The organism is Caballeronia sp. GAFFF2 (assembly GCF_023631485.1).
Classification (GTDB): Bacteria; Pseudomonadota; Gammaproteobacteria; order Burkholderiales; family Burkholderiaceae; genus Caballeronia.
On the sequence record NZ_JALQDA010000025.1, the window covers coordinates 57,672 to 105,538 of the forward strand.

General features: G+C 61.5%; 43 protein-coding genes, 1 tRNA gene and 1 CRISPR repeat array (1 of these 45 only partly in view). Of the genes, 23 read left to right on the forward strand and 21 right to left on the reverse strand.

From position 1 onward, the window contains the following. Both glgA and NCT04_RS16075 read right to left on the reverse strand, forming a co-directional pair. Positions 1-628, reverse strand: the 5' end (the start) of a protein-coding gene (gene glgA, locus NCT04_RS16070; protein ID WP_250466500.1) for a glycogen synthase GlgA. Its footprint begins 1,004 nt before the window's first position; 628 of the gene's 1,632 nt are visible here — the first part of the coding sequence; its start codon is at positions 626-628; the stop codon falls past the left edge of the window. A 325-nt stretch (positions 629-953) separates the two neighbouring features. After that, on the reverse strand, positions 954-1,607 hold the full coding sequence (locus NCT04_RS16075; protein WP_244829153.1) for a DUF1345 domain-containing protein: 654 nt from the start codon (positions 1,605-1,607) through the stop codon (positions 954-956). A 175-nt stretch (positions 1,608-1,782) separates the two neighbouring features. Between NCT04_RS16075 and NCT04_RS16080 the strand changes: the two genes are divergently transcribed. Together NCT04_RS16080 and NCT04_RS16085 are read left to right on the forward strand one after the other, a co-directional pair. Beyond that, positions 1,783-2,520 carry a metallophosphoesterase gene (locus tag NCT04_RS16080; RefSeq protein ID WP_250466501.1) on the forward strand — a complete coding sequence of 246 codons (738 nt, stop codon included), beginning with the start codon at positions 1,783-1,785 and terminating at the stop codon, positions 2,518-2,520. A 72-nt stretch (positions 2,521-2,592) separates the two neighbouring features. Next, positions 2,593-3,921: a DNA topoisomerase IB gene (locus NCT04_RS16085; RefSeq protein WP_250466502.1), complete on the forward strand. Its 1,329-nt coding sequence runs from the start codon at positions 2,593-2,595 to the stop codon at positions 3,919-3,921. A gap of 4 nt (positions 3,922-3,925) precedes the next feature. Here NCT04_RS16085 and NCT04_RS16090 read toward each other — a convergent pair whose 3' ends face one another. From NCT04_RS16090 to NCT04_RS16100, 3 genes are all read right to left on the reverse strand, one after another. Then, entirely contained in the window at positions 3,926-4,657 is a 732-nt protein-coding gene (locus NCT04_RS16090) for an RES family NAD+ phosphorylase (RefSeq protein ID WP_370652224.1), read from the reverse strand. Beyond that, positions 4,657-5,094, reverse strand: a complete 438-nt coding sequence (locus tag NCT04_RS16095) for an MbcA/ParS/Xre antitoxin family protein (protein ID WP_250466503.1) — start codon at positions 5,092-5,094, stop codon at positions 4,657-4,659. The genes NCT04_RS16090 and NCT04_RS16095 overlap by 1 nt, the downstream gene beginning before the upstream one ends. Positions 5,095-5,161: 67 nt before the next feature. Then, positions 5,162-5,431 (reverse strand): DUF2866 domain-containing protein, encoded by a 270-nt coding sequence (locus NCT04_RS16100; protein ID WP_244829158.1) that lies wholly within the window; start codon positions 5,429-5,431, stop codon positions 5,162-5,164. Positions 5,432-5,705: 274 nt separating this feature from the next. Between NCT04_RS16100 and NCT04_RS16105 the strand changes: the two genes are divergently transcribed. After that, on the forward strand, positions 5,706-5,930 hold the full coding sequence (locus NCT04_RS16105; RefSeq protein WP_250466504.1) for a hypothetical protein: 225 nt from the start codon (positions 5,706-5,708) through the stop codon (positions 5,928-5,930). 17 nt (positions 5,931-5,947) lie between these two features. Continuing rightward, positions 5,948-6,283 carry a hypothetical protein gene (locus NCT04_RS16110; protein WP_250466505.1) on the forward strand — a complete coding sequence of 112 codons (336 nt, stop codon included), beginning with the start codon at positions 5,948-5,950 and terminating at the stop codon, positions 6,281-6,283. Positions 6,284-6,395: 112 nt separating this feature from the next. On the opposite strand, the gene NCT04_RS16115 is transcribed toward NCT04_RS16110, so the two are convergent. Further along, on the reverse strand, positions 6,396-6,554 hold the full coding sequence (locus tag NCT04_RS16115; protein WP_244829161.1) for a DUF3309 family protein: 159 nt from the start codon (positions 6,552-6,554) through the stop codon (positions 6,396-6,398). Positions 6,555-6,879: 325 nt separating this feature from the next. Continuing rightward, positions 6,880-8,466, reverse strand: a complete 1,587-nt coding sequence (locus NCT04_RS16120) for an inorganic phosphate transporter (RefSeq protein WP_250466506.1) — start codon at positions 8,464-8,466, stop codon at positions 6,880-6,882. A gap of 194 nt (positions 8,467-8,660) precedes the next feature. Here NCT04_RS16120 and NCT04_RS16125 point away from each other — a divergent pair, with 194 nt between their 5' ends. Beyond that, a complete protein-coding gene (locus tag NCT04_RS16125) occupies positions 8,661-9,485 on the forward strand; it encodes a TOBE domain-containing protein (RefSeq protein ID WP_250466507.1) in 825 nt (274 codons plus the stop codon). A gap of 34 nt (positions 9,486-9,519) precedes the next feature. On the opposite strand, the gene NCT04_RS16130 is transcribed toward NCT04_RS16125, so the two are convergent. Beyond that, positions 9,520-10,209 carry a phosphatase PAP2 family protein gene (locus NCT04_RS16130; protein WP_250466508.1) on the reverse strand — a complete coding sequence of 230 codons (690 nt, stop codon included), beginning with the start codon at positions 10,207-10,209 and terminating at the stop codon, positions 9,520-9,522. A gap of 335 nt (positions 10,210-10,544) precedes the next feature. On the opposite strand from NCT04_RS16130, the gene NCT04_RS16135 reads away from it, so the two are divergent. Both NCT04_RS16135 and NCT04_RS16140 read left to right on the forward strand, forming a co-directional pair. Beyond that, positions 10,545-11,714: an extracellular catalytic domain type 1 short-chain-length polyhydroxyalkanoate depolymerase gene (locus NCT04_RS16135; RefSeq protein WP_250466509.1), complete on the forward strand. Its 1,170-nt coding sequence runs from the start codon at positions 10,545-10,547 to the stop codon at positions 11,712-11,714. Positions 11,715-11,854: 140 nt separating this feature from the next. Further along, positions 11,855-12,028 carry a DUF3563 family protein gene (locus tag NCT04_RS16140; RefSeq protein WP_244829166.1) on the forward strand — a complete coding sequence of 58 codons (174 nt, stop codon included), beginning with the start codon at positions 11,855-11,857 and terminating at the stop codon, positions 12,026-12,028. Between the two features lie 120 nt (positions 12,029-12,148). Here NCT04_RS16140 and NCT04_RS16145 read toward each other — a convergent pair whose 3' ends face one another. The 5 genes from NCT04_RS16145 to NCT04_RS16165 all read right to left on the reverse strand — a co-directional run bounded on the left by NCT04_RS16145 (position 12,149) and on the right by NCT04_RS16165 (position 15,568). After that, complete coding sequence (locus NCT04_RS16145; protein WP_250466510.1) at positions 12,149-12,568, reverse strand: organic hydroperoxide resistance protein; 420 nt, start codon at positions 12,566-12,568, stop codon at positions 12,149-12,151. 152 nt (positions 12,569-12,720) lie between these two features. Beyond that, complete coding sequence (locus NCT04_RS16150) at positions 12,721-13,173, reverse strand: MarR family winged helix-turn-helix transcriptional regulator (protein ID WP_250466511.1); 453 nt, start codon at positions 13,171-13,173, stop codon at positions 12,721-12,723. Between the two features lie 78 nt (positions 13,174-13,251). Further along, on the reverse strand, positions 13,252-14,073 hold the full coding sequence (locus NCT04_RS16155; protein ID WP_244829169.1) for a BPSS1780 family membrane protein: 822 nt from the start codon (positions 14,071-14,073) through the stop codon (positions 13,252-13,254). Between the two features lie 15 nt (positions 14,074-14,088). Next, entirely contained in the window at positions 14,089-15,057 is a 969-nt protein-coding gene (locus NCT04_RS16160) for a homoserine kinase (protein WP_250466512.1), read from the reverse strand. Between the two features lie 112 nt (positions 15,058-15,169). Then, a complete protein-coding gene (locus NCT04_RS16165; RefSeq protein WP_250466513.1) occupies positions 15,170-15,568 on the reverse strand; it encodes a hypothetical protein in 399 nt (132 codons plus the stop codon). Positions 15,569-15,787: 219 nt separating this feature from the next. On the opposite strand from NCT04_RS16165, the gene NCT04_RS16170 reads away from it, so the two are divergent. After that, positions 15,788-17,314, forward strand: a complete 1,527-nt coding sequence (locus NCT04_RS16170) for an AMP nucleosidase (protein WP_250466514.1) — start codon at positions 15,788-15,790, stop codon at positions 17,312-17,314. Positions 17,315-17,563: 249 nt separating this feature from the next. Here the strand turns inward: NCT04_RS16170 and NCT04_RS16175 are convergent, their stop codons facing one another. After that, the gene (locus NCT04_RS16175) at positions 17,564-18,313 is read right to left on the reverse strand and encodes an LOG family protein (RefSeq protein ID WP_244829174.1); all 750 of its coding nucleotides are present in this window, start codon (positions 18,311-18,313) and stop codon (positions 17,564-17,566) included. Between the two features lies 1 nt (position 18,314). On the opposite strand from NCT04_RS16175, the gene polA reads away from it, so the two are divergent. From polA to NCT04_RS16190, 3 genes are all read left to right on the forward strand, one after another. Then, entirely contained in the window at positions 18,315-21,053 is a 2,739-nt protein-coding gene (polA, locus tag NCT04_RS16180; RefSeq protein ID WP_250466515.1) for a DNA polymerase I, read from the forward strand. Between the two features lie 180 nt (positions 21,054-21,233). Further along, a complete protein-coding gene (locus NCT04_RS16185) occupies positions 21,234-22,607 on the forward strand; it encodes an NAD(P)/FAD-dependent oxidoreductase (protein WP_250466516.1) in 1,374 nt (457 codons plus the stop codon). A gap of 184 nt (positions 22,608-22,791) precedes the next feature. Next, entirely contained in the window at positions 22,792-23,667 is an 876-nt protein-coding gene (locus NCT04_RS16190) for a dienelactone hydrolase family protein (protein ID WP_244829177.1), read from the forward strand. A 16-nt stretch (positions 23,668-23,683) separates the two neighbouring features. On the opposite strand, the gene NCT04_RS16195 is transcribed toward NCT04_RS16190, so the two are convergent. Then, positions 23,684-24,553, reverse strand: a complete 870-nt coding sequence (locus NCT04_RS16195; RefSeq protein ID WP_250466517.1) for a sulfurtransferase — start codon at positions 24,551-24,553, stop codon at positions 23,684-23,686. 180 nt (positions 24,554-24,733) lie between these two features. Continuing rightward, positions 24,734-25,840: an aromatic ring-hydroxylating oxygenase subunit alpha gene (locus NCT04_RS16200; RefSeq protein ID WP_244829179.1), complete on the reverse strand. Its 1,107-nt coding sequence runs from the start codon at positions 25,838-25,840 to the stop codon at positions 24,734-24,736. Positions 25,841-26,149: 309 nt separating this feature from the next. Between NCT04_RS16200 and NCT04_RS16205 the strand changes: the two genes are divergently transcribed. From NCT04_RS16205 to folE2, 4 genes are all read left to right on the forward strand, one after another. Further along, positions 26,150-26,485, forward strand: coding sequence for an exodeoxyribonuclease VII small subunit (locus tag NCT04_RS16205; RefSeq protein WP_244829180.1), 336 nt, complete (start codon positions 26,150-26,152; stop codon positions 26,483-26,485). After that, complete coding sequence (locus NCT04_RS16210) at positions 26,482-27,369, forward strand: polyprenyl synthetase family protein (RefSeq protein WP_250466518.1); 888 nt, start codon at positions 26,482-26,484, stop codon at positions 27,367-27,369. The genes NCT04_RS16205 and NCT04_RS16210 overlap by 4 nt, the downstream gene beginning before the upstream one ends. A gap of 79 nt (positions 27,370-27,448) precedes the next feature. Continuing rightward, positions 27,449-29,365, forward strand: coding sequence for a 1-deoxy-D-xylulose-5-phosphate synthase (gene dxs, locus NCT04_RS16215; protein ID WP_244829182.1), 1,917 nt, complete (start codon positions 27,449-27,451; stop codon positions 29,363-29,365). Between the two features lie 147 nt (positions 29,366-29,512). Then, positions 29,513-30,316 carry a GTP cyclohydrolase FolE2 gene (gene folE2 / locus NCT04_RS16220; RefSeq protein WP_250466519.1) on the forward strand — a complete coding sequence of 268 codons (804 nt, stop codon included), beginning with the start codon at positions 29,513-29,515 and terminating at the stop codon, positions 30,314-30,316. Positions 30,317-30,324: 8 nt separating this feature from the next. On the opposite strand, the gene NCT04_RS16225 is transcribed toward folE2, so the two are convergent. Then, a complete protein-coding gene (locus tag NCT04_RS16225; protein ID WP_250466520.1) occupies positions 30,325-31,242 on the reverse strand; it encodes a LysR substrate-binding domain-containing protein in 918 nt (305 codons plus the stop codon). 106 nt (positions 31,243-31,348) lie between these two features. On the opposite strand from NCT04_RS16225, the gene NCT04_RS16230 reads away from it, so the two are divergent. Both NCT04_RS16230 and NCT04_RS16235 read left to right on the forward strand, forming a co-directional pair. Further along, positions 31,349-32,593 (forward strand): MFS transporter, encoded by a 1,245-nt coding sequence (locus tag NCT04_RS16230; RefSeq protein WP_250466521.1) that lies wholly within the window; start codon positions 31,349-31,351, stop codon positions 32,591-32,593. A 31-nt stretch (positions 32,594-32,624) separates the two neighbouring features. After that, a complete protein-coding gene (locus NCT04_RS16235) occupies positions 32,625-33,251 on the forward strand; it encodes a glutathione S-transferase family protein (protein WP_244829186.1) in 627 nt (208 codons plus the stop codon). 207 nt (positions 33,252-33,458) lie between these two features. Here NCT04_RS16235 and tsaD read toward each other — a convergent pair whose 3' ends face one another. Next, positions 33,459-34,487 (reverse strand): tRNA (adenosine(37)-N6)-threonylcarbamoyltransferase complex transferase subunit TsaD, encoded by a 1,029-nt coding sequence (gene tsaD, locus NCT04_RS16240; RefSeq protein ID WP_244829187.1) that lies wholly within the window; start codon positions 34,485-34,487, stop codon positions 33,459-33,461. Positions 34,488-34,556: 69 nt separating this feature from the next. Here tsaD and NCT04_RS16245 point away from each other — a divergent pair, with 69 nt between their 5' ends. The 5 genes from NCT04_RS16245 (at position 34,557) to NCT04_RS16265 (ending at position 41,120) form a co-directional block, all read left to right on the forward strand. Next, positions 34,557-35,768, forward strand: a complete 1,212-nt coding sequence (locus tag NCT04_RS16245) for a BaiN/RdsA family NAD(P)/FAD-dependent oxidoreductase (protein WP_250466522.1) — start codon at positions 34,557-34,559, stop codon at positions 35,766-35,768. A gap of 317 nt (positions 35,769-36,085) precedes the next feature. Next, complete coding sequence (locus tag NCT04_RS16250) at positions 36,086-36,532, forward strand: GatB/YqeY domain-containing protein (RefSeq protein ID WP_244829189.1); 447 nt, start codon at positions 36,086-36,088, stop codon at positions 36,530-36,532. A 19-nt stretch (positions 36,533-36,551) separates the two neighbouring features. Then, positions 36,552-38,441, forward strand: coding sequence for a DNA primase (dnaG, locus tag NCT04_RS16255; RefSeq protein ID WP_250466523.1), 1,890 nt, complete (start codon positions 36,552-36,554; stop codon positions 38,439-38,441). Between the two features lie 416 nt (positions 38,442-38,857). Further along, positions 38,858-40,918: an RNA polymerase sigma factor RpoD gene (gene rpoD / locus NCT04_RS16260; protein ID WP_244829191.1), complete on the forward strand. Its 2,061-nt coding sequence runs from the start codon at positions 38,858-38,860 to the stop codon at positions 40,916-40,918. A 125-nt stretch (positions 40,919-41,043) separates the two neighbouring features. After that, a tRNA-Ile gene (locus tag NCT04_RS16265) sits at positions 41,044-41,120 on the forward strand. A 198-nt stretch (positions 41,121-41,318) separates the two neighbouring features. Here NCT04_RS16265 and NCT04_RS16270 read toward each other — a convergent pair. Next, the gene (locus NCT04_RS16270) at positions 41,319-42,251 is read right to left on the reverse strand and encodes a M23 family metallopeptidase (RefSeq protein WP_250466524.1); all 933 of its coding nucleotides are present in this window, start codon (positions 42,249-42,251) and stop codon (positions 41,319-41,321) included. A 576-nt stretch (positions 42,252-42,827) separates the two neighbouring features. On the opposite strand from NCT04_RS16270, the gene NCT04_RS16275 reads away from it, so the two are divergent. Beyond that, entirely contained in the window at positions 42,828-44,540 is a 1,713-nt protein-coding gene (locus NCT04_RS16275) for an OmpA family protein (RefSeq protein ID WP_250466525.1), read from the forward strand. 428 nt (positions 44,541-44,968) lie between these two features. Here the strand turns inward: NCT04_RS16275 and ompA are convergent, their stop codons facing one another. Both ompA and NCT04_RS16285 read right to left on the reverse strand, forming a co-directional pair. Further along, positions 44,969-45,634: an outer membrane protein OmpA gene (ompA, locus tag NCT04_RS16280; RefSeq protein ID WP_250466527.1), complete on the reverse strand. Its 666-nt coding sequence runs from the start codon at positions 45,632-45,634 to the stop codon at positions 44,969-44,971. A gap of 311 nt (positions 45,635-45,945) precedes the next feature. Further along, a complete protein-coding gene (locus tag NCT04_RS16285; protein WP_350030015.1) occupies positions 45,946-46,218 on the reverse strand; it encodes a putative hemolysin in 273 nt (90 codons plus the stop codon). A gap of 623 nt (positions 46,219-46,841) precedes the next feature. Continuing rightward, a CRISPR array of direct repeats spans positions 46,842-47,769; the repeat unit is 28 nt; unit sequence GTTTGCTGCCGCGTAGGCAGCTGAGAAA. The last annotated feature ends 98 nt before the right edge of the window (positions 47,770-47,867 follow it).

Below are 47,867 nucleotides of genomic sequence, written 5' to 3' on the forward strand. Positions count from 1 at the left end.
CGGCTTTCATCAGACTGAGCGCGCCATAGAACTCGATGCTTTGCGGATCGGTCAACGCATTTGCCAGCCACTTTTGCGGCACGCCGAGCGACGCACCAAGCGAGAGCGCGTAATTGCCCTGGAATGCCAGATTGTGGATCGTAAATACGCTTTTCGCGTGCACGCCCGCATCTTTCATCAAGAGCGGCGTGAGGCCGGTGTGCCAGTCGTGCGCATGGACGATATCGGGTTTTTTCACGCCCTTGATACCCTGCGCAATACGCACGGCGGCGGCCGAAAGCGTCGCGAAGCGCACGGCGTTGTCGGGATAATCGCGGCCTTGCGCGTCCTGATACAGACCCGTGCGGGCGTAGAGCGCGTCGCAGCGCAGCATCAAAACCGGCACGCCGGTGTCGGGCATGCGGCCACGTATGAGCGTTCCGTCGCCACCAGGCAAGCCTGTGAGCACCGCGACGCGGACGAGATCGGTCGCCTGGGCGATGGCGTTTGGATAAGCGGGCAGGAGAATGGTGGCATCGACGCCGGCTTCACGCAGCGCGGCGGCGTAAGCGCTGACCATGTCGCCGAGACCGCCGGTTTTGGCGAGTGGCACGGCCTCGGAGGCGACCAGCAGAACGTTCAAGGGCAAAGTGGGCTCCAGTGCGGAAGTCGCGTGGCGATGGCCTCGCGCTCTTCGATGCCAGAGCGGGATACCGGGCCGCGCATTCGCGGTGCTGATCAGGGTTTCTATCTAATTCACTGGCGCAGTGCAGCAATCGCCGTGCCATGCGCGCACGAAACGTGTGCGTATCGCCACGATCATTTCCGCCTTTGTCGCGAATGAGCAGACTTAAAGGTGCCCGAAGCCCTGGATTTCGAGCCGTGTAAAAGTGACAGCGCCGCGCGCCGCGTTTTTACATGCGGCGTACGGTCAGCTTATTTGGAAGGTGTGACAGTCGCGTTGCGCGGATGCGTCAGCCGCCGACCATGCTCGCCGCGATATTGACCGAAAGGCCGAGCACCGCGAGATTGAAGAAGAACGAAAGCACCGATTGCGCGAGCGCCGTCTTGCGCGCGCTCTTCGAGCAGACGACGACATCGGAAGTCTGCGATGCCACCGCAATGGTGAAGGAGAAGTACAGCAAGTCCCAGTAGTCCGGCTTCAGATGCCGGTCGGGAAATCGGAGCGCGGGTTCGCCTTCGGTCGAGCGATAGTAGTGGCGTGCATAGTGCAGCGTGAACATCGTCGGGATGAGGAACCACGCGCCGAGCATGGTCGCGCCCGTCAGCAAATACTTCGGCAGCCCATGCGAGCCCATGCTCTTTGCCGCCGATAGTTCCACGACGATGGCAACCAGACTCGCCAGCGCCGCGACGCTCACGATCATCAGCACGGCGGCCGCGTTTTCGTCTTCGCGCTCGGCGAGTTGCTGCACGTTGCTCTGGTCCGCGGTCGCCATCTGTATCCAGATGAGCAGCAGATAAAGCCACACGGCCGTGTCCCAGCCAATCAGGACGCGCACGGTCGGCGTGACGTCGAGGGGAATCAGCGCGCTGACCGATATGCCGACCAGAAGGCCGATCAGGGCGCGCGGGCGGTTGCGCAAAACGGTTGGGAGAATGATCATTGTCTTTTTGCGTTGGCGTGAGCGCGGGCGACTTTCGCAGCGATTATTGCCGACGCGCCTTTCAGCCAGCCTTGGGTGACGCAGATTCCGGGAACCGGTATTCCAACCGTCATTTGCGTGATGAAAGCGACCCACGCCGCACACGCCCCGTTTAACTGACGCTAAGATCGCTCGAATGAATGGTCCTACTTTACCTGCCGTTTGCCGGCACCCAGCCAACGAGACTGGCCGCGATTTCGTGGTCGGCGACCTGCACGGCTGCGTGGACGCGCTGCGCTATCTCCTGCGCGAGATAGGCTTCGACGGCGCCCGCGACCGGCTGTTCTCGGTCGGCGATCTGATCGATCGCGGCACGGATTCGCTCGCCGCCATCGACCTGATCGACAAGCCGTGGTTCTATCCGGTGATGGGCAATCACGAGGAATCGCTGATCGCGGTCGCGACCGGCACCATGCGCCGCGAGGCGTGGTATGCCATTGGCGGGGCGTGGGCGCAGACGCTCGGGCACGATCAGCTCGAAGCGCTCGCGATTCGTTTGGCGAGGCTGCCGCTCGTGCGAATAGTCGGCAGCGGGGCGCGGCGCTTCAACGTGCTGCACGCGGAATTTTTCGGTAGCGACGCCGATCTCGACACCGCCGATTTCTCCGACCAGGCGCGTACCGACATGCTTTGGGGCCGAGGTCTGGCGCTCGGCAGCGTGGACCCGGCGCGCCAGCGCGGACTTTCGCCCACGTACTGCGGACACACGCCGCAGCGCGTGGTCAAGCAAGTCGGCGCGCAGATCTTTATCGATACCGGCGCGTTCGCATCGGAAGGGCGGTTGACCATCGTCCAGCCGGGCACCGATGAACGCTGGTCGGTCAAAGAGCGCTGGGCCGCCTCCGAAGGCGCGCGGGAGCTGGCGCTGCCCTGATCGCGCACGTGCCCGAGGCACGCACGTTGCTCGATAGCCTGCCATCAACATGAGCAGACAAGCGAGGCAGACGTGGCGCGGATTGCGAAAAGTAATGAAGCAGGCGGCGGCGCGAGCGTCGCCGAAGTGCTTACGGGCAGCGGCGCGCAAGGCTGTCCCGAAGATCTGCCGCCCGGACTTCGGTATGTGGACGATTCGCGTCGCGGCTACACGCGCGAATGGATCGACGGGAAATTCGCCTTCTTCAACACGCAGGGCAAGCGTATCGACGATGAAGCGGAGATCCGCCGCATCAACGCACTGGCCATTCCGCCCGCTTATATCGATGTCTGGATCTGTCCGGACGCGCACGGCCACTTGCAAGCCACCGGCCGCGATGCGCGCGGTCGCAAGCAATATCGCTATCACCCGCAATGGCGCGAAACGCGCGATGCCACCAAATACGAGCGCATGCTCGCGTTCAGCGCGGTGCTGCCTAAGCTGCGCGCCCGCGTCACGCGCGATCTTGCCCTCGACGGCATGCCGCGCGACAAGGTGCTCGCGACGGTGGTGCGCTTGCTCGATACGACGCTCGTGCGCGTTGGCAGCGAGGAATATGCGCGGGAAAACCAGTCGTATGGACTGACAACGCTGCTCAAGCGCCATTTGAAGGTGTCGTCGGGGACGCTGCGCTTCCGGTTTCGCGGCAAGAGCGGGATCGAGCACGACGTTTCCGTCAGCGATGCGCGCGTGGCCAAGATCGTGAAGCGCTGCATGGATTTGCCGGGGCAAGACCTTTTCCAATATCTCGATGCCGATGGCGAGCGCCACGCGGTGAGTTCATCCGATATCAATGATTATCTGCGCGAGATCACCGGCGCGGATTTCACGGCGAAGGACTATCGCACGTGGGCCGGCAGCGTGTTCGCGCTCGCGGCGCTGCGGCGGCTGCAATGGGAAACGGTGACGGAGGCGCGCAAGCACATCGTCGGGACCATCAAGGAAGTGTCGCAACTGCTGCGCAATACGCCGGCGGTGTGCCGCAAGTGCTATGTGCATCCGGCGGTGATCGAGGCGTTCGAAGCGGGCGAACTGGCGGAATCGATGCCGGCGTCGCGTCGCCATGGCCTCAAGACCGACGAAGCTGCGCTTGCCATCTTCCTCGAAAAGGATGCGAAGCGTCGCGCTCGCGAAGCCGCGCGCAAAAACCGCAAGGGTACCGTTCCGAACGATGCGCGGCTGACCAACCTTCTCGCCGAATCGAGCAAAAAGGCGCGTGCGGGCGGCTTGAAGGCGAGCGGCAAGAGCGCGGCGGCGCAAGCGGTATCTACCGTGGCGCGCAAGACTCGGCCGAAAGCGGCGCGGCCGGCCGCGAAGAAGCTCGCGCGTACGCGGTCGCCGGCCGCCGTGGCGATGAGTTGATTCGCTAGCCCACTTGATTCAACTCGAACACATAGTCGACTGTCTCGCCGTTCCAGTTGTATTCCAGGTACGCCGCGTGATGACAGTCGCGCAGCATCGTGGTGTGCAGCGCGGCGAGACATTCGCCCTGCGTATCCCGCACGGACGGATACGCAATGCCCGGCACGCCCGCCGCCCGGATAGCGCGTCCGAGCGCCTTGCCGGGCGCATAGTCGTCGGGATCGAGGATGCGCGCGTCGAGTCCCGCTTCCGCGATGCGATTCCCACGCAGATCGACTACTTCGCCATGCGCGATCACCGTGTACAGGCGCATCTGCTGACGAAGCGGCGCTTCCTTGGTTGCAGCGAGAAATAGCCCCGAGTGATAGCGCGTCTCCGCGATAGCCGTTTGCCGTTCGCGTCCGCAATAAAACACGCCGTAGCTGCCGTCGGAAAAGCGGCTGCCATTAGGGTTCAGATGCGTGAACGCGGCCATGATCGGCCCGCAGCCCGGCCCGAAGCAGCGCTCGTCGGGCGGAACGAGATCGAGATCGCCGACTTCGGTACGCAGGCGGTCGTTGGTCATCGCTTCCAGCGCGTAGAGCGCTTCGAAGTCTTCCGGACGCGCGACGCGATCGAACAGATTGACGGCGGGAAACCGCGTGGGAATTACCCGATACGCCGGCGACCAGTCCAATTGGCCGTGCGGCCAGCGTGTACGCCAGTCCGCGGCTTGAATCACATCCTTGTTTTCGATCACGCCCATCCGCCTCGCATTGCATCCAGATATTGCCGAACCGCCAGAAGGTCGCTGATATTGCCCGCCAGCATGCGAGCAAGCGCAGGTCTGCCGCCGAACGGCGGCGCGGTATTGGGGCGTTTGATCCAGGTATCGGCGGCGGCCGGCTCAGGAAGCAGAATCTGCAGCGCCTTGTAGATGCCGAGAATCAGCGAAAGGCGTTCGAGTGTGTCGCGCGTGAGCCGCGCCGAGTCGGGCGCATTCTTCCATTTGAAGAAGGTCGAGCGGCCCGGCGAGCCGAGCAAAACGATCTGCTCTTCGATGGATAGCGACCAGTCCCGCGCGATGTTCAAAAAAGCGCGCAGACCGGCAGCGGATAGCTCGCCCAAGCCGGGAGCCAGACGCGGCGGCGGAAGCCCACTCTCCGGCGAGGCGATGCGTGCAGCAGATGGCATTATCTTTGAGTCTCTAAAGGAACTTAAAACTTATAATAGTCCATTTCTGGATTAGTACAAGGTGCTTTTAGTCTTCGTCCGATGGACCGTAGCACCGGCCGGGCACGTGCGACCGTAGTGTCTCGGCCAGTTCGGAGGCGGTGCAGTCGGCCGGAACCACCCGTCGCTGCACGCGCGGATCGCTTTTCAGCGACCATTCGATCGTCCGATACGCCGTTCCCCACGGCGGTTCGACCGGCTCCGACAGGCGGCATTCCTGAAGCTTGAGCGCGGACTGCTTGCGCATCGTCGATGCAATGTTGGCAAATGACTGACGCGCGGCGGTATTGGCGGGCATGGCACATTCCTCATCTGATCGGCTCGCCGCCTAACGGTTGAAGGCGGCGCTGGTTCGGGCGCGATTGGAGTTTGTGCGTCAAAAATTAAGCGCGGCTTAACGCGAATGCTTGTCGACATGCACGCGGCGAAATGCCGCCTTCAAACGTGAGAAACGGCGGTCGCGCGGCGGTCAAGCGATGTTTGGCATTTTTGCCACGCCGTGTGCGGAGTGTTTTGCATCCCTCCGCGTTACTGTATATTCGTACAGCTTGTCCGCAACAAGGAGTTTGCCGATGAACCCACGCAACGAGTCGCTCGAAGCCGCCGCGCTCGAACGTTTCATGCGCGCGACACGCGCCGTCAACGCGGCTTTCGACGCCACGCGCGTCGAACCGGACGACCAACAAGACGGCCAGTTCGCCGCCCGCGCGCTCGACCGACTGGACGCCGCGCTGCTGGAACTGGACACTTCCGAGCGGTCGCTCGACGCCATCCTCTCGCGCAGAGCGGATCACTAATTCACGGAGCGGACCTCTTGAAGCTCGCATTGCTTACCATCGCTGTCTTGCTCGGTTCATCCACGGCTATTGCTGCCGAGCGTTACACGGAAGTCTGGAATCCGCCCGAGGTCCAGACCACGAAATCCAAGAACAAGGCGCGTGTGCCGACGCAGAACACCGCGCAGAGCACGGCGAAGAAGAAACGCAAAGGCGCCACGGCCGTCAAGCAGGTGGCGGATAAAGGCACGGTCGAATCGGCGGGCGCTGCGGCGGTACCAAGCAGGCCGTCGGCGTCATCGTCATCGCGCAAGCCGGCAGAACCGGTGATTCCGCGCAAGATCGAACCAAACGGACAGGTCATGCGGGTTTGAAGCGCGGGTTTGAATCGATTCGCTACAAAACAAAAGGGGCGCGCAACATTGGTTGAGCGCCCCTTTTGTTTTGCGGTCTGTCTCGAACGTTGTTTGCAAACCGTTCAGGCGGTTATATGCGACCCATGAGCAACAGCACGATGACCACGATCAGCACGATGCCCAAGATACCGCTCGGCCCGTAACCCCAGCTACGGCTATGCGGCCACGACGGGATTGCGCCCACCAGCAGCAAGATCAGGATAATCAGCAGTATGGTTCCGATCGTCATTTTGTCTTCTCCTTATCGAAAGATCGCCTTGAACCGGCCCCGCCATGGTCTCCCACGCAGCGACACGTCGAGTGGCGGCTTTCGGCCGCCAGCCGGTCGGGTTGCGATCGACGAGTGGTGTTTAGCAATAGCTGTGCCGCAGCGGCTCAGGCTTATGGATAAAGGCTAGACGCGCAATCGAACGGTTGCGCGGTTAAGGCGGATTGTCGAAAAGGGAGTTGATGCAGATGGGGGTGGGCAAAACTTGCACGGCGCGGATCGGACTCTGCGCCGTGCAATTGCGTGGGATGCGAAAGGGATGCGAAACGGATGCGAAAACGAACGCTTAGAAGATACCGCGAAAGGCCCAGAAAAGTCCGCCCGCGAGGATGATCGACACCGGCAAGGTCAGCACCCAAGCCAGCGCGAGACTACGCACGGTGCGCCATTGAAGACCGGAGCCGTTCGCGGCCATCGTGCCCGCGACGCCCGACGACAGCACGTGTGTCGTGCTCACCGGCAAGCCGTAAACGTCGGCGGCGCCGATGGTCAGCATCGCGACCAGTTCCGCCGAAGCGCCTTGTCCATATGTCAGATGCGTCTTGCCGATACGCTCGCCCACCGTCACCACGATGCGCTTCCAGCCGACCATCGTGCCAAGCCCGAGCGCGACGGCCACCGCTACCTTCACCCAGGTCGGGATGAACTTGGTGGCGTGATCGATCTGCGCCTTGTAGTTGGTGAGCACGGCGGAATCGTCCTTCGTGAAGGCCGGCGCTTTTTGCTTTTCCATCAGACGCAGCGCTTCCGATGCCACGTACATGTCGTTACGCACGTTGCGCACCGTTCCCTGCGGCAAATTGGCGATGGTTTCGCTTGGACGCACTTTCGCATCGATGGAATCGATCAGATTTTTCAGCGACGGAACCGTGTCCGGCGCAAGCGTCTTCGTCTGCACGTAATGCTCGACGGCGCCGCGTGAATCCGTGGCGGCAGGCTTGCCATCGGCGTAACGCTGCAGCACTTCGGATGCGTTGTGGCTGACCGAGAGAAAGGTCTGCGTTTCCTCGGCCGTGACGGCCTTGTTGAGCGCGTAGGCGGTCGGCACCGTGCCGATCAGAATCAGCATGATGAGGCCCATGCCTTTCTGGCCGTCGTTGGAGCCGTGCGCGAACGAAACGCCCGTGCAGGTGAGAATCAGCAGGCAGCGAATCCAGAAGGGCGGCGGCGTGTTTTTTTCCGGTTCCTTGTAGAGCGCGGGCACGCGCACGACCAGCTTCATCACGTAGAGCAAAAAGCCCGCGGCGATAAAGCCGACCAGCGGCGAAAGCAGCAGCGACTTGCCGACCGAGGTCGCTTGCGCCCAATCGACACCGGACGTTCCGTTCGCGCCGTGCAGCATCTGGTTCATCAGCCCGACGCCGATCACGGAGCCGATGAGCGTATGCGAACTGGAAGACGGCAAGCCGAGCGCCCACGTGCCGAGGTTCCAGATAATCGCCGCGATCAGGAGCGCAAAGACCATCGCGAAGCCCTGCGAGCTCCCCACGCCGATGATCAATTCCACGGGCAGCAGTTGCAGGATACCGAAGGCCACCGCGCCGCTCGAGACCAGCACGCCGACGAAGTTCCACGCGCCGGACCAGACGACAGCCAGATTCGGTGTAAGCGAATGCGTGTAGATGACGGTGGCGACGGCGTTCGCGGTATCGTGAAAGCCATTGACGAACTCAAAGCCGAGCGCGATCAAAAGCGCAATGCCAAGCAAGATGTACGGAAACGCTGACGATTCGCGTACGGGCGAGAGGTCTTCGAAAAGATGCGTGACGCAATAAACGGCGCCTGCCGCGATGGCGATTAGAAAGAGCAGCAGGGCAAGCCGTTGCCCGGTGGTGCGGCCCTGACGGCCTGTAGAAAGAGCAAAGTCGTTCATGTCGCGTCCTTGGCTTGAGCGGGGCTTGCGCGAATCGGTGAAAGCGCAATGCGCCATGTTTCACTCGCCGTGTGTCGATTTCGTGACTGCGAGAATGATTGGCATTCGTATGAATTAAAACGGCTTTCTGGCCTATCGTTCGTGGCCGTGTACGCGCGCCGATATAATGCGCAACGCGATGCGGGAGGCAATCGATGAACGAAACAGCACCCTCCGCCACGGCCGATTCATTGGCAGTTGGTGGCGCTGTCTGGCTGCAAAGCGGCGACGCGACTCTTGGCGGCGCGGCGCGTATTGCGCTGCTCGCGGCGATTCGCGCTAACGGATCGATCACGGCGGCGGCAAAGGCCGTCGGCATGAGCTACAAGGCGGCCTGGGATGCGGTCGACACCATGAACAATCTCGCTGGCGAGCCACTCGTGATTACCGCGAGCGGTGGGCGGGGCGGAGGCGGAACCACATTGACATCGGCGGCGCGGCGTCTCATCGAAACCTACCAAGCGGTCGAACGCGAACATCGCAAGTTTCTTCAACAAGCGGGCATGGCTATGGAAGGCTTCGCCCGCGACTGGCAACTCATAGGGAGACTAGGAATGAAAACGAGTGCACGCAATCAACTGGCGGGGAAAGTCACCAAAGTCACGCGCGGTGCGGTGAACGACGAAATCGAACTGGGCTTGCCGGGTGGACAGACGATCGTTGCCGTGGTTACGCACGAAAGCAGCGAATCGCTCGGTCTCAAGGAAGGCAGCGAAGCGTTCGCGCTCATCAAGGCGTCGTGGGTCATGCTGATGGAAGACGCGCCCGCGAAGATTTCGGCACGCAATCAGTTGCGTGGCACGGTGGCGAGTGTGACGAAGGGCGCCGTGAACGCCGAAGTGACATTGACGCTGGACGACGCAACCACGGTGACCGCGATCATCACGAACCGCAGCGCCGATACACTTGGCCTCGCAGAAGGTCAGAAAGCTGTTGCAGTGATCAAGGCTTCCAGCGTGATCATTGGTGTGAACGACTGAGGCTTGCAGAGACTGCGGCTGCTCAGGCGGCCGCTCAAGCAACCGCGAACGGCACCGCCAGCGCCTCGGTCCGACGCGCTGGAATTCGATAATTTTGCACTTTCCAGCGCGCCCGGATATACGGCCGCTCGTGGCCGGACAGTTCCAGCGCGATCTGCGTGATCCACTGCTGAGTAGGCACCGGCACGCCATGCAACGCGATCACGACCGCAGCCAGGCTCGCCGCGACCGGTCCCGGTGATAGCGTTTTCGCCGCTTGCGCCCGCCACGCGATGCACGCGAAAGCAACGGCCACCACTGCGCCAAGCAAACCTCCCGCGACCACTTCCGAGATCGAATGCGCGTTCAGCACGACACGCGACACGCCCACCATTACACCGATAACAAGTCCCAGCACGATCGCTGTGACGCGCAACGACGCGCGCATCGACAACGCGGCGACGAATAGCGCAACCGGCAGTACAGCCGTCGACATCAACGCATGACCGCTGATGCCGGTGAAATCCAGATCGCGCACGCCGATTCCCCAACCGATAAACGCGATCTTGCTCAACGCCACGAGTCCGCTGGCAACACCGAGCAACCCGAGCCACGCGCACGCGTATTTCCATCGATAGCCGACGGCGAGCCACGCCGCAACCACGACCGCCAACGGCGCCATGACGCCGACGCTGCCGAAAGCGGTAACGAAAAACCAGGTTGAGGCTGATGGAAAAAGGTTCATTGCAGAGCTTGGGAATAGAGGTTGCTGCAGTGCGACATGGAGCGTGCTTCTCGCACCGGCTGTCACGACTGCGTGGAGAAGACCTTGGAGTATACCTGCTGGGACAATCCCTAATTATGCGACTCGGCCGAAAAGATGATGTCAGTTACGTCGTGTAACTTCGGTTAAAAATTCTCTTTTGTCTTGATTGCCTTGCAATTCGTCCCGATATATGAGTTTTCGAGTTGCTCGAAACCATCTTTTTGATGTTATTGTGCGATGCACAACCGGCCACGTCTTGTCATCACCAAAACAAAGTGCCTTCTGATTCGCTTATTCGTAGAGGACCCAGCCAAATGTCGAAAAGCCTTACCAAGCTCTGGTTGCGTGGCTTGAGACGCCTGGTCGCCAGTCAAGTCGAACCCTTGCGTGTGCCGAAGTCGCGTCCCTCAACAAAGCCAGCCCGACCGAAAAGCGTCAAGACAAAACTCAAGTCGGGCGCTGCTACCAAGGCAGCCACTGTGCGCAGTGGCTCAGGCGTTGGTGCGCAGCCGACGGCGCGGGAGTCGCGAGTTCGTCCGCGCGCGTCCGCTTGGGCTTTGGGAAAGTGGATGCGTTCCTATCATTCCGCGCCGCCGACGGGTGGACGCTTCGTCAACCATGTTTCGTACGCGCTGTACACGCCGCCGCAAGCCGAACTCGAACGCGTGCCGCTCGTCGTCATGTTGCATGGCTGTCAGCAGAATGCCGATGATTTTGCGCAAGGAACGCGCCTCAATCTTCTCGCCGACAAATTTGGTTTCGCCGTGCTGTATCCCGAACAGTCTAAGCATGATCATGCGCATCGTTGCTGGCGCTGGTACGACGCGTCCGGCAACGGAGGCGGCGGCGAGGCGGCGTCGATCGTATCGCTGGTCAAGGCGATCGTCGCCGAGCATGGTTTCGACGCGGAGCGCGTCTATCTCGCCGGCATGTCGGCGGGTGCGGGCATGTCCGCCTTGTTGGCGGTCCGATATCCGCAACTGTTCGCCGCTGTCGGCTTGCACTCTGGGGTAGTGTTCGGCGAGGCTAGTTCGGCAATCGGCGCGATGGATGTCATGCGTCGCGGCAGTCGCAACGACCCCGTCACGCTCGTCGATGCTGCCGTCGACACGCGCGAATATCCCGGAATGCCGGCGATCATCGTTCACGGCGAACTGGATTCGGTCGTGTCGCCGTCCAACGCCGAACAATTGACGCAACAATTTTTGCGTCTCAACGGTTTCGTCGATGCCGCCGGTGCTCCGCGCGCAGGCGAATTGCGTGAAGAGAAGCAAGCGGACGGCGTCGTGCGCGACTACTTCAAGAATGGCCGACGCGTCGTCAAGAGCGTGGTCGTTCGCGGGTTGGGCCACGCGTGGGCGGGCGGCGACGATACCGTGGCTTTCCATTCAGCCAAGGGTCCGGACTCGTCAGCCGTGATGTGGGAGTTCTTCAAACATCAACGCCGTTCCAGCGAGTCCGCGCACGCGGCTTTCGTTGCTTAGAGCAGTCCGTACGACAATTTCAAGTGTTGCAAATTAGTCTTTAGTATCAGGAATCTAGCCGATAAGACTTGCGTCGGATCAGGGATTACCCTATAGTTACATCCATAGGTAGTTACCCCAGTATCCAAGCGAGGCCCACCATGTTCCTGCTCAGCCGCATTTTCCTGTTTCTGACGAAGTCCGCCGACCAACGCGATCGCGAACGCGACGACGCATATTTGGCCGAAGCCACCGACATTTACGATCTCGAATATCGCATGAAGCGCCTGGATCAGCGTGCTGGCACGCGTCATCCGACGTGGATGGCGAACTAAGCAGTATGCTTTCAGAGCGTTAATAAAAAAGCCGCGGGAATTGTCCAGCGGCTTTTTTCATTTGCAACGCCCAAGAAAATGCCGGTTTCGCGAGCCGGCATTTTCTTTTGTCCGACTCGCTCAGACGAGCTTCACGCGCACATCGACGTTGTTGCGCGTCGCGTTCGAATACGGGCAGACCTTGTGAGCCGCATCGACGAGCGCTTGTGCTTCCGCTTGGTCAAGTCCCGGCAGCGCGATGCGCAATTCGATATCCAGCGCAAAGCCGCCCGCATCATTAGGGCCGACGCCCACGTCGGCGGTGACGGTCGTATCCGCCGGAACCGTACGCTTTTGCTGGCCGGCGACGAATTTCATCGCGGAAAGAAAGCACGCCGAGTAGCCCGCCGCGAACAATTGTTCCGGATTCGTTCCTTCCGCGCCCGTGCCGCCCAAGGCCTTCGGTGCGCTCAACTTCACGTTCAGTTGTTCGTCGGATGACACCGCGCGTCCGTCGCGTCCACCGGTGCTCGTCGCGGTTGCCTTGTACAGGATGCTCATCGCTTTTCTCCTTGAATTCGTCGCCTTGTTCGGCGCGGAAGGGTTGGACTTGACTGTCGGTCATCGTTGCGTCGACCACGGATAGAAATATATCGCGCTAATCATTAGCGTGCAAATTAAATTTCACCGAAGGTGTGATTAGGGAATGGCTATCAGCGTTCTAAATACTCATTGAGCGATGCCCGCAGCCTGACCAAATCGCTGCGCAGGCGCACTAATTCGTCGACATCCGATCCAGCCGCGCAAAAGATCTCAGGCGGAATGGCACGCGCGGATTGCCGCAGCGACCGGCCTTGCGCCGTCAAGCGCACGTGCACCTGCCGTTCATCCTCGACGCCGCGTATGCGCACAACGTACCCCTGCGCCTCCAGGCGCTTGAGTAGCGGCGTGAGCGTGGCGGAATCGAGCGACAGGCGCGCGGCGATTTCCTTCACGGTGAGATTGTCGCTTTCCCACAGCACGAGCATCGCCAAATACTGCGGATAGGTGAGGCCGAGTTTGTCGAGCATCGGCTTGTAGGTTTTCGTCATCGCGAGCGATGTCGAATAGAGCGCGAAGCAGATTTGCTGATCGAGTTCGAGCGGGAAGTCGTCGGGCGAGGTCATGGCGAAGCGCCGCAAAAGGCCGTATCGGCCAATGACGTTAGTGTACGGAAAACGCTTCGCGCGCGAGGATTCGGGGCATCAGATGCCCGGTGTATCCGATGCATTAGGCATATCCGGCGTGTCCGGCGACTGCACGCCGAAGCAGCCGCGATAGGTCGCATAGAACGAGCAGTAGAGCGCGGTCGTGACGAGAATCGACGCGGGCATGAGCACCGCCAACGCCATCTCCTGACTCACGCCGAGCGCCTGCATCAGCGCGGTCAGGCCGAACGATACGGCAAGCGCCACCGCAATCCACAACACGCCGTAAAGCACGAAGGCGCCGCGATTGCGCCAGCACGACACGAGGCTGAAGAACAGCGCCTTCGCGGGCGTCACGTCGTGCCATGCAACGAGAATGGGCGCGAACCAGAACAGCATGGCCACTGGAATGTAGCAGGCCATCGCCACCAGCACGGCGAGCGGGCTGAAGCTCGCGGCCACGGTTTCGGGGTCGCCGGCGGGGCCGTCGCCCATCATCAGGCCGAGCAGCGTGCCGCCGTCGACCAGTGCCGATGCCGCGAAGATCACTGCCATCGCCACGACGTAGATCGCGCCGAGCGCGAGCAGACGGCGCGCGACCACGGTGCCGTAGGAGCGGAAGCCATCGACGAGAACGGTCGGCCAAACGGGCTTGCCCGCGATGGTGTCGCGGCAGGCGGCCATGAAACCCACCGCGATGCCCGGAATGAACAGCAACGGCAGCAACGGTCCAATGAGCGGCACGCGCGAAATCAGCGTCATCACGAACAGATAAGCGAAGAACACGGTGAGGAACGCAAACGGATTGCGGCGAAACAGCCAGATGCCCTGGCGGAACCATACATAGCCGGTCTTGGCGGGAACTTCGATCAGTCGCATGAGCAGAGTGGAAGGTTACTGATTGAGGCTGGCAGCGGCTTTGACGCGCTCGCGCAGAATGCGTTCGAAATGGCCGGGATCGTGCGGTTTCAACATCTGCGCCTCGCGCGGACGGTAAAAATCGTACAGGCGCGAGACCCAGAAGCGCATGGCGCCGGCGCGCAGCATGTCGTTCCAGTGGCGTTCCTCGGCGGGCGTGAAGGGGCGCACGGTTTGATAAGCGCGCAGCATTGCGTCGACACGCGCGGGGTCAAGCGCGCCGCTTTCGAGATCGACGCACCAGTCGTTCACGGTCACGGCGACGTCGAAGAGCCACTTGTCGACGCCCGCGAAGTAGAAGTCGAAGAACCCGCCGAGCCGTGCGTGATCGCGGCCCGGCGCGAACAGCACATTGTCGCGAAACAGATCGCAGTGGCACGGCCCGTCCGGCAGCGCGGCGTAGTCCGCCGACGTGAAAAACGCGGCCTGATGCACAAGCTCGGATTCGATCAGTTCGCGCTGCGGCGCGCTCAGGAAGTCAACGATGGCCGGCAAGTTCTCCTGCCACCACGCGAGGCTGCGCAAGTTCGGCTGATGCCGCGGAAAATCGCGCCCGGCGAGATGCATGCGCGCGAGCATCTGACCGACTTCGATGCAATGCGCGGGCGTTGGCTTGAGTTCCGGCGCGCCTTCGAGTTTCGTGACGATGGCAGCGGGCTTGCCGTGCAGCATGCCGAAGAGCGAGCCGTCGCTGCGCGGCATGGGATCGGGAACCGGCACGCGATGCGCGGCCAGATGGCGCATCAGATCGAGATAGAACGGCAGTTGCGTCGCCGTGAGATTCTCGAAGATCGTGAGCACGTATTCGCCGCGCGTGGTCGTGAGAAAAAAGTTGCTGTTCTCGATGCCCGACTGGATGCCGCGCAATTCGACGACATCGCCGAGATCGTAGTGTTGCAGCCAGTCGCCGAGTTCGGCGTCAGAGACGGGGGTGAATACGGCCATGCAGAAACTTGGGTCAGGTTGAGAAGCCCGTGGCGGGCCGGTGAACGGCGCAGTCGCGTGAGCACTGCGTGAAGATGCCCGCTCAGACGAGCGGGCGCAAACAACCCGTGGATCAGTAGCGCACGCTCACCGATGGCAGGCGCGTGCTTGCCTTGCCGTTATCGCGGACTTGCGGCGAGGTGTCGTAAGGCGAACTCATCTGATAGCGCGTGCCGAAGTTCGAATGCACGTTGATCTCGACGGGCTTGCCCTTGTCGCGATATTCGGTGATCTCGGTGCCGTTGGTGCTGAGTTCGTGGAAGCTCGGCATGCGCGGCGGCGAAATCTCGACCTTCGAACTCGCGTTCGCGGGCGGGCGGTTGATGGCCTTCAGATCAGGCAGGCCAGCGGCTTCTTCCTGCGACATTTGTGGCTGTGCGCCCGCCTGCTCGGCCTGGAGGGTTTGCGCCGTGGCGCCTACACTTGCGACGGCAAGGACGGCCGCGGCGGCGGCGAAATAGAGCGGCTTCATGTCAGTTCTCCAGGCGATGGCCGGATTCTAGCAAAACGCGAACCCCATGCCGGCGGAACGCCTTATTTTGCGCTGCTTCGCGGATTTCGGCCGGAACGTTCAAAAAGCTGTTGCGCGCCGTGTTCGCACGCACTTGCGCGGCGCGGGGGCTTCATGGTTCTTGCATGCTTCCGTGTTAATGTCGATGACTACGAGGGCATCAGACACGCATACAAGATCATGACAAACGACCGGACTCAGACCACTCAGGGAACGCCTGCAAACGACTTCCCGACCGAATCATTCGACGACCCCGCAGCCGCCGTCTCGCGGGTCTCCGCCATCTACGAAGCCAACACCGCTTTCCTGCGCGACGCGTTCGCGCGGTATCGGCGCAACGAGCAGTTCACGCATCGCGTGCGCGCGTGCTATCCGTTCGTGCGCGTGCGTACCGAGCTCAACACGCAGATCGACTCGCGGCGCTCGTATGGTTTCGTCGCCGGGCCTGGCATCTTCGAAACTACGCTCACGCGTCCGGATCTCTTTGGCGATTATTATCGCGAGCAGTTGCGGCTCTTGACGAAGAACCATCATGTGGGCATTGAAGTGGGCGTGTCGGCGCAACCCATTCCTATTCACTTCGCGTTCGCCGAAGGCATCCATCTCGAAGGCGATCTCGACCGTGATCGCCTGCTCGCCATGCGCAATGTCTTCGATACCCCGGACCTCGCGCTGCTCGACGATCGCATCGTGAACGGCACGTATCAGCCCGCCGCGGGCGAGCCTCATCCGCTTGCGCTCTTCACGGCGGCGCGGGTGGATTTTTCGCTGCATCGGCTGCGGCACTACACGGCGACTTCCCCCACGCATTTTCAGAACTACGTGCTTTATACGAATTACCAGTTCTATATCGACGAGTTCGTGAAGCTCGGCCGCACGCTGATGTCGCGCGCGGATGACGAGGAAACGCGCGCGTATCGCTGCGAGTATTCGTCGTTCGTCGAACCGGGCGATGTCGTCACCTACAACGCCAATCTCGGCGAGCAACCGGAGGAAGGCGCGCCAATCGCGCGTCTGCCGCAGATGCCCGCGTATCACCTGAAGCGCGCGGATGGCAGCGGCATCACGATGGTGAACATCGGCGTGGGGCCGTCGAACGCAAAGACCATTACGGATCACATCGCGGTGCTGCGTCCGCACGCGTGGGTCATGCTCGGGCATTGCGCGGGCTTGCGGAACACACAGCGTCTGGGCGATTACGTGCTGGCGCACGGCTATGTGCGCGAGGATCACGTACTGGATGACGACCTGCCGCTGTGGGTGCCGATTCCCGCGCTGGCGGAAGTGCAGGTCGCGCTCGAGAAGGCCGTTGCGCAGGTGACACAACTCGAAGGCGTGGAACTGAAGCGCGTGATGCGCACGGGCACCGTCGCGAGTGTGGACAACCGGAATTGGGAATTGCGCGATCATCGCGAGCCGGTGCAGCGGCTGTCGCAAAGCCGCGCGATCGCGCTCGATATGGAAAGCGCGACCATCGCCGCGAACGGCTTCCGGTTCCGCGTGCCTTATGGGACGTTGCTATGCGTGTCGGACAAGCCGCTGCATGGCGAACTCAAGCTGCCGGGCATGGCCGATCAGTTTTATCGTGCGCAAGTGGATCAGCATTTGCAGATCGGCGTGAAGGCAATGGAACTGCTGCGCATGAATGGCCTGTCGCGGTTGCACAGCCGGAAGTTGCGCAGCTTTGCGGAGGTGGCGTTTCAGTGAGACGTCGAAACGCGAAGAAGCGAAGCGGGCGGTCTTCTTCAAGGCGGCTCGTGCGTGGCTGAAGATTGCGATGCGCCATGCAGCGGCTCGACAGCGAACCCCTATGCGGGAGCCGGCAAACTCCAGTATTCGATTCGGAAGACTACGCTTTATGGGCGTGTGTCAGAGAGATGCTGCTCGTGAATGAGGCGAGAGAGGGGAAAGGGCGAGAGGGAAGATAGCGATTCCGCTCGCCCGACAGCCTTCGAATCACAAATAAAACATCCGGTCCTCATCCGACTTACCTTCCGCCGGTTGCTCTGCCGCGCCTTCGCGATCTTCATAGAAGCGCAGCACCGCATCGAGCACTTGATCGGGGTCGTCGATCACTTGCATGAGTCCAAGATCTTTTTCGCCGATGACGCCATTGGTCAACAGCGTGTTCTTGAACCAGTCGAGCAAGCCGGCCCAAAATTCGGCGCCCACCAGCACGATAGGCACGTGGCGCGACTTCTTGGTCTGAATGAGCGTGAGCACTTCGGCCAGTTCGTCAAGCGTGCCGAAGCCGCCCGGCATCACGACGACCGCATCCGAATTCTTGACGAACGTGACCTTGCGCGTGAAGAAGTGACGGAAGCGCAGCGAGATGTCCTGCCATTGATTGCCCGACTGCTCGTGCGGCAATTCGATGTTGAGACCCACCGACGGCGACTTGCCCGCATGCGCGCCTTTATTGGCTGCTTCCATGATGCCGGGACCGCCGCCGGAGATCACGGCAAAGCCTGCATCCGAGAATTTTTGCGCGATTTCAATGGTCCGCTGATAGTACGGCGACTCGGGTTTAAGACGCGCGGAACCGTAGATGCTGATGGCAGGACGGATCTCCGAGAGGTACTCGGTAGCCTCGATAAACTCTGCCATAATCGTGAACATCTGCCACGATGCGCGAGCCTTTTTGGCCGTCGCGCGCTCTTGATCTGCGAGCGATCGCAGACTCGGAATCACTTTTCTCTTGTTCATAATGCCTGAAGAACGAAGTCTTGAAGGTAAGACCCTGCTATTGGTCGACGGTTCTAGCTACTTGTACCGGGCTTACCATGCCATGCCTGACCTGCGCGGCCCCGACGGCGGGCCGACCGGCGCACTGTATGGAATGATCAACATGCTGCGACGCCTTAGGCGTGAAACCAATGCAGAGTATAGCGCGTGCGTCTTCGACGCCAAAGGCAAGACGTTTCGCGACGACTGGTACGCCGACTACAAGGCCAACCGGCCTCCCATGCCCGAAGACCTTTCGAAGCAGATCGAGCCTATTCACGTCGCCGTGCGTGCGCTCGGCTGGCCGCTCGTGATGATCGAAGGCGTCGAAGCCGACGACGTCATCGGCACGCTCGCGGTTCAGGCCGAAAAGCGCGGCATGAAAGTGATCGTCTCGACGGGCGACAAGGATCTGGCTCAACTCGTGACGGATCATGTCACCCTCATCAATACGATGACCAACGAAACGCTCGATCGCGCCGGCGTCATCGCCAAGTTCGGCGTGCCGCCGGAACGTATCGTCGATTATCTTTCGCTCATCGGCGATACGGTCGATAACGTGCCGGGCGTCGAAAAGTGCGGCCCCAAGACTGCGCTCAAGTGGCTCACGCAATACGACTCCCTTGATGGCATCGTAGAACATGCGGGCGAGATCAAAGGTGCGGTAGGAGACAATCTGCGCAAGGCTCTGGACTTCCTGCCCATGGCTCGCAAGCTCGTTACCGTACACACGGAATGCGACCTGGCGTCGCAGATCGCGTCGATCGACGAAACGCTCGAAAGCCGTCCCGAGTCGCGCGACGAATTGCGCGACGTGTTCCTGCGTCACGGCTTCAAGACTTGGCTGCGTGAAGTCGAAATCGCGGATGCCGTCGAAGGCCCGACCGACACGCCGCCCGCCGAAGTCACGGAGATCGTCCACCACTACGAGACGGTGCAGACGTGGGAACAGTTCGGCGCGTGGCTCGAACGCATCGATGCCGCCGAGATCACTTCGTTCGATACCGAAACCACCGCGCTCGACCCGATGACCGCGCAAATCGTCGGCTTGTCCATCTCGGTCGAACCGGGTCATGCCGCATATGTTCCGCTCGCGCATCGCGGGCCGGACGCACCCGTGCAACTGCCGCGCGATGAAGTGCTCGCGAAGCTCAAGCCGTGGCTCGAAGACGAATCGAAGAAGAAGGTCGGCCAGCATCTGAAATACGATGAGCAGGTGCTCGCCAATTACGGCATCGTCATGCGCGGCGTCGAGCATGACACGTTGTTGCAGTCGTACGTGCTGGAGTCGCATCGGCCGCATGACATGGACAACCTCGCGCTGCGGCACTTGGGCGTGAAGACCATCAAATACGAGGACGTCGCGGGCAAGGGCGCGTCGCAAATCGGTTTCGACGAAGTCGCGCTCGACAAAGCCGCCGAGTATGCCGCCGAAGATGCGGACATCACCTTGCGTCTGCATCAGGCGCTTTACCCGCAAGTCGTGCAGGAAGAGGGCTTGTTGAAGGTGTATCGCGAGATCGAATTGCCGACTTCGCGCGTGTTGCGCAAGATGGAGCGCAACGGCGTGCTGATCGATCGCGCGAAGCTCGACACGCAGAGCAACGAGATCGCCAAACGGCTGATCGACTTGCAAACGGAAGCCTATGAACTGGCGGGCGGCGAATTCAATCTCGGGTCGCCCAAGCAGATCGGACAGATCTTCTTCGAGAAACTCGAATTGCCGGTGGTGAAGAAGACGCCGAGCGGCGCCCCTTCCACCGACGAAGAAGTGCTGCAAAAACTCGCCGAGGATTATCCGCTGCCGAAGGTGCTGCTCGAACATCGCGGGCTGTCGAAGCTCAAGTCCACTTATACGGATAAGCTGCCGCGCATGGTGAATGCATCGACGGGACGCGTGCATACGAACTATGCGCAGGCTGTCGCGGTGACAGGGCGCTTGTCGTCGAACGAGCCGAACTTGCAGAACATCCCGGTGCGAACGGGCGAAGGCCGGCGCATCCGCGAGGCGTTCATCGCGCCGCCGGGTTGCAAGATCGTATCGGCGGATTACTCGCAGATCGAGCTGCGCATCATGGCGCATATCTCGGGTGACGAATCGTTGTTGCGCGCGTTCAAGGAAGGCGAGGACGTGCACCGCGCGACCGCGTCGGAAGTGTTCGGCGTGACGCCGATCGAAGTGTCGAACGACCAGCGTCGTATCGCCAAGGTGATCAATTTCGGCTTGATCTATGGCATGAGTTCGTTCGGGCTCGCGTCGAATCTCGGCATCACGCGCGACGCGGCGAAGCTTTATATCGACCGCTATTTCGCGCGTTATCCGGGCGTTGCCGACTACATGGAGCGCACACGCGTGACCGCGAAGATGAACGGCTACGTGGAGACCGTGTTCGGCCGGCGTCTGTGGCTGCCGGAGATCAACGGCGGCAGTGGTCCGCGTCGTCAGGCGGCCGAACGCGCGGCCATCAACGCGCCCATGCAGGGAACGGCCGCTGATCTCATCAAGTTGTCGATGATCGCGGTGCAGGACTGGATCGAGGCTACGAATATCCACGCGAAGATGATCATGCAGGTACACGATGAACTGGTGCTCGAAGTTCCCGAAGAGGAACTGCCCGAAGTCAGGAAGCGCTTACCCGAATTGATGTGTGGCGTCGCCAAGCTGAACGTGCCGCTCGTGGCTGAGGTGGGCGTCGGCAATAACTGGGAAGAAGCACACTGAGCAAAAAGAGCGCGCTGAATGCCGGACATGCGAGGCCGGCCATTGCAAGTGCGCCGCGCGTTCAAGCAGAATGGTTTTTGGAAGGTGAGACATCGGGCCGACATGTCGTCGAACGTACGTGCGGTCCGAGGCTCGGTAAGTTGATTACTCCGCGTGCGGAGAAAAATTCGGGAGAGCTTTATGCATCGATTCATCATCGTCGGCGGAGGGGCCGGCGGTCTCGAATTGGCGACTCGTCTCGGCGACCGTTTCGGTACGACGGACAGTAAAACGGCACCGCGTGCACAAGTCACGCTGGTGGACCGTAATCCCACGCATATCTGGAAGCCGCTTCTGCATGAAGTGGCCGCAGGCAGCATGGACCCGTTCACGCAGGAACTCGAATACGCCGCGCAGGCCATGTGGCACGGCTTCGAGTTTCAGCAGGGCGAGTTGATCGCGCTGAACCGCGCGACAAAACGCATTACCATCAGCGCGTTGCGCGACGACGAAGCGGGCGAGGTCTTGCCGCAGCGCGAGCTGGAATACGACACGCTCGTCATTGCCATCGGCAGCACGACGCATTTCTTCGGCGTCGAAGGCGCGCAGCAACATTCCATCGCGCTCGATACAGTTGGCCAGGCCGAGCTCTTTCGCAAGCGGCTCATCGCGGCATGCATGCGCGCCGAGCACTTTGCGCCGGAACCGGTGGCGGCGGGCATCGACGATTCCGAAGGGCCGCCCGTGCCGCTCGGTTCGCCGAACGCGCCGCGCATTCAGGTGGCGATCGTCGGTGCGGGTGCGACGGGCGTGGAATTGTCGGCGGAACTGCGCAACACGGCGCACGTGCTTTCCGCGTACGGTTTGCACAAGCTGGATCCGAAGCACGACATCGGTATCGTGCTGATCGAAGCGGGGCCGCGCATTCTGCCCGCGCTGCGCGACACGGTATCGACCGCGACGGCCGAGCTATTGACGAAGCTGGGCGTGTCCTTGATGACGGGCGAAACCGTCGCGGAAGTCTCGCGCGATTCCATTCGCACGGCGAGCGGCAAGACCATTCGCGTGGACCTCACGGTGTGGGCGGCGGGCATCAAGGCGCCGGCCATTCTCTCGCAGCTCGACGGCTTGCCGACCAATCGTCTCGGCCAGCTCATCGTGCGCCGCACGCTGCAAACGGAAGCCGACGACAACATATTCGCCCTGGGCGATTGCGCCGCGTGTCCGTGGCCCGGCAACGAGCGCGGTGTGCCGCCGCGCGCGCAGGCGGCGCATCAGCAGGCGAGCTTTCTCTTCAAGGCTTTCGAGCGCCGCATGAACGGTAAATCGCTGCCGGAATATACGTATCGCGATTTCGGTTCGCTCGTGTCGCTCGGTCGCTATAGCGCGGTCGGCAGCCTGATGGGCGGGCTCATCGGCGGCAACATGATGATCGAAGGCCTCTTCGCGCGCTTCATGTACATGTCGCTGTATCGGCTGCATATCGCCGCGCTCCACGGCTACGCGCGCATGGTGCTCGACACCATCGCGCACTGGCTGCGCCGGTCCACCGCGCCGCGCGTCAAGCTGCACTGAGCTGCATCGACGCTGCAAAGCTGTTTAGAATGAGCGGCGCGCTTTGTGATATGTCGGGCGCGTTCGCTTGGGAGTCGTACAGCGCCGCGCGTCGTGAAGCCTTGAACACGCTCGCGCGGTTCCAGAATCCATGCCGCCGGCCGCGCGAATCGACGCCTGCCGGCGCTTGCCGCGGGAGCTTTGCATGCTTACCCCTGAAGTCGACAGCCTCATTCCCCACGTTCCGTTCGACCGTCGCAACTTCATCAAGGCAGCTTTCGGCACAGGCTTCGCAGCGTGCGTGCTGCCCGTGTCGGCACAAACCATTCATACCGATGACGCGGGTCTCGAAGCCGGCGCCGTGGGCGTGCGCGGCGCGGATGGCGTGCTCGTGCCGGCGTATCGCGCGCAGCCGAAGGGCAAGACGCATCTGCCGGTCGTCATCGTGATCCACGAGATTTTCGGGGTGCACGAGCATATCGCCGATGTCTGCCGGCGCTTCGCCAAGCAAGGCTATCTTGCCATCGCGCCGGATCTCTACACGCGTCAGGGCGATGCCTCGGCGTACAAGTCCATGCAGCTTCTCAACGAGCAGCTCGTCTCGAAGGTGCCTGACTCGCAAGTGATCTCGGACATCGACGAAACCGTCAAATGGGCGGGCGAGCACGGCGGCGATCTGAAGCGGCTAGGTATCACCGGGTTCTGCTGGGGCGGGCGCATTACGTGGCTTTATGCGGAGCACAATCCGCACGTGAAGGCGGCGGTTGCATGGTACGGGCGCGTCACGGGGAACAAGACGGCGAACACGCCGAGCAACCCGATCGACAACGCGGCCGAACTCAATGTGCCTGTGCTCGGGCTATACGGCCGGCAGGATCAAAGCATTCCGCAGGACACGCTCGAACAGATGAAGCAGGCCGTGGCGAATGGCCAGCCGAAGGCGCGGGAGTCGCAGATCGTCGTGTATGACGACGCGCCGCACGCGTTCTTCGCGGATTATCGGCCGAGCTATCGCAAGGAAGACGCGGAGGATGGCTGGAAGCGCGCGCTCGCGTGGTTCCGCGAGCACGGCGTCAAGTGACGGGGCTTTACGAGCCTCAAGGTTTCGCGCCGGTCGCAACGGGCCTGCCCGGATCCGCGCTCCATTCGCTCCACGATCCCGGATACAACGCCGCGCCGTGCAGACCGGCAATCTCCATGGCGAGCGCGTTATGACACGCCGTCACGCCCGAGCCGCATTGCAGCACGATGCGGTCGGTGGGCGTGGCGCCGATCAGCGAGCCGAACGCATCGCGTAATTCGTGCGCGGTCTTGAAGCGGCCTTCCGGCGTCAAATTGTCCTTGAAGAAGCGATTCAGCGCGCCGGGAATGTGACCGCCGACGGGATCGAGCGTCTCGTTCTCGCCGCGATACCGGTCCGCGGCGCGCGCGTCGATCAGCAGATGGTCGCGCGTGCCGATGCTGCGTTCGATCGCCGGGGCATCGATGGTGACGGCAAGCGGCGCGGCGGCCTTGAACGTGCCGTCTGTCTTTTGCGGCGCGGCGGTATCGAGTGGCTGACCTGCTGCCTCCCACGCGGGCAAACCGCCGTCGATCAGCGCGACGGAATCGTGACCGAGCCAACGCAGCAGCCACCACAAACGTGACGCGTACATGCCGCCTTGCGCGTCGTAGGCGACGACTTGCTGGCCTTCGTTTAGCCCGAAGCTCGCGAGTTTTTCGACGAGCGCGCCGCGTTCGGGCAACGGATGGCGTCCGTTCGCCCCCGTCTTGACGCCGGACAAGTCGCGGTCGAGATGAAGATAGTGCGCGCCCGGAATATGACCTTGGGCATAAGCCGCTGCGCCGGATTCAGGCGCGGCGAGGTCGAATCGGCAATCGAACACGAGCACGCTGCCGGGCGCGGCGGCGAGCCGTTCGGCAAGATTCGTCGCCGAGATGAGCGTGGTGTAGTGGGTGTGCGGCATGACGGCTCCTGTGTCGGACAGAGTGTGCGCTTCGGCGCGCGACCCCGATCCCTTGCAAAGCGTCCGCGCCCGGTCGTGTCAATCGCCGCGCGCGTGAAGTGGGGATACAGCTAGTCTAAACAAAAAGGCGGACTCGAAAGCCCGCCTTTTCATGATTCCCGCGCGATAGCCGAACGGCGTTCAGATGGCCCCGAGCTGATGCCGCAGAAACTCGTGGAAATGCTGCATGCCGGATTCCATCGGACTCTGATACGGCCCGACCTGATTCTCGCCACGCGACATGAGCGCGCGCCGGCCGGCGTCCATGCGTTCGGCAATTTCATCGTCCTCACGCGCGGTTTCCATATAGGCCGCACGTTCCGCCTCGATGAATTCGCGCTCGAAAAGCGCAATCTCCTCGGGATAGTAGAACTCGACGATGTTGGTCGTCTTCTGCGTGCCCTGCGGGATCAGCCACGACACCACCAGCACGTGCGGATACCACTCGATCATGAGACCGGGGTAATACACCATCCAGATGGCGCCGAATTCGGGCGGCGTACCGTTACGGAAGCGCAGGACTTCGTCGTGCCATTTGCGATACGTCGGGCTGCCCGGCTTCTCCAGATTCTTGTGCACGCCGACGGTCTGGACGCTGTACCAGTCGCCGAATTCCCACTCGAGGTTGTCGCACGACACGAAGCTGCCGAGTCCCGGATGGAACGGCGCGACGTGATAGTCCTCCAGATAAACCTCGATGAAGGACTTCCAGTTGTAGTTGCACTCGTGCACTTCGACGTGATCGAACATATAGCCCGAAAAGTCGAAATGACGCGCCGTGCCGAGTTTCGCGAGATCGGCCGCGACATTGCGACCCGCGGCCTCGAAGAGAAGGCCTTGCCAGTTTTGCAGCGGCGTGGCGCCGAGATTCAAGCAGGGCTTGTCGGCGAAATGCGGCGCGCCGAGCAACTGGCCGTTCAGATCGTACGTCCAGCGATGCAGCGGGCAGACGATGTTGTCCGCGCTGCCGCGACCGTTCAGCATGATTGCCTGGCGATGGCGGCACACGTTCGACAGCAATTCGATATTCGACTGCTGATTGCGCACGAGCACGCGCCCTTCGCCCTCGCCAGGAAGCGCGAAATAGTTTCCCGCTTCGGGAACCATGAGTTCATGCCCGACGTAGCGTGGACCAAGCTTGAAAAGTGTTTCGATTTCGCGCGTAAGAAGCGCTTCGTCAAAGTAAGCCGTGACTGGCAACTGACTGTGAATGGCATTCAGTTGCAATGCATTGCTCAGATTGGACATTCCCACTCCCGTTAAGACGTGAAAGCAGTGAACAACCCAACCATCGAAGATTCGATTTAGGGAGCCCGCGATTATACCGAAATCCGCCACACTCGGGCGTATAAGGTCTTGATTTGGGTATAAATTGTTGCAGGAGTTCCGTTCAAAGCCGGCGCGAGGGCGTCGCGTCCCTACGCCGGGCGGCTGTGGCGCAAGCTCAAGGATTAGCCGTCTCCACGCTTTGCGACGGACGTGTTTCGGGTCGAAAAACTGGCTTTTGCCGTAGAATGTGCGACTTGGTTCCAAAATACATTTGCACATCCACGATTCATGGCGAAGACCGCTGTCCCCGATACACGCGAAGAAACCGGTGCAGGCGCGCTTGCCAACGACGCCGCGCCGCTTCCGGAAAACTACGAAACAGCGCTCGCGGAACTCGAATCACTCGTCGGCCGCATGGAAGCGGGCGCGCTGAGTCTCGAGGAGTCGCTCGCGGCATACCGGCGCGGCGCCGCGCTTGTGGGCTTTTGCCAACAACAGCTCGAAAAAGTCGAGCAGCAGGTGCGCGTGCTCGATGGCGAGACGCTCAAGCCGCTGCCCGTCGAGGTACAGCGCGCGACCCAGGGTGCAGGAGCCACCAACGACCGAGGGGACGACGACCTATGAGCTTCGAACAATGGATGCGTGCCACGCTCGATCGCGTCGAGACCGCGCTGGAGCACTATCTGCCGGGCACGGACATCGCGCCGGCGCGTCTGCACGAAGCCATGCGGTACGCGGTGCTGGGCGGCGGCAAGCGTGTGCGGCCGCTTCTCGTGCACGCTGCGGGCGAACTGACCCACGCGAGCGCGCCGGCCGTCGAAGCGGCAAGCGCGGCGCTCGAAATGATTCACGTCTATTCGCTCGTGCATGACGATATGCCCGCAATGGACGACGACGCGTTGCGTCGCGGCAAGCCCACGGTACACGTGCAATATGACGAAGCGACGGCACTGCTCGTCGGCGACGCGTTGCAGTCGCAGGCGTTCGTCGCGCTGACATCCGAAGGCAATGGTCTGAGCGATACCCAGCAGGCCGCGCTCGTGCGCGAACTGGCGCTCGCAAGCGGCTCGCTCGGCATGGCGGGCGGTCAGGCCATCGATCTCGAAAGCGTCGGGCGCAAGCTGTCGCGGCCGGAGCTCGAAACCATGCATCGCAAGAAGACGGGCGCGTTGCTGCGCGCCTCGGTGCGCATGGGTGCGCTCGCGGGCGAACGTCCGGACGCCAAGGCGCTCGCGGCGCTCGATCATTACGCCGCCGCGGTCGGCCTCGCGTTTCAGGTGGTGGACGATATCCTCGATGTCACGGCGGACTCCGCCACGCTTGGCAAGACCGCGGGCAAGGATGCGCAGCACGACAAGCCCACGTATGTTTCGATCATCGGGCTGGACGCGTCGCGCGAACTCGCCGCGCAACTCGGCCGCGATGCGCACGCTGCAATAGAGCCGTTCGGCGCGCGCGGACAGCGCCTGGCCGAACTTGCCGACCTGGTTGTGAACCGGGTGCACTGAACGTTGAATGCGTGACGAACCCCACGGCGCAATGACCGCGTTGAACGAATGACGCCAGTTTTCCTAAAATGGGACGACGATGTACGACTTGCTGAAAACCATCGACGATCCGGCCGACCTTCGCGCCCTCGATCGACGCCAACTGCAGCCGCTTGCCGACGAACTGCGGGCCTACGTGCTCGACAGCGTGTCGCAGACGGGCGGCCATCTCTCGTCCAATCTCGGCACGGTAGAGCTGACGATCGCGCTGCATTACGTATTCGATACGCCGAATGACCGTATCGTTTGGGACGTCGGCCATCAGACGTATCCGCACAAGATCCTGACAGGCCGACGCGACCAGATGCACTCGTTGCGTCAGTTGAACGGCATTTCGGGCTTCCCGCGCCGCAGCGAGTCGGAGTACGACACGTTCGGCACGGCGCATTCGAGCACGTCGATATCGGCGGCGCTCGGCATGGCGATCGCCAACAAGCTGCAGGGCGACAACCGCTATTCCATCGCCGTGATCGGCGACGGCGCGATGACCGCGGGCATGGCCTTCGAGGCAATGAACAACGCCGGCGTCGCCGACGACGTGCCCTTGCTCGTGATCCTCAACGACAACGACATGTCGATCTCGCCGCCCGTGGGCGCGTTGAATCGTCATCTCGCGCGTCTGATGTCGGGCCGCTTCTACGCCGCCGCGCGCGCCGGTGTCGAACGCGTGCTGCGCGTCGCGCCGCCCATGCTCGATCTCGCCCGCAAGCTCGAAGAGCACGCGAAGGGCATGATCGTGCCAGCCACGCTCTTCGAAGAGTTCGGCTTCAACTACATTGGGCCGATCGACGGTCACGATCTCGATTCGCTCATTCCGACGCTGCAGAACATCAAGGAACTGCGTGGTCCGCAATTCCTGCACGTCGTGACCAAGAAAGGCCAAGGCTACAAGCTCGCCGAAGCCGATCCGGTGCTCTATCACGGTCCCGGCAAATTCAATCCGGCCGAAGGCATCAAGCCATCGACGGCGCCCTCGAAGAAAACCTACACGCAGGTGTTCGGCGAATGGCTGTGCGACGCTGCCGCGCAAGACTCGCGCGTGGTTGCCATCACGCCTGCCATGCGCGAAGGCTCGGGCATGGTCGAATTTGAAAAGCGCTTCCCGGATCGTTATTACGATGTCGGCATCGCCGAGCAACATGCGGTGACGTTTGCGGGCGGCTTGGCTGCAGACGGCATGAAGCCCGTCGTCGCCATCTACTCGACTTTCCTGCAGCGCGCGTACGACCAGCTGATCCACGACGTCGCGCTGCAGAATCTGCCAGTGGTGTTCGCCATCGACCGCGCGGGTCTCGTCGGCGCGGACGGTGCAACGCACGCGGGCAATTACGACCTCGCGTTCCTGCGCTGCATCCCGAACATGACGGTGATGGCCGCATCCGACGAAAACGAATGCCGTCAGATGCTCTACACCGCGCTTCAGCAGCCGAACCCGACAGCCGTGCGGTATCCGCGTGGCGCGGGCACGGGCGTGGCAACCGTCAAACAAATGACCGCCATTCCGCTTGGCAAGGGCGAGGTGCGCCGCGAGTCGTCGCAGAAACTCGGCTCGGGCAAGCGCATCGCCGTTCTCGCGTTCGGCACCATGGTCGCGCCGTCGCTCGTTGCCGCCGAAGAGTTGGATCTGACGGTGGCCAACATGCGCTTCGTGAAGCCTGTCGACGCCGACTTGCTGCGCGAACTCGCCGCCACTCACGACGCGCTCGTGACCATCGAGGAAGGTGCGATCATGGGTGGTGCGGGTTCGGCATGCGTCGAAGCGCTGCTGGCCAGTTCGGTCGTGAAGCCCGTGCTTCAGCTTGGTTTGCCGGACGTCTTTATCGATCACGGCGATCCCGCGAAGCTGCTTGCAAGCGTCGGTCTGGACGGCGCAGGTATCGCGAAATCCATTCGCGAGCGCTTTCTCAACGCGGTCGTGAGCGCCCAGCCGGGCAAGCTGGAAAAGCGCGTCGCCTGACGTTTCAGCCTAACGCGGCGCGCTCGGGGCGCGCCGTGCTTTGCACTTAGTCTCTACACGGCGCGGGCCGCAATCCGCGCCGTGTTCGCTTACGAGTTATGAAGCGCGCTTTCAGGAAAGACCGCGCGAGCCCAAGGACAAGAATCAATGAACCAGATGAATCCCGCCTTCGTGATGCCCGACGTTCAAAGCACGCCTGATACGCGTCAGATCGCCATTGCGCGTGTCGGCGTGAAGGGAGTGCGGCATCCGTTGTCGGTGCGGTCGGCAAACGGCGTGCAGCCGAGCGTTGGCGTATGGAACCTCGATGTGCATCTGCCCGCCGAGCAAAAGGGCACGCATATGTCGCGTTTCGTCGCGCTGCTCGAGGAGAATCGCGAGCCGCTCGATCAAACTTCCCTGCGTGCGCTGCTCGTCTCGATGCTGACGAAACTGGAGGCGCATTCCGGCCGTATCGAAGTGAGTCTGCCTTACTTCGTCATGAAGACCGCGCCGGTGTCCGGCGTGCAGAGTCTCCTGGATTACGACGTAAGCTTTATTGCCGAAACGCACGACGGCGAAACGCGCATGACCATGAAAGTGCTCGTCCCCGTTACGAGCCTTTGTCCTTGCTCGAAGAAGATTTCGCAGTACGGCGCGCACAATCAGCGCTCGCACGTGACCATCACGGCGGAGTTGGCGGGCGAAGTCGCGGTGGAAGAACTGGTGCGAATCGCCGAGGAAGAGGCGTCGTGTGAATTGTGGGGCTTGCTCAAGCGGCCCGACGAAAAGTTCGTGACCGAGCGTGCGTATGAAAATCCGAAGTTCGTCGAGGACCTCGTGCGCGACGTGGCCACGCGGCTGAATGCCGATACGCGCATCGTCGCTTATGTGCTCGAAGCCGAAAACTTCGAGTCGATCCACAATCACAGCGCGTATGCGGTGATCGAGCGCGACAAGCGCCTCGGTTGAGCGAAGGCTCAAGCCGCCACGGTTTGAGTCGATGCGTGCATTTCGCGCACCGAATCCATCACGAGTGACGCGAGCCGGTCTACCACGGGCGATCCCGCGCCCGATCCGCGATGCAGCGCGAGCGGAATCGACGGCAGCGACGGTAAGCCGCTCTCATCGCATTCGAGGGCGCGCACCGTGGTTGGCACGCCATAGGCCGTGCGCACCGTCACGCCGAGACCTGCGGCGGCGGCCGCCCACAATCCCGACAGACTCGGACTCGTGAACGCGATGCGCCACTTGATGCCCGCGCGATCCAGCGCCGCGGCGGCGGCGCTGTGAAAGAGACACGGGCGGTCGAACGCGATCAACGGTAGCGGCTCGTCCGGATCGAACTGCCACGGTACTGTCGATGACACGATCCAGCGCATCGGCGGCGCGGCGATCGGTTGAGGGAGGCTGGTCGCGTTGCCAACGTCGGTTGCGCTGCCTGCGCCCCAGACGAGCGCGAGATCGAGCTGACCCGCCTCGATGCGCTCCAGCAATTCGGTGTTGCGCGCCACCCGCGCTTCGATTCGCACTTTCGGATGCGCCCGCGCAAAGCGGCCCAGCACTTCCGGCAGCAAAACTTCGCCGAAGTCTTCCTGCAGACCGAGCCGTATCCAGCCTTCGAGGTCGACGCCGCGCACCGCGACCGCCGCTTCATCGTTCAATTCGACGAGACGGCGCGCATAGGCGAGCATCACCGTGCCCGCGTCGGTGAGCGCGAGCCCACGACCCGATTTACGAAAAAGCGGCGTGCCCGCCTGCTCTTCCAACTTGCGGATCTGCGCGCTGACGGCGGAAGTCGAGCGACCGACGCGGTCCGCGGCCTTGGCGAAACTTCCTAAGTCCATGCCCGCGACGAAGCTGCGAAGGACCGCGAGGTCGAACGTGGTTTGAGTCATGGCAACAATCCTGTTTTATCGAACGATCGATGCAAAACTTTGCTATTTTCAGGATGATCGTATGCCGTCACACTGGGTTCAGTCAAATTGAAAACAGGGCGGCGACATGGCAACTCCTTTAACCTTGAACGCAGCGTCGCGTTCGAGCGCGCATCGATGGAAAGTGCTCGGCGTGGGCGTGGCCGCCAACGCGAGTTTTTCGGCGGCAATCGGCGGCATTCCGACGACGGCCGTCTGGATGCGCAGCGGCTATCACTTCGGCAACGGCGAAGTCGGACTCGTGCTCGGCGCGCTCGGGCTGGGGCTTGCGGTATCGGAACTTCCTTGGGGATTGCTCACCGACCGCTGGGGCGACCGGCCCGTCTTGCTGACGGGACTGTTCGCGACGGCTGCCGTGCTGCTCGGCATGAGCGTCTTCGCGGTGCCGTCGGGCTTCGGCGCGGCGCCCGCGCTCGGCTGGCTCGTTTTCGCGATGTTCCTGCTAGGCACGCTCGGTGGCAGCGTCAACGGATCGAGCGGGCGCGCGGTCATGGCGTGGTTTGGCGAAGGCGAGCGCGGTCTCGCGATGAGCATCCGCCAGACCGCCGTGCCGATGGGTGGCGGTCTGGGCGCGGCGTTGCTGCCGTGGCTCGCTTCATCGCACGGTTTTGGCGCGGTGTTCGGCACGCTCGCCGCAATGTGCGCGATCTCCGGCGCATTCACCTGGCGCTGGCTGCATGAGCCCCCGGAAAGGTCGCATCGCGCGGACGCGGGGGTATCGCAGGCAACGACGGTTGCGCCGTTGAGAGATGCGCGGATCTGGCGCGTGGTGCTCGGTATCGGCGTGCTGTGCGTGCCGCAATTCGCGGTGCTGACCTTCGCGACGGTTTTCATGCACGACGCGGGACACTTCGGCGTCGCGGCGATCAGCGCGACGATGGGCGCGCTGCAACTCGGCGCCATGATCATGCGCGTCTGGAGCGGCCGTCATACGGATCGTCGCGGCAACCGGCGCCCGTATTTGCGGGGATCGGTGGTGGTCGCGTCGGTGTCGTTCGTGGCGTTGGCGGCGGCGACCGCGCTGGGCGTCGCGCAGCTTCCGTACTTGCTCGCGGCGATGCTGGTCTTCGCGGGCATTTGCGTATCGGCATGGCATGGGGTGGCGTACACCGAACTCGCCACGCTCGCCGGCATGCAGCGCGCCGGCACGGCGCTCGGCATGACCAACACGGCCGTCTACGTGGGCTTGTTCGTGACGCCGCTCGTCATTCCGCATGTGCTGGCGGCGACTTCGTGGCCGGGCGTGTGGCTGCTGGCGGGCGTGTGCGCGTTGCTCGCGTGGCCATTGTTTCCGAAGCCCGCGCGCGCTTAAACTGTTCGACCCGAACTTTGCGGAGTGCGTCGTGATTCTCATCGGCCAATACGATTCCCCGTTTGTCAGACGCGTGGCCATTGCGCTGAATCTTTATGGCATTGGCTACGAGCATTGGCCATGGTCGACTTTCGGCGATGCCGGCAAGATCGCGCCGTTCAACCCGCTCTCGCGCGTGCCGACGCTCGTGCTGGAGTCGGGCGACACGGTGATCGAGAGCGCGACGATCCTCGACTATCTCGATGAACTCGCCGGCGACGACCGCGCGATGATTGCGCAAAGCGGCGCGCAGCGTCGTGCGGCGCTGAAGGTGTGTGCGCTCGCGACGGGTCTCGCGGACAAGGCTGTGGCGCTGGTCTACGAGCGCGTGATGCACGCGGAAAAGTCGCAGGCTTGGGTCGAGCGCTGCACGGGGCAGATCGAACGCGTGCTCGACGTGCTGGAAGCGGATCGCGCGGCGCGACCGACGCCTTTCTGGTTCGGCGATGCAATCGGTCACGCGGATATCGCCGTTGCGTGCGCGCTGCGGTTCGTGCGCGAAGCGCATGGGGCGTTGGTCAGCGGGAATCGCTGGCTGGCGTTGATCGCGCATGGCGATCGGTGTGAGGCGCTGCCGGCGTTCGGGGCGGTTGTGCAGGCGTTCGATCCGCCGAAATGAACGTTGGAGCCACGCCCTTTTCCTCATTTGGCGATGCAGTGGCCGCGCGAATATCGCCGTGCGTGCCGCGCTTCGCGCGCAAGGCGCATGCGTTGCTCATTCGTGAGCGCGTTGGTCGCGTGTTGCGATCCGTGTGGGCCTTGGCTGAGTCGAGACTGTCGTGCGGTCAATTCAGCAAACCAGACTTCGCACGAAGCCACGCAAAGATCAAACTCGCGCCAGCGAACTCAAATCCCATCTGGGCTTCACCGTAAATGCATAATCCCGCCCGGCCTGCTCCGGCCAGCGGGCAAGCCGCAACGCGCCCGCCAGCGCGATCATCGCGCCGTTATCGGTGCAAAGCGCCAGGTCGGGGTAATGCACGTCGAAGCGCCGCTTCCTTGCCGCAGCCGACAACGCCTCGCGCAACTGCCGGTTCGCGCCCACGCCGCCCGCCACGACCAGCCGCTTCAGCCCGGTTTTCTTGAGCGCCGCGAGCGACTTGGCGACGAGCACGTCGACGGCTGCATCGACGAAACCTCGCGCCAGATCCGCCTTTGCCTGCTCGCAGACATTCGCGCCGAGCTTGCGGCTTTGAGTCAGCACGGCGGTCTTCAAGCCGCTGAAGCTGAAGTCGAGATCGCCTGAATGCAGCATCGGACGCGGCAGCGTGACCGCGCCCGGCGTGCCGAATTCCGCCAGCCGCGACACTTCCGGCCCGCCCGGATAACCCAGCCCGAGCAGCTTTGCGGTCTTGTCGAAGGCTTCGCCCGCCGCGTCGTCGAGCGTTTCGCCGAGCGTCTCGTAGACGCCGATATCGGTGACGCGCATCAGTTGCGTATGGCCGCCCGATACGAGCAGCGCGACGAACGGAAACGGCGGCGGGGCATCGACGAGCAGCGGCGACAACAGGTGTCCTTCGAGATGATGGATGCCGACAGTGGGTTTGTCCCATGCCATCGCCAGCGCATTGGCGATGCTCGCGCCCACCAGCAGCGCGCCCGCGAGCCCCGGACCTTGCGTGAACGCGATGGCATCGATGTCGGCGCGCGCGGCGTGGGCCTCGGCCATGACTTGTTCGAGGAGCGGCAGCGCCCGGCGGATGTGATCCCGCGAAGCCAGTTCGGGCACCACGCCGCCGTACTCGCGATGCATCGCGATCTGCGAATGCAGGGCATGCGAGAGGAGGCCGCGCTCCGTGTCGTAGAGGGCGAGGCCGGTTTCGTCGCAGGAGCTTTCTATGCCGAGAACTAGCATGGGTTGAGCGCTTGAAGGGAACAGAAAAGTATAGCAGTGTAACGACGCCCCCCAGTTACAATGCGCGCCATGGAATCCTTCGATATCGCCGTGATCGGCGCGGGCGCGGCCGGCATGATGTGCGCGGCAGTCGCCGCCCAGTCGGGGCGTCGCGTCGTGCTGATCGACCACGCCGAGCGTCTCGCCGAAAAAATCCGTATCTCGGGCGGCGGCCGCTGCAACTTCACCAATCTCAACGCGCAGCCGGCAAACTTCTTGTCGGCGAATCCGCATTTTTGCCGCTCCGCGCTCGCGCGCTACACGCCGCGCGACTTTCTCGCGCTCTTGAAGCAGTACCGCGTGAAATGGCATCAAAAGCACAAAGGCCAGCTTTTTTGCGACGATTCGAGCGAAACCATCATCGACGTGCTCAAAAGCGAATGCGATGCCGGCAGCGTCGCGTGGCGGCGCCCGGTGAGCGTCCACGAGATCCGGCACGACAGCGCGCGCTTCACGCTCGACACCTCGGCGGGCGCAATCGACGCGGCCGCGCTCGTCATCGCGACGGGCGGCTTGTCCATTCCGAAGATCGGAGCGACGGATTTCGGGTATCGCGTGGCGAAACAGTTCGGCCACAAGCTAGTCGAGACGCTTCCCGCGCTCGTGCCGCTCACTTTCACGTCCGCCGACTGGGCGCCGTTCGCGGCGTTGTCGGGGCTGTCGCTGCCGGTTCGCATCGGCACGGGCAAGGGCAAGACGCGAGGTGAATTCGACGAGGACTTGCTGCTGACGCATCGCGGGCTGTCCGGTCCGGGCGTGCTCCAGATTTCGAGTTTCTGGAATACGTCGGAGCCGATCCACGTCGATCTCCTGCCCGACGCCGACGCCACCGAACTCCTGCTCGAAGCCAAGGCGGGATCGAAGAAACAAATAGGCAATTTTCTCGCGGACCACGTTCCCGCACGGCTCGCGCACGCGTGGCTCGAAGCGCAGCACGTTTCCGTCGATGCCCGCCTCGCCGATCTCCCCGACCGCACGCTCAAGGGCCTTGGCGCGTCGTTGTCGGACTGGACGATCACGCCGAGCGGCACCGAAGGTTATCGCAAGGCCGAAGTCACGCGCGGCGGCGTCGATACCCGCGAACTCTCGTCCACGACGATGATGAGCGAGCGCGTCGCGGGCTTGTATTTCATCGGCGAGGCTGTCGATGTGACGGGCTGGCTCGGCGGCTACAACTTTCAATGGGCGTGGGCTTCCGGCGTCGCGGCGGGCAAGGCCGCGGCGGAGTTCGCGCACGGCTGAGACGGGTCGTTCCGGCCGCCGTGGCGCGGTCTCGAAACGCCATCGCGCCTGCTATACTCGAACGGTTATCGGAGGATTCCGTATTTGTTCGAAGGCGCCTCGAAACGCGCGTTCGGGCACGGATTCTTTCGCTCCGGCTGACGTCACGATGGCCTCAAGCTTCGCTGCGGTTTCAACGGCCTCGCTCAAAGTCCCGCTTGAGGAAGCATTCCCAAGCGGGTTTTTGCTTTAGCGGAAAGGGTCGGGAGCCGCACGGGCACGCGTCGCGCCAGCCGGGTTTTCAATATCGCGAATTTCGCAATTGCACCGGGTGAACGATGAGCCTCAAGGATCAGATCAACGACGACATGAAAAATGCCATGCGCGCGCGCGAAACCGAGCGCCTCGGCACCATTCGCCTGCTGCTCGCAGCCATCAAGCAGCGAGAAGTCGATGAGCGCATCACGCTCGACGACACGGCCGTCGTCGCCGTCGTCGACAAGATGATCAAGCAGCGCAAGGACTCCATCAGCCAGTTTCAAGCGGCCAGCCGCGACGATCTCGTGGCGAAGGAAAACGCCGAACTCGCCGTGCTCGCGGCGTACATGCCCGAACAGCTTTCCGCCGATGCCATCGCCGCTGAAGTCGAGGCCGCCATCGCCGCAACGGGCGCAGCCGGCCCGCAAGACATGGGCAAGGTCATGGGCGCGCTGAAACCGAAGCTCGCGGGCAAGGCGGATATGACGGCCGTTTCCGCGCAGGTCAAGTCCGCGCTCGCCAAGTAATCAGCGGCGTTCGCCTACGTTGATACCGCACGCTTTCCTGCAGGATCTGCTCAACCGCGTCGATATCGTCGACGTGGTGGGCCGTTACGTCCAATTGAAGAAGGGCGGCGCGAACTTCATGGGTTTGTGTCCGTTCCATAACGAAAAGAGCCCGTCGTTCACGGTCAGTCCGACCAAGCAGTTCTATCACTGCTTCGGCTGCGGCGCGCATGGCACGGCCATCGGTTTTTTGATGGAGCATACGGGGCTGACGTTTCCAGAGGCCGTGAAGGACCTCGCGCAGTCGGCCGGTCTGACCGTGCCGCAGGAGCCGTCGTTTCGCGGCGGCGCGGGTGGCGCGGGCGGTGACGCCTATGCCAACGCGCCGAGCAAGGCCGTCAGCGTCGCGCTCACCGAAGTCATGCAGACCGCCTGCGACTTCTATCGCAAACAGTTGCGCGGCGCGCCTAACGCCATCGGTTATCTGAAAAAACGCGGCTTGACTGGCGAGATCGCGGCGCGCTTTGGCTTGGGCTACGCGCCCGACGGCTGGCAGAATCTCGAAAGCGCGTTCCCCGATTACCGCCATGAGAATCTGGTGGAAGCAGGGCTCGTAATCGTCAGCGAAAAAACCGACGCGCAAGGACAAGCGCGCCGCTACGACCGCTTCCGCGAACGTGTGATGTTCCCTATTCGAAATGTGAAGGGCAACGTCATTGGCTTTGGCGGGCGCGTGCTGGACAGCGGCGAACCGAAGTATCTGAATTCGCCGGAAACGCCTTTATTCAGCAAAGGCAGCGAGCTTTACGGCCTTTTCGAGGCGCGTCTTGCCATTCGTGAACTGGGTTATGCGCTCGTCGTCGAAGGTTATATGGACGTGGTCGCGCTTGCGCAGCTCGGTTTTGCGAACGCCGTCGCCACGCTCGGCACGGCTTGCACGCCGGCCCACGTGCAGAAGCTTTTTCGACAGACGGAAACGGTGGTCTTCAGCTTCGACGGCGACTCCGCCGGCCGACGCGCCGCGCGCCGCGCACTCGAAGCCGCGCTGCCGCACGCAGCGGACAACCGCACGATCAAATTTCTGTTTTTACCGAAAGAGCACGATCCGGACAGCTATGTGCGCGAATTCGGTGCCGACGGTTTCGGTGAGCAAGTCGACCGCGCAATGCCGCTGTCGCAATTTCTGCTCAACGAGGTGCTAAACGACAAGGAACTCGACCAGCCCGAAGGCCGCGCGAAGGCCCTGTTCGACGCGAAGCCGCTGTTGCAGGCGCTGCCCGCCAACGCGTTGCGCGTGCAGATTCTGCATATGCTGGCCGACCGCCTCGCTACGCCGTTCACGGAAATCGCCGCACTTTGCGACATCGACTCGCGTGCTGCCGCCGTCGCCCGCGCGATGGTGCCGAGGAGCGAACGCCGGCGTGTCACGGGTCAGGAACAGCGCGCGCTACGCAATCTGGTGATGTATCCAGGCATCGCGGCATCGCTCGATCGAATCAGCGAACGCACGCTCGTCACCATGACCGAGCATGGCGAACTGTTCAGCGAAGTCATCGCGCATGCGCGCGAACTGGGCACGAGCGCGGAATTTCAGATGCTTTCAGACATCTTGAGAAACGCAGCAAACGCGCCCACCTACGAGGATATCTTCCAGGAAATTCTCGCCTATGATGAAAACGTGCGGGATTTACTGATGCGCGATCCGTCAGATGAGGACGCCGCGCAGCGTGTGGAAGAGCAGAAACGCCTGCTCGCCGAAGAGTTGCAGGCGACGGTACTGAAATTGCAACACGACAGTTATCGCGCGCGGCTGGATTTGCTGGCGCGGCAGCCGGGACTTTCGCCGGAAGAGGTTGCGGAGTTCTCGGAGCTTTCGGCGAAGATCGCGCAGATCAAGGCGGGACGGGCGGCTAGCCCTGAAGCCGGATAGCGAGATGCTATAATAAAATGTTAAAAAGTAGTTGCTTTTTGTCAATTCCTCTCCCGTTTCGAAGGGCGAAATCCCTTTATTGGTGCGTGGAATAGTTAGCGAAGGAAGCAGGGAAGTTGCAGCAAGGCGCTGGCCGAATCGGCTGTGGGAGTCATGTAAAAGCGGTGCGCAGCACGCGTTTGAACATTGCTCCGACACGAAACGGACAGGAAAGCACGCCGACGTACAGACGGGCGCAAGGGAAGCGGCTGCTATCGTGGTGAAGGGCGTATGACGAATTCGCCGTGATGAACCGCGACGGATTCAACCGCGATGGCGCCCCGGGCAGGGCACGCAGGACGATGCAGCGTGCGCATTTGGTATTTACGGTTCCATCGGCTGTTGTCCAGCAGCCGCGAGTCGAGACTAAAGCCTGTATGGCGAACTCCATGACGAAAAAGCTGAACGATGTACCCGTCGAAGACGACGCAACGCAAACTGCGGAGCCCACCGCCGCGCCTGCGGCGAAGGTCGAAAAGGCCAAGGCTCGCGACCGCCGTGCGAAGGAAAAGGCGCTTCTGAAGGACGCGTTCGCGTCGAGCGCGCCCGGCACTGTCGAGGAGATCGAGGAGCGCCGCTCGAAGCTTCGCGCGCTCATCAAACTCGGCAAGGAGCGCGGTTTCCTCACGTATGCCGAAATCAACGATCACCTGCCCGATAACTTTACGGAAACCGAGGCGATCGAAGGCATCATCAGCACGTTCAATGACATGGGCGTGGCGGTGTACGAGCAGGCGCCGGATGCCGAAACGCTCCTTCTGAACGACAACGCGCCGAACGCTTCTTCCGACGATGAAGTCGAGGAAGAAGCCGAAGTCGCGCTCTCCACCGTCGACTCCGAATTCGGCCGAACGACCGACCCGGTGCGCATGTACATGCGCGAGATGGGCACGGTCGAGTTGCTGACGCGCGAGGGCGAAATCGAGATCGCGAAGCGTATCGAAGACGGCCTCAAGCACATGGTCATGGCGATCTCCGCGTGCCCGACGACCATCGCCGACATTCTCGCGATGGCCGAGCGTGTGCAGAACGAGGAGACGCGCGTCGACGAACTGGTGGATGGCCTCATCGACCCGAACGCGGAAGACACCGACGGTTTTTCCGAACAGGAAGCCGAAGCGATAGAGACCGAGGACGTAGAGCAGCAATCGGACGAGGAAAGCGACGAGGAAGAGGACGACGACGATGGCGCGGCGCAAGCCAGCGCGAACGCCGCCCAACTCGAAGCGCTCAAGCGTCAGTCGCTCGAAAAGTTCTCGCTCATCAGCGAATGGTTCGATAAGATGCGGCGCGCCTACGAGAAGGAAGGCTACAAGTCGAAGGCCTATCTGAAGGCACAGGAAGCCATACAGACCGAACTCATGAGCATCCGCTTCACCGCGCGTACCGTCGAGCGTCTGTGCGACACGCTGCGCGCGCAAGTGGACGAAGTGCGCCAGGTCGAGCGGCAGATTCTGCACACGGTCGTCGACAAGTGCGGCATGCCGCGCGCGGAGTTCATCACGCGCTTTCCGGGCAGCGAGACTGATCTGGAGTGGGGCGACAAAGTAGTGGCCGAAGGGCACGACTACAGCGCCGTGCTCGAGCGCAATATCCCCGCGATTCGCGAGCAGCAGCAGCGTCTTTTGGATCTTCAGGCGCGCGTCGTGTTACCGCTCAAGGACTTGAAGGAAACCAACCGTCAGATGGCGGCGGGCGAACTGAAAGCGCGTCAGGCGAAGCGCGAGATGACCGAGGCGAATCTGCGTCTCGTGATTTCGATTGCGAAGAAGTACACGAACCGCGGCTTGCAGTTCCTCGACCTGATTCAGGAAGGCAACATCGGCCTGATGAAGGCGGTGGACAAGTTCGAATATCGGCGCGGCTACAAGTTTTCGACATACGCGACATGGTGGATTCGCCAGGCCATCACGCGCTCGATTGCGGACCAGGCGCGCACCATCCGCATTCCGGTTCATATGATCGAAACAATCAACAAGATGAATCGCATCTCGCGGCAGATTCTGCAGGAAACCGGGCTGGAACCGGACCCAGCGACGCTGGCCGAGAAGATGGAGATGCCGGAGGACAAGATCCGCAAGATCATGAAGATCGCGAAGGAGCCGATCTCCATGGAAACGCCGATCGGCGACGACGACGATTCGCATCTTGGCGACTTCATCGAAGATACGAACACGGTGGCTCCCTCCGATGCCGCGCTGCATGCCAGCATGCGCGATGTCGTGAAGGACGTGCTCGATTCGTTGACGCCGCGCGAGGCAAAAGTGTTGCGGATGCGCTTTGGCATCGAGATGAGCACGGACCACACGCTGGAAGAAGTCGGCAAGCAATTCGACGTCACGCGTGAGCGGATTCGGCAAATCGAGGCGAAGGCGTTGCGCAAGCTGCGGCATCCTAGCCGTTCGGACAAGCTCAAGTCATTCCTGGAAGGGAACTGATCGGATCAATGGGCTTGTAATGGAAGGCGTTGTGAGGCAAACTCGCAAACCTTCAGTTGTCGCGCAACGTTTGTATTAGAGAAAGCGCCGCCATGGCGCTTTCTTTTTGCCCTCTGCTTTCAAAAGGGCCGGAAGCTTAACTGGTATAAGCTGTCGACTCATAATCGACCGATAGTGGGTTCGAGCCCCACCCGGCCCACCAGCTTTTCCTCTCCGACGGGCCGTTTCACCTTGCCTCGCCCGGTTGCTCTCCTTAATCGCTTTGACGACTCGCAATCCCCGCAGGCGGCTGGCTCAACACAGAATGCGACCGGCCGCCTTACCGACGAAGACTGGCCGAAGCTCACGCACGCGCAGACAAGCCGTCAACGCGTCCATCACCTCATGCATCCGCGTTGCTCTAAGACAGCGAAAGATAGTCCGCCGGGTTGACCGGTTCGCCATGCACTCGGACCTCGAAATGAAGATGCGGACCCGTCGAGCGACCGGTAGAACCAACCTTGGCGATCGGTTCGCGCGGCAGCACCTTCTGCCCGACGCGCACCTCGACCTTCGATGCGTGACCGTAGAGCGTGAAAATGCCGTTCCCATGATCGATCTCGACCGCGTTGCCGTAACCTGGCATCGGTCCGGCGTGGATCACGCGACCGCCGGCGGCCGCGAGGATCGCTGTGCCCGTCGGCGCGACCAGGTCCATGCCGGGGTGGAAACTGAGGTGGTGCGTGAAAGGGTCCAGGCGGTTGCCAAACGGCGAACTGGTGCGCCCCAGCACGAGCGGACGGCGGTCCGGAAAAGCCTCCCACGCCGTTTCGTGCCGTGCCGCGCGCTGTTCGAGCGTCGTAAGTGTCGCCGAGACGCAGTCGAGTTCGCCACGGATGACTTGCGCATCCGCCTGCACCTCGCTCGTTCGACAAGGCCGTGGCGGCAGCTCGGGACCGCCCGCCGCATCGCTGCCAGACCGGCGCGTTGATGTCGCCGCCGCCCGGATGGCAGGCGCACGCGGCTGCGCGCGCAGGCGCTGGTTCAATGCGCTCAAACTGTCCAGCTGATTGGTGAGGCGCTCGGCGCGCGCATTCAGCGAAGCACTAGCGGCCTGCAGCCGCGTGAATTCGGCGGCCGCATAGGGAGATTGCGCTGGAGCAGCGTCGGCAATGGAAGACCCTTCGGACCCGTGGCGAGCATGTAGCGGCTGGAGACCGTAGTGCCCGAGCGCGAGGCCGGCGGCCAGCGCAAACGCGACCGCCGATCCCGCGGAGCCAACGATCGTGCGCAGCGCGCCGCGCCGCATCACGATATACAGATCGTTTTTCGAGCCCGATTTCATTGAAGCCATCTCTTTCTCCCAGCAATTAGCACGCGTTTTTGAGATAGTACGGATGCGTCGGCTCTACCCCTATCAGACAAGTCAGAGAAACTTGAGATAAATGCGCGTCCGGCTCGAATTCTTAAAAACACGATAAAACGCACGATTAACGACATCGATGGCTGAAAGCAAGGCGCACCACCACATTGAGGATTTTCGGGTCCAATGCTGCCAGACCGCTTTCTCCCGACGGTGTGTATAATCCGCGCGCTGTCAGAGAGATGTCGATAGTTGTCGAATCGCAATCAAGGACTCGACTCCTCACGAGTCAATCATTTGATTTACCCGCATGCTCTTCCAATTGCGGTATAAAAGTTTCAAACCGCATCCGGATCGCCATTAATTTTCGTCACTAAATCATGTGGTTGGCTTTGCCAGAAGCCAAGAGGCCACCTAGTCGCCAAGTCGTACTTACGCTTCCCATTGATTCAGCCCCAGCGATTTCACTCGCAATCCGACATCTTAAAAAAATAGCGGAGACGTATTAAGGACGTGTCAAGTGTCACGTCTGTATATCAAGTAGTTTGCACTTCAAGGTTATTTGCAATGAGCATCAATATTTTTCAAATCCTGGAAACGGTTTTGAACGGCGACGTCATCAAGACTCTTTCCGCAGAACTCGGAATCGAGCCTGACCTTATAAGCCAGGTAACGAGTAAAGCAGCCCCGGCGCTCGTCGCGGCCCTTACAAACCGCGCCAGCACGACCGAAGGTGCGCGTCACGTTTTTGCGGCAATCGCGTCGCCCGAGGCGAACGGTCAGATTGCCAGCCAAATCTCTCAGTCGATCGCAAGCCCGGCGAAGCTGGCGGCATTCGAAGCCGGCGGTCGCGAACTGATCGGCAAGGCGACGGGTGCGGACACCAACGCACTGGCCGAAGCCATTGCGCGGCATTGCGGCACGTCGCCATCGGCGAGCCTTTCGTTGTGCGGCGTGGTCGGTGCAGCCTTGATGGGCATCCTGAAGCAGCACTTCACCCAAGCGCGTGGGTCGGTCGGGCAACTGCCTACGCTGCTCGGGCATCAGTTGCCGGAGGTTCATGCGCACCTGACGGATCACATCGCGAGCGTGCTCGGACTTGGGACCGTGACCACGTTCGGCGCGGCAATTCTGTCGAAGCTCAAGGATGTGTCGGCACATTTCGAGCATCCGCAATCCGAACCGGCTCCGCTGCCGGCCCGAACCATCCTGGCGCAAGTTAAACAAGAACGCAAAAAGCCGACGCACAAGCGCTCGCATGCGTGGCTGTGGTGGTTGCTCGCGCTTGCCGCGCTCGTGCTCGCAATTTTCGCGCTGCGTTCGTGCAACAGCCAAAGCTCGACTGCGCCGGTTGCACGCCCTGAACCGGCCAGTAACGCGGCCGTTGCTTCGACTCCCGCCGTTGCGTCTGCACCGGTTGATGCTTCGGCCGCCTCCGTAGCGAACGCCTCGGACGCTTCGGCTGCCGTTGCAGCGTCGGCGCCCGCGGCGACGCAGGACGCGCGCGTGTCGTTCACGGTCGATATCACCGGGATGCCGACGGTCACGGCGACGGTTGGCAGCGAAGCCGAGAAGGCGCAGTTGCTCGACGCCCTGACGAAGAAGTTTGGCGAAGGCAAGTTCACAGCCAACATCACTGTCGATCCGGCAACGAAGCCGGCAGACTGGTTGACTCACCTCGACGGCCTGCTGCCGCTGATGGCCGTGCCGGGCGCCGAAGTGAAGGTCGTCGGGTCGCACGTCGAACTGGGCGGTTCGGTTGCCGATGTGAAGGCAGGCTGGCTCGATAAGCTCAAGGCGCTGTTCGGCTCGGGCTACGACATCAGTGTGTTCAACGTGCAGCAGGCCGTCGCGAGCGCGACGCAGTCATTCCGTGATGCGGTGAAGGGCTTCTTTGGCGCGAACGCATCGTGCGCGAATGCCGACGTGGCGAAGCTGCTCAACCTGCAAGTCATCAATTTCGCGACGGGCAAGTCGATGGTGCCGGTCACGGCAGCAGAAGATCTGCGTCAGTCGGCGAAGGTGCTGAAGACGTGCGCGAAGAGCAACAAGGCCGTCCAACTCGAAGTGGCGGGCTATTCGGACAACGTGGGCACGCCGGCGATGAACCTGGCACTGTCACGTCAGCGTGCGCAAGCAGTGCGCTCATATCTCGTGGCACACGGCGTGCCGGGATCGATGCTGAATGCGCAAGGCTACGGTGAAGCGACGCCTGTCGATAGCAACGATACGGAAAGCGGCCGCTTTCATAATCGCCGCATCGAGTTTCTGGCGAAGTAGTGAGGTTGTGTAGATGACGAAGACTGCCCGGTGAAAGCCGGGCAGTTTCGTTTTGACGGCTGGTTCGCAGTGTGTCGTTGGATGGCGACGAAGTGCCCACCGATGGCGGTTGTCGCTAGCCTGTTGGAAGAAGCACTTACGCTTCGAGCTTGTTGCGATTCAAGAGTCTTCGAAATCGCGTCTGTTCAAACGCTCTTCGACGGGCGAAAAGCTATTGAACGAAATCGGCGACGAGCGCGCTGCATTCGTCGAGATTCACTTTCTTCGTTCCCTAATGGGCCGAGATAATCCCGTGCCTTGGGGATTGCCGGCCTGCCAAGATTCCAGCGAAAGATAACAAGCAAGTCAGATGCAGCACTGGCGGCAGCGTGGCGATGTACTGCTCACACGGTCGTACTTATCAATGTGCATCTGAAATGGACTAACCCTTACTGCTGCGTCTGACGCTGCGTGCCAACCACTTCGACTTCCACGCGACGATCCGGCGCGAGGCAGGCGATAAGTTGCTTGCGGTTCTTCTGGTTGCAGCCCGTGGTGACCGGGTTGCGCTTGCCCTTGCTTTCCGCGTAGATATGGCTGGCGTCGATGCCCTTGCTGACGAGGTAAGCCTTGACAGCTTGCGCGCGACGCAACGACAGACGATTGTTGTACTTGTCCGAACCAAGGCGGTCGGTGTAGCCGGTAGCAACCACCACTTCCAGATTCACCGTGCCGAGTTTCGTCGCGAGATCGTCGAGCGCGCTCTTGCCAGCGGGCTTCAGAACTGCCTTGTCGAAGTCGAACAGCGCGTCAGCCTGATAGCTATATCTGGTGTTCCCAATAATAGGCGCTGTATTAGGCGGTGCATCGGTCGGTCTCTGTGGCACGGCTGCTAACACCAGCGCCCCATCGCATTTTGCGTTGGCCGTAGCCGGGGTCCAAAATGCGTCGCGCCAGCAGAGTTCGTTCGTGCCGTTCGTCCACACGTACTCGCCCGTACCGTTCACCCAGTTGTCGTTCACGGCTTGTCGTGTGGCCGGTACGGACTGCGCTGAAGCTGATGCGGTGATAACCGCGGTAGCCGCAATGAATGCGAGCTTTGAAAATTTGATCATTTTCTTTTTTCTAAATGAAGTTCTTGAGCGCCAATTGCCCTTTACTGCGCGAGCGATTTTCGCATTGGAGCGCAATCTAATTGGTCAAGAAAAGTCACGGCATCGAATACGTTTCATGACAGTCGCAAAGTTCTTGCGAACGTGATTCGAAGATGCTAAATCGTCCGGCAGTGGGTTCGTAAGCAGGCGGTTGCGTTGGCGCATGCAGTGTCGAATGTCATCGCCCGATACGCGCAGCTTTTGTTCGATTCAGCGCATCTTGCGAACTAACGCTGATTGCTGACCTATTTCGATATACGGTGTGTACAGCGTTATTTCTGACCGGGCGAGCATTGGCCGCGAAGTAGCGCCCATTCCTCGCAGGACTGACCCCCAGGGAAATGGCACATTCCGACCTGGCCATTGACGGTATCGACGATTTGAAGCGTTCCGCCTTGGCGAGTGCAGTTGACCGAAGCCGGATTGGCCAGTCCTATCCGCGAAGCAGGTTGATCCACCGTTGCGCCCGCAGCCGATGACGATGCCTGCGCGCAGGCAGTCAACATGAAGACGCCGGCAAATAGCGCAGTAAGGAGCTTGAACATGGTTGATCGATCTCCGATGCAAAAATCAGGGGAGGCTGAATATACCAACCGTCATGCCATTTATTCGACGGCGCTATGTTTTTGTACATTAGACGCGGCTTGCCGGTGCGCTTGTCTGTGGCATTCGTTGGGATGCCACTAGTTGATGTGCGCGTGTTGTATTCGAGATGGCGGCGGCAAGTTGGTGATCGACGGCGTCAGTTAGAAGACGAGGCGGTCAAGAGCGCGCGACGCTATGGAAGTTGGCATAGGGTTATTCATCTTTGACGCCCAAGGTTGCGTGTTTGCGGCTGCAAACGCTGGTCGTCGGAGTGCGAACGCTGACTTGTTATTTTGCTGGGATCGTCCCTTTATGATGCGAGCCGCTGGGCGATGCGATATGAGAAAGTGGGCTTCGATTTGCGTGTCGGCGGGATAGAATCTTTCGCGACGGAGCGGGGTACGCGGTTTGAGGTGGTGTGTACGCCGGTCCGCTGTTTGTAGTTGCGCATTACCCTTTTTTCGAGGCGGTTCTTCGTTGCTTGGATTATCAATGACTTAGGGTTGGGGTTTAGAATTAGGGGGCTTGGGCTGTAGTGGTGTCTTTCTTTTACGGATCAAGAGGATAGCGGTTGGATCGTCTAGTTTGCTGCCGCGTAGGCAGCTGAGAAAACTCATGCGGGCCGAATAATAGTCGACGGTCAGTTTGCTGCCGCGTAGGCAGCTGAGAAAATTGCGGCGGCCTTCATCGTCGTTTTTTCGTTGTTTGCTGCCGCGTAGGCAGCTGAGAAAGCAACGGATGCCGCCAGCATCACCGTATCGGAGTTTGCTGCCGCGTAGGCAGCTGAGAAAGCAAAGTTTTTCTGTCGCTGGACCGGAAGGGTGTTTGCTGCCGCGTAGGCAGCTGAGAAATTTTCAAAGTACTGTAGATCCGTACAGTACACGTTTGCTGCCGCGTAGGCAGCTGAGAAAGATAGAGCCTTGCATTGAAAATCCTTGCGTGAGTTTGCTGCCGCGTAGGCAGCTGAGAAAAAGCGCCGCAGCATGATGGCCGAATGGGCCGAGTTTGCTGCCGCGTAGGCAGCTGAGAAAGTACGTATGCGTAAACTCGATCTTTTCCTGCCGTTTGCTGCCGCGTAGGCAGCTGAGAAACATCTCCTGAATCAACGGCTCCATTTGATAGTGTTTGCTGCCGCGTAGGCAGCTGAGAAACGCAGGCCGAGCGCAGCTGCGACTGCGGAGATGTTTGCTGCCGCGTAGGCAGCTGAGAAATAAAGCCTTCAGCCGACAGCCGTGCGGCGAACGTTTGCTGCCGCGTAGGCAGCTGAGAAACGCAGGAGATCGCCGAGAATTATCTGATGCATGTTTGCTGCCGCGTAGGCAGCTGAGAAAATCTCTTGCGTCGGGTCCGCAGTCGGATTTCCGTTTGCTGCCGGGTAGGCAGCTGAGAAAATAAGTGACCTTTACCTGCTTCGCGTTAGCGTGTTTGCTGCCGCGTAGGCAGCTGAGAAACGACAACCGAGGCCACGAGAGAGTTGCAGGCCATTTACTGCCGCGTAGGCAGCTGAGAAAAAGGAACCCGGACCTATCCGTAATTCTGTGGGCGAGGCATATTATGAGAGGTAAAAGTCATGGATATGCCGATGAAGAAGAAACGCACCGTCGCTTCT

Excerpts from the sequence above, each read along its gene's own strand:
- NCT04_RS16095 (WP_250466503.1), bottom strand. The coding sequence starts at position 5,094 with ATGCCATCTGCTGCACGCATCGCCTCGCCGGAGAGTGGGCTTCCGCCG.
- NCT04_RS16130 (WP_250466508.1), bottom strand. The coding sequence starts at position 10,209 with ATGAACCTTTTTCCATCAGCCTCAACCTGGTTTTTCGTTACCGCTTTC.
- NCT04_RS16225 (WP_250466520.1), bottom strand. The coding sequence starts at position 31,242 with ATGACTCAAACCACGTTCGACCTCGCGGTCCTTCGCAGCTTCGTCGCG.
- NCT04_RS16250 (WP_244829189.1), top strand. The coding sequence starts at position 36,086 with ATGAGCCTCAAGGATCAGATCAACGACGACATGAAAAATGCCATGCGC.
- NCT04_RS16195 (WP_250466517.1), bottom strand. The coding sequence starts at position 24,553 with ATGCCGCACACCCACTACACCACGCTCATCTCGGCGACGAATCTTGCC.
- NCT04_RS16105 (WP_250466504.1), top strand. The coding sequence starts at position 5,706 with ATGAACCCACGCAACGAGTCGCTCGAAGCCGCCGCGCTCGAACGTTTC.
- NCT04_RS16185 (WP_250466516.1), top strand. The coding sequence starts at position 21,234 with ATGCATCGATTCATCATCGTCGGCGGAGGGGCCGGCGGTCTCGAATTG.
- NCT04_RS16275 (WP_250466525.1), top strand. The coding sequence starts at position 42,828 with ATGAGCATCAATATTTTTCAAATCCTGGAAACGGTTTTGAACGGCGAC.
- ompA (WP_250466527.1), bottom strand. The coding sequence starts at position 45,634 with ATGATCAAATTTTCAAAGCTCGCATTCATTGCGGCTACCGCGGTTATC.
- NCT04_RS16120 (WP_250466506.1), bottom strand. The coding sequence starts at position 8,466 with ATGAACGACTTTGCTCTTTCTACAGGCCGTCAGGGCCGCACCACCGGG.
- NCT04_RS16140 (WP_244829166.1), top strand. The coding sequence starts at position 11,855 with ATGTTCCTGCTCAGCCGCATTTTCCTGTTTCTGACGAAGTCCGCCGAC.
- NCT04_RS16190 (WP_244829177.1), top strand. The coding sequence starts at position 22,792 with ATGCTTACCCCTGAAGTCGACAGCCTCATTCCCCACGTTCCGTTCGAC.
- NCT04_RS16200 (WP_244829179.1), bottom strand. The coding sequence starts at position 25,840 with ATGTCCAATCTGAGCAATGCATTGCAACTGAATGCCATTCACAGTCAG.
- NCT04_RS16125 (WP_250466507.1), top strand. The coding sequence starts at position 8,661 with ATGAACGAAACAGCACCCTCCGCCACGGCCGATTCATTGGCAGTTGGT.
- NCT04_RS16205 (WP_244829180.1), top strand. The coding sequence starts at position 26,150 with ATGGCGAAGACCGCTGTCCCCGATACACGCGAAGAAACCGGTGCAGGC.
- NCT04_RS16230 (WP_250466521.1), top strand. The coding sequence starts at position 31,349 with ATGGCAACTCCTTTAACCTTGAACGCAGCGTCGCGTTCGAGCGCGCAT.
- tsaD (WP_244829187.1), bottom strand. The coding sequence starts at position 34,487 with ATGCTAGTTCTCGGCATAGAAAGCTCCTGCGACGAAACCGGCCTCGCC.
- NCT04_RS16175 (WP_244829174.1), bottom strand. The coding sequence starts at position 18,313 with ATGAACAAGAGAAAAGTGATTCCGAGTCTGCGATCGCTCGCAGATCAA.
- NCT04_RS16100 (WP_244829158.1), bottom strand. The coding sequence starts at position 5,431 with ATGCCCGCCAATACCGCCGCGCGTCAGTCATTTGCCAACATTGCATCG.
- NCT04_RS16285 (WP_350030015.1), bottom strand. The coding sequence starts at position 46,218 with ATGTTCAAGCTCCTTACTGCGCTATTTGCCGGCGTCTTCATGTTGACT.
- NCT04_RS16210 (WP_250466518.1), top strand. The coding sequence starts at position 26,482 with ATGAGCTTCGAACAATGGATGCGTGCCACGCTCGATCGCGTCGAGACC.
- dxs (WP_244829182.1), top strand. The coding sequence starts at position 27,449 with ATGTACGACTTGCTGAAAACCATCGACGATCCGGCCGACCTTCGCGCC.
- NCT04_RS16155 (WP_244829169.1), bottom strand. The coding sequence starts at position 14,073 with ATGCGACTGATCGAAGTTCCCGCCAAGACCGGCTATGTATGGTTCCGC.
- NCT04_RS16115 (WP_244829161.1), bottom strand. The coding sequence starts at position 6,554 with ATGACGATCGGAACCATACTGCTGATTATCCTGATCTTGCTGCTGGTG.
- folE2 (WP_250466519.1), top strand. The coding sequence starts at position 29,513 with ATGAACCAGATGAATCCCGCCTTCGTGATGCCCGACGTTCAAAGCACG.
- NCT04_RS16170 (WP_250466514.1), top strand. The coding sequence starts at position 15,788 with ATGACAAACGACCGGACTCAGACCACTCAGGGAACGCCTGCAAACGAC.
- NCT04_RS16245 (WP_250466522.1), top strand. The coding sequence starts at position 34,557 with ATGGAATCCTTCGATATCGCCGTGATCGGCGCGGGCGCGGCCGGCATG.
- NCT04_RS16135 (WP_250466509.1), top strand. The coding sequence starts at position 10,545 with ATGTCGAAAAGCCTTACCAAGCTCTGGTTGCGTGGCTTGAGACGCCTG.
- rpoD (WP_244829191.1), top strand. The coding sequence starts at position 38,858 with ATGGCGAACTCCATGACGAAAAAGCTGAACGATGTACCCGTCGAAGAC.
- NCT04_RS16270 (WP_250466524.1), bottom strand. The coding sequence starts at position 42,251 with ATGGCTTCAATGAAATCGGGCTCGAAAAACGATCTGTATATCGTGATG.
- NCT04_RS16160 (WP_250466512.1), bottom strand. The coding sequence starts at position 15,057 with ATGGCCGTATTCACCCCCGTCTCTGACGCCGAACTCGGCGACTGGCTG.
- NCT04_RS16165 (WP_250466513.1), bottom strand. The coding sequence starts at position 15,568 with ATGAAGCCGCTCTATTTCGCCGCCGCCGCGGCCGTCCTTGCCGTCGCA.
- NCT04_RS16080 (WP_250466501.1), top strand. The coding sequence starts at position 1,783 with ATGAATGGTCCTACTTTACCTGCCGTTTGCCGGCACCCAGCCAACGAG.
- polA (WP_250466515.1), top strand. The coding sequence starts at position 18,315 with ATGCCTGAAGAACGAAGTCTTGAAGGTAAGACCCTGCTATTGGTCGAC.
- NCT04_RS16075 (WP_244829153.1), bottom strand. The coding sequence starts at position 1,607 with ATGATCATTCTCCCAACCGTTTTGCGCAACCGCCCGCGCGCCCTGATC.
- NCT04_RS16150 (WP_250466511.1), bottom strand. The coding sequence starts at position 13,173 with ATGACCTCGCCCGACGACTTCCCGCTCGAACTCGATCAGCAAATCTGC.
- NCT04_RS16145 (WP_250466510.1), bottom strand. The coding sequence starts at position 12,568 with ATGAGCATCCTGTACAAGGCAACCGCGACGAGCACCGGTGGACGCGAC.